45 protein-coding genes and 1 pseudogene (2 of these 46 running past the window's edge) are annotated in these 57,671 nt (G+C 71.0%); 23 read left to right on the top strand and 23 right to left on the bottom strand.

Features of this window, described 5'->3' with window-relative positions; genetic code table 11:
- Positions 1 to 234: the 3' portion of a lipase maturation factor family protein gene (locus ACGF3J_RS32355; RefSeq protein WP_161331169.1), read on the top strand. 1,188 nt of this gene lie to the left of the window's left edge; only the last 234 of its 1,422 coding nucleotides appear in the window; its start codon lies beyond the left edge, outside the window; it ends in the stop codon at positions 232 to 234.
- A 48-nt stretch (positions 235 to 282) separates the two neighbouring features.
- On the opposite strand, the gene ACGF3J_RS32350 is transcribed toward ACGF3J_RS32355, so the two are convergent.
- From ACGF3J_RS32350 to ACGF3J_RS32330, 5 genes are all read right to left on the bottom strand, one after another.
- Positions 283 to 3,306 carry a glycoside hydrolase family 38 C-terminal domain-containing protein gene (locus ACGF3J_RS32350; protein WP_161331168.1) on the bottom strand — a complete coding sequence of 1,008 codons (3,024 nt, stop codon included), beginning with the start codon at positions 3,304 to 3,306 and terminating at the stop codon, positions 283 to 285.
- 126 nt (positions 3,307 to 3,432) lie between these two features.
- Positions 3,433 to 4,719: a cellulase family glycosylhydrolase gene (locus ACGF3J_RS32345; RefSeq protein ID WP_161331167.1), complete on the bottom strand. Its 1,287-nt coding sequence runs from the start codon at positions 4,717 to 4,719 to the stop codon at positions 3,433 to 3,435.
- A gap of 31 nt (positions 4,720 to 4,750) precedes the next feature.
- Positions 4,751 to 5,665 carry a carbohydrate ABC transporter permease gene (locus tag ACGF3J_RS32340; protein WP_161331166.1) on the bottom strand — a complete coding sequence of 305 codons (915 nt, stop codon included), beginning with the start codon at positions 5,663 to 5,665 and terminating at the stop codon, positions 4,751 to 4,753.
- Positions 5,662 to 6,564: a carbohydrate ABC transporter permease gene (locus tag ACGF3J_RS32335; protein ID WP_393855419.1), complete on the bottom strand. Its 903-nt coding sequence runs from the start codon at positions 6,562 to 6,564 to the stop codon at positions 5,662 to 5,664. Before ACGF3J_RS32335 ends, ACGF3J_RS32340 begins: the two co-directional genes overlap by 4 nt.
- Positions 6,565 to 6,570: 6 nt before the next feature.
- Entirely contained in the window at positions 6,571 to 7,863 is a 1,293-nt protein-coding gene (locus ACGF3J_RS32330) for an ABC transporter substrate-binding protein (protein ID WP_393855418.1), read from the bottom strand.
- Between the two features lie 242 nt (positions 7,864 to 8,105).
- On the opposite strand from ACGF3J_RS32330, the gene ACGF3J_RS32325 reads away from it, so the two are divergent.
- Together ACGF3J_RS32325 and ACGF3J_RS32320 are read left to right on the top strand one after the other, a co-directional pair.
- Entirely contained in the window at positions 8,106 to 9,152 is a 1,047-nt protein-coding gene (locus ACGF3J_RS32325) for a LacI family DNA-binding transcriptional regulator (RefSeq protein ID WP_161330797.1), read from the top strand.
- 115 nt (positions 9,153 to 9,267) lie between these two features.
- On the top strand, positions 9,268 to 10,611 hold the full coding sequence (locus ACGF3J_RS32320; protein WP_393855417.1) for an amidase: 1,344 nt from the start codon (positions 9,268 to 9,270) through the stop codon (positions 10,609 to 10,611).
- 9 nt (positions 10,612 to 10,620) lie between these two features.
- Here ACGF3J_RS32320 and ACGF3J_RS32315 read toward each other — a convergent pair whose 3' ends face one another.
- Both ACGF3J_RS32315 and ACGF3J_RS32310 read right to left on the bottom strand, forming a co-directional pair.
- Positions 10,621 to 11,103: a GNAT family N-acetyltransferase gene (locus ACGF3J_RS32315; protein ID WP_161329217.1), complete on the bottom strand. Its 483-nt coding sequence runs from the start codon at positions 11,101 to 11,103 to the stop codon at positions 10,621 to 10,623.
- A 56-nt stretch (positions 11,104 to 11,159) separates the two neighbouring features.
- Positions 11,160 to 11,336 carry a hypothetical protein gene (locus ACGF3J_RS32310; RefSeq protein WP_122615378.1) on the bottom strand — a complete coding sequence of 59 codons (177 nt, stop codon included), beginning with the start codon at positions 11,334 to 11,336 and terminating at the stop codon, positions 11,160 to 11,162.
- Positions 11,337 to 11,807: 471 nt separating this feature from the next.
- Between ACGF3J_RS32310 and ACGF3J_RS32305 the strand changes: the two genes are divergently transcribed.
- Entirely contained in the window at positions 11,808 to 12,248 is a 441-nt protein-coding gene (locus ACGF3J_RS32305; RefSeq protein WP_393855416.1) for a hypothetical protein, read from the top strand.
- A gap of 19 nt (positions 12,249 to 12,267) precedes the next feature.
- Here the strand turns inward: ACGF3J_RS32305 and ACGF3J_RS32300 are convergent, their stop codons facing one another.
- The 7 genes from ACGF3J_RS32300 to ACGF3J_RS32270 all read right to left on the bottom strand — a co-directional run bounded on the left by ACGF3J_RS32300 (position 12,268) and on the right by ACGF3J_RS32270 (position 23,862).
- A complete protein-coding gene (locus tag ACGF3J_RS32300) occupies positions 12,268 to 13,761 on the bottom strand; it encodes an SDR family NAD(P)-dependent oxidoreductase (RefSeq protein WP_393855415.1) in 1,494 nt (497 codons plus the stop codon).
- A 103-nt stretch (positions 13,762 to 13,864) separates the two neighbouring features.
- Complete coding sequence (locus tag ACGF3J_RS32295; RefSeq protein ID WP_393855414.1) at positions 13,865 to 15,205, bottom strand: wax ester/triacylglycerol synthase family O-acyltransferase; 1,341 nt, start codon at positions 15,203 to 15,205, stop codon at positions 13,865 to 13,867.
- Positions 15,206 to 15,371: 166 nt separating this feature from the next.
- Positions 15,372 to 17,690: a GH92 family glycosyl hydrolase gene (locus ACGF3J_RS32290; RefSeq protein WP_393855413.1), complete on the bottom strand. Its 2,319-nt coding sequence runs from the start codon at positions 17,688 to 17,690 to the stop codon at positions 15,372 to 15,374.
- Between the two features lie 48 nt (positions 17,691 to 17,738).
- Positions 17,739 to 20,354, bottom strand: coding sequence for a PA14 domain-containing protein (locus ACGF3J_RS32285; RefSeq protein ID WP_393855412.1), 2,616 nt, complete (start codon positions 20,352 to 20,354; stop codon positions 17,739 to 17,741).
- 156 nt (positions 20,355 to 20,510) lie between these two features.
- Positions 20,511 to 21,731 (bottom strand): glucose-1-phosphate adenylyltransferase, encoded by a 1,221-nt coding sequence (gene glgC, locus ACGF3J_RS32280; RefSeq protein WP_393855411.1) that lies wholly within the window; start codon positions 21,729 to 21,731, stop codon positions 20,511 to 20,513.
- A 51-nt stretch (positions 21,732 to 21,782) separates the two neighbouring features.
- Entirely contained in the window at positions 21,783 to 22,946 is a 1,164-nt protein-coding gene (gene glgA / locus ACGF3J_RS32275; protein ID WP_393855410.1) for a glycogen synthase, read from the bottom strand.
- 55 nt (positions 22,947 to 23,001) lie between these two features.
- Positions 23,002 to 23,862, bottom strand: coding sequence for a (2Fe-2S)-binding protein (locus tag ACGF3J_RS32270; RefSeq protein ID WP_393855516.1), 861 nt, complete (start codon positions 23,860 to 23,862; stop codon positions 23,002 to 23,004).
- 227 nt (positions 23,863 to 24,089) lie between these two features.
- Here ACGF3J_RS32270 and ACGF3J_RS32265 point away from each other — a divergent pair, with 227 nt between their 5' ends.
- Entirely contained in the window at positions 24,090 to 25,355 is a 1,266-nt protein-coding gene (locus ACGF3J_RS32265; protein ID WP_393855409.1) for a DMT family transporter, read from the top strand.
- On the opposite strand, the gene ACGF3J_RS32260 is transcribed toward ACGF3J_RS32265, so the two are convergent.
- A complete protein-coding gene (locus tag ACGF3J_RS32260) occupies positions 25,345 to 26,679 on the bottom strand; it encodes a transglycosylase family protein (protein WP_161327824.1) in 1,335 nt (444 codons plus the stop codon). The genes ACGF3J_RS32265 and ACGF3J_RS32260 overlap by 11 nt on opposite strands.
- A gap of 293 nt (positions 26,680 to 26,972) precedes the next feature.
- Here ACGF3J_RS32260 and gndA point away from each other — a divergent pair, with 293 nt between their 5' ends.
- Complete coding sequence (gndA, locus tag ACGF3J_RS32255; RefSeq protein ID WP_393855408.1) at positions 26,973 to 28,412, top strand: NADP-dependent phosphogluconate dehydrogenase; 1,440 nt, start codon at positions 26,973 to 26,975, stop codon at positions 28,410 to 28,412.
- Positions 28,413 to 28,934: 522 nt separating this feature from the next.
- Here the strand turns inward: gndA and ACGF3J_RS32250 are convergent.
- The 4 genes from ACGF3J_RS32250 to ACGF3J_RS32235 form a co-directional block, all read right to left on the bottom strand.
- Positions 28,935 to 29,603 (bottom strand): aspartate/glutamate racemase family protein, encoded by a 669-nt coding sequence (locus ACGF3J_RS32250; protein WP_393855407.1) that lies wholly within the window; start codon positions 29,601 to 29,603, stop codon positions 28,935 to 28,937.
- A gap of 19 nt (positions 29,604 to 29,622) precedes the next feature.
- Positions 29,623 to 29,967: a GNAT family N-acetyltransferase gene (locus ACGF3J_RS32245; protein WP_161326812.1), complete on the bottom strand. Its 345-nt coding sequence runs from the start codon at positions 29,965 to 29,967 to the stop codon at positions 29,623 to 29,625.
- A 31-nt stretch (positions 29,968 to 29,998) separates the two neighbouring features.
- Positions 29,999 to 30,418, bottom strand: coding sequence for an aspartate 1-decarboxylase (gene panD / locus ACGF3J_RS32240; protein ID WP_161326811.1), 420 nt, complete (start codon positions 30,416 to 30,418; stop codon positions 29,999 to 30,001).
- 181 nt (positions 30,419 to 30,599) lie between these two features.
- Entirely contained in the window at positions 30,600 to 31,694 is a 1,095-nt protein-coding gene (locus tag ACGF3J_RS32235) for a PucR family transcriptional regulator (RefSeq protein WP_393855406.1), read from the bottom strand.
- Positions 31,695 to 32,154: 460 nt separating this feature from the next.
- On the opposite strand from ACGF3J_RS32235, the gene ACGF3J_RS32230 reads away from it, so the two are divergent.
- Entirely contained in the window at positions 32,155 to 32,799 is a 645-nt protein-coding gene (locus ACGF3J_RS32230) for a helix-turn-helix domain-containing protein (RefSeq protein WP_161326809.1), read from the top strand.
- 96 nt (positions 32,800 to 32,895) lie between these two features.
- On the opposite strand, the gene ACGF3J_RS32225 is transcribed toward ACGF3J_RS32230, so the two are convergent.
- From ACGF3J_RS32225 to ACGF3J_RS32215, 3 genes are all read right to left on the bottom strand, one after another.
- Entirely contained in the window at positions 32,896 to 34,260 is a 1,365-nt protein-coding gene (locus ACGF3J_RS32225) for an FAD-binding oxidoreductase (RefSeq protein WP_161326808.1), read from the bottom strand.
- 174 nt (positions 34,261 to 34,434) lie between these two features.
- Complete coding sequence (locus ACGF3J_RS32220) at positions 34,435 to 35,499, bottom strand: dihydrodipicolinate reductase (RefSeq protein WP_346345966.1); 1,065 nt, start codon at positions 35,497 to 35,499, stop codon at positions 34,435 to 34,437.
- A gap of 202 nt (positions 35,500 to 35,701) precedes the next feature.
- On the bottom strand, positions 35,702 to 37,066 hold the full coding sequence (locus ACGF3J_RS32215) for an APC family permease (RefSeq protein ID WP_393855405.1): 1,365 nt from the start codon (positions 37,064 to 37,066) through the stop codon (positions 35,702 to 35,704).
- Positions 37,067 to 37,765: 699 nt separating this feature from the next.
- On the opposite strand from ACGF3J_RS32215, the gene ACGF3J_RS32210 reads away from it, so the two are divergent.
- The 15 genes and pseudogenes from ACGF3J_RS32210 (at position 37,766) to ACGF3J_RS32140 (ending at position 55,096) form a co-directional block, all read left to right on the top strand.
- Positions 37,766 to 39,304, top strand: a complete 1,539-nt coding sequence (locus tag ACGF3J_RS32210) for an NAD(P)/FAD-dependent oxidoreductase (protein ID WP_161326806.1) — start codon at positions 37,766 to 37,768, stop codon at positions 39,302 to 39,304.
- Entirely contained in the window at positions 39,297 to 40,220 is a 924-nt protein-coding gene (locus ACGF3J_RS32205; RefSeq protein WP_161326805.1) for an alpha/beta fold hydrolase, read from the top strand. Before ACGF3J_RS32210 ends, ACGF3J_RS32205 begins: the two co-directional genes overlap by 8 nt.
- On the top strand, positions 40,204 to 41,598 hold the full coding sequence (locus tag ACGF3J_RS32200; RefSeq protein WP_393855404.1) for a flavin monoamine oxidase family protein: 1,395 nt from the start codon (positions 40,204 to 40,206) through the stop codon (positions 41,596 to 41,598). The genes ACGF3J_RS32205 and ACGF3J_RS32200 overlap by 17 nt, the downstream gene beginning before the upstream one ends.
- Positions 41,595 to 42,299 (top strand): transporter, encoded by a 705-nt coding sequence (locus ACGF3J_RS32195; RefSeq protein ID WP_393855403.1) that lies wholly within the window; start codon positions 41,595 to 41,597, stop codon positions 42,297 to 42,299. The genes ACGF3J_RS32200 and ACGF3J_RS32195 overlap by 4 nt, the downstream gene beginning before the upstream one ends.
- A gap of 26 nt (positions 42,300 to 42,325) precedes the next feature.
- Complete coding sequence (locus ACGF3J_RS32190) at positions 42,326 to 43,684, top strand: NAD-dependent succinate-semialdehyde dehydrogenase (RefSeq protein ID WP_393855402.1); 1,359 nt, start codon at positions 42,326 to 42,328, stop codon at positions 43,682 to 43,684.
- A 29-nt stretch (positions 43,685 to 43,713) separates the two neighbouring features.
- Positions 43,714 to 44,829 carry a Zn-dependent alcohol dehydrogenase gene (locus ACGF3J_RS32185; protein ID WP_393855401.1) on the top strand — a complete coding sequence of 372 codons (1,116 nt, stop codon included), beginning with the start codon at positions 43,714 to 43,716 and terminating at the stop codon, positions 44,827 to 44,829.
- A gap of 17 nt (positions 44,830 to 44,846) precedes the next feature.
- The gene (locus tag ACGF3J_RS32180; protein WP_393855400.1) at positions 44,847 to 46,103 is read left to right on the top strand and encodes an aspartate aminotransferase family protein; all 1,257 of its coding nucleotides are present in this window, start codon (positions 44,847 to 44,849) and stop codon (positions 46,101 to 46,103) included.
- 97 nt (positions 46,104 to 46,200) lie between these two features.
- Positions 46,201 to 47,757, top strand: a complete 1,557-nt coding sequence (locus tag ACGF3J_RS32175) for a long-chain fatty acid--CoA ligase (RefSeq protein WP_393855399.1) — start codon at positions 46,201 to 46,203, stop codon at positions 47,755 to 47,757.
- Between the two features lie 42 nt (positions 47,758 to 47,799).
- Complete coding sequence (locus ACGF3J_RS32170) at positions 47,800 to 49,470, top strand: class I adenylate-forming enzyme family protein (protein ID WP_393855398.1); 1,671 nt, start codon at positions 47,800 to 47,802, stop codon at positions 49,468 to 49,470.
- Positions 49,471 to 49,481: 11 nt separating this feature from the next.
- Positions 49,482 to 49,574: pseudogene (locus ACGF3J_RS32165) on the top strand (3-oxoacyl-ACP reductase); the annotation flags it as partial.
- 147 nt (positions 49,575 to 49,721) lie between these two features.
- Positions 49,722 to 50,960 carry an acyl-CoA dehydrogenase family protein gene (locus ACGF3J_RS32160; protein ID WP_393855515.1) on the top strand — a complete coding sequence of 413 codons (1,239 nt, stop codon included), beginning with the start codon at positions 49,722 to 49,724 and terminating at the stop codon, positions 50,958 to 50,960.
- Positions 50,960 to 52,060, top strand: coding sequence for a phosphotransferase family protein (locus ACGF3J_RS32155; protein ID WP_393855397.1), 1,101 nt, complete (start codon positions 50,960 to 50,962; stop codon positions 52,058 to 52,060). The genes ACGF3J_RS32160 and ACGF3J_RS32155 overlap by 1 nt, the downstream gene beginning before the upstream one ends.
- Before the next feature lie 158 nt (positions 52,061 to 52,218).
- Complete coding sequence (locus ACGF3J_RS32150) at positions 52,219 to 52,452, top strand: hypothetical protein (RefSeq protein ID WP_125489756.1); 234 nt, start codon at positions 52,219 to 52,221, stop codon at positions 52,450 to 52,452.
- Positions 52,449 to 54,053 (top strand): transporter, encoded by a 1,605-nt coding sequence (locus tag ACGF3J_RS32145; protein WP_393855396.1) that lies wholly within the window; start codon positions 52,449 to 52,451, stop codon positions 54,051 to 54,053. The genes ACGF3J_RS32150 and ACGF3J_RS32145 overlap by 4 nt, the downstream gene beginning before the upstream one ends.
- Positions 54,054 to 54,229: 176 nt before the next feature.
- Positions 54,230 to 55,096, top strand: coding sequence for a phytanoyl-CoA dioxygenase family protein (locus ACGF3J_RS32140; protein ID WP_393855395.1), 867 nt, complete (start codon positions 54,230 to 54,232; stop codon positions 55,094 to 55,096).
- A 17-nt stretch (positions 55,097 to 55,113) separates the two neighbouring features.
- On the opposite strand, the gene ACGF3J_RS32135 is transcribed toward ACGF3J_RS32140, so the two are convergent.
- Positions 55,114 to 56,496, bottom strand: a complete 1,383-nt coding sequence (locus tag ACGF3J_RS32135; protein WP_393855514.1) for a diacylglycerol/lipid kinase family protein — start codon at positions 56,494 to 56,496, stop codon at positions 55,114 to 55,116.
- Between the two features lie 185 nt (positions 56,497 to 56,681).
- Here ACGF3J_RS32135 and ACGF3J_RS32130 point away from each other — a divergent pair, with 185 nt between their 5' ends.
- Positions 56,682 to 57,671, top strand: partial view of a SpoIIE family protein phosphatase gene (locus ACGF3J_RS32130; protein WP_393855394.1) — the 5' end (the start) only. It continues 1,224 nt past the right edge of the window; 990 of the gene's 2,214 nt are visible here — the first part of the coding sequence; its start codon is at positions 56,682 to 56,684; its stop codon lies off the right edge, out of view.

Genomic DNA, 57,671 nt, shown 5'->3' with positions numbered 1-57,671 from the left:
TGGTTCGGCACGTTCGTGGAGCGGCTGCTGGAGAACGACCGGGCCACCCTGAAGCTGCTGCGCCACTCCCCGTTCCCGCCGGACGCCCCACCCCGCTTCGTGCGCGCCCGCCTCTTCCGCTACCGGTACACGACGTGGCGCGAGCTGCGGGAGACGGGCGCGTGCTGGGAACGGACCTATGTGCGCGAGTACCTGCCGCCGACCCGGCTGGCCCGGGCGCCGGAGCAGTCCTAGCGGCGCGGGCCCGGCCCACCGGGTGGCGGACCGGACCCAAGGGGTGCGCTAGGCGCGCTTCAGCCGCAGGGTCATCAGCTGGAACGGACGCAGCCGTACGGCGATCCGGTCGCCGTCGGTCTCGACGGCGTCCTCCGCCCCGGCGAGCGGGCGCTCCAGGAGGTCGGTGACCTCCACCCCGGCGACCGGGAAGCCGGCCGTCAGGGTGGCCCGGACGCGGCCGCCGTGCGCCTCGTGGAAGCGGACCACTACGTCGCCGCTGCCGTCGTCGGCGAGCTTGACGGCGGTGACCACGACCGCGTCCCGGTCGGCCGACACCAGCGGCGCGACCTCCCCGGCGCCGGTGACCCGCCGCTCGGGCAGGTTGATCCGCCAGCCCTCGCGCACCGCGTCGCCGATGTCCGCACCGGGCACCAGCGCGTGCCGGAAGCGGTGCACGCCCTGGTCGGTCTCGGGGTCCGGGAAGCGCGGGGCGCGCAGCAGGGACACCCGGACCGTGGTGGTCGTACCGGCGTCGCCGTCGGTACGGACGGTACGGGTCACGTCGTGGCCGTACGTCGAGTCGTTGACGACGGCCACGCCCCAGCCCGGCTCGGCCAGGTGGACGAAGCGGTGGTTGCAGGCCTCGAACTTGGCCGCCTCCCAGCTGGTGTTGGTGTGGGTCGGCCGGTGGAAGTGCCCGAACTGGGTCTCCGACGCGTACCGTTCGGCGTGCACGTCGATCGGGAAGGCCAGCTTGAGGAACTTCTCCGTCTCGTGCCAGTCGACCTCGGTGTCCACGTCGAGGCGCCGCTCCCCCGGCGCCAGGGTCAGCACCTGGGTGACGCGGGAGGAGCCGAAGGAGCGGACGATCCGCACCGAGGCGCCGTCGTCACCGGGGGCGGTCTCGTCGACGTCGGTGAGGTCGGTGACGGTGTTGCGGTAGAACTCGTCGACGTCCCAGGCGTCCCACATGTTCGGGAAGTCGGGGTGCAGCTGGAGCAGGTTGCCCGCGGTGCCCGGCGCGATGGTCTCGCGGTCGGCGGCGAGGTCGTACGCCGACACCACCAGCCCGCGGCCGTCGATCTCGACCCGGAGCAGCCCGTTGTCCAGGACGTGTCCGCCTCCGGGGCGGGGGGTGACCTCGGTGCGGCCCTCGGCGGCGGGGGCCGCGGCGGCGCCCGCCTGGACGCCGGACCGGCTGTGCGGCGCGGAGTTGAAGACCAGCGGGGTGTCGCCCTGCCCGGCCAGGGCCCGCTGGGCGGCGTCGATGACGGCGTTCAGCTCGTCGGCGACGCGGTCGTAGGTCGCGCGTGCCTCGCGGTGCACCCAGGCGATGGAGGAGCCGGGCAGGATGTCGTGGAACTGGTGCAGCAGGACCGTCTTCCAGATCCGGTCCAGGTCGTCGTACGGGTAGGGGAACCCGGCGCGCACGGCCGCGGTGGCCGCCCACAGTTCGGCCTCCCGGAGGAGGTGTTCGCTGCGCCGGTTGCCCTGCTTGGTCTTGGCCTGACTGGTGAGGGTCGCGCGGTGCAGTTCGAGGTACAGCTCGCCGACCCAGACGGGCGGCTGCGGGTTCTCGGCCTCGGCCTTCTCGAAGAAGTCGTGCGGGGTCTCCCAGGTGACCGTCGCCGAGCCCTCGAGGTCGCGCAGGCGGGCCGCCTTGGCGATCATCTCGCGGGTGGTGCCGCCGCCCCCGTCGCCCCAGCCGGTCGGGGCGAGGGAGTGCCGGGCGACGCCCTTGTCCTTGAAGTTGCGGGCCGCGTGCGCGATCTCGCTGCCCTTCATGGAGCAGTTGTAGGTGTCGACGGGCGGGAAGTGCGTGAAGATCCGGGTGCCGTCGATGCCCTCCCAGCGGAAGGTGTGGTGCGGGAACTTGTTCGTCTGCGACCAGGAGATCTTCTGCGTCAGCAGGTACTTGGCGCCGGCCGCCTTGATGATCTGCGGCAGCCCGGCCGCGAAGCCGAAGGTGTCCGGCAGCCACGCCTCGTCGTTCTCGACGCCGAACTCGTCGAGGAAGAACCGCTTGCCGTGCACGAACTGCCGGGCCATCGCCTCGGAGCCGGGCATGTTGGTGTCCGACTCCACCCACATGCCGCCGGCCGGCACGAACCGCCCGTCGGCGACGGCCTTCTTCACCCGGGCCCACACCTCGGGCCGGTGGTCGCGCACCCACGCCCACTGCTGTGCCTGGGACATGGCGAAGACGAAGTCCGGCTCGTCCTCCAGGAGGGCGGTCATGTTGGAGGTGGTGCGGGCGACCTTGCGGACGGTCTCGCGCAGCGGCCACAGCCACGCCGAGTCGATGTGCGCGTGGCCGACGGCGCTGATCCGGTGGGCGGACGGGACGGCGGGGGCCGACAGGACCTCGGTGAGGCGGGAACGGGCCTGCCCGGCGGTGCCGTTCACGTCCTGGAGGTCGATGGCGTCCAGCGCCTTGTCGATCGCGCGCAGGATCTCCCAGCGGCGCGGCGAGTCGACCGGCAGTTCGGCCATCAGCTCACCGGCGACCTCCAGGTCGAGCACCAGGTTCCACACCGTCTCGTCGAGGACGGCGAGGTCCATGCGGGCGAGCCGGTACTGGGGCTCGCTGCCCGCCGTGTCCTTGTCGCCGAGCCGGGTGGGTACGAAGGGGTGGTAGTCGAGGATGACGGGGTTGGAGGCGGCCTCGACGTGCAGGCGCACCTCCTCGCCGCCCTCGACGGGGGCGCCGATCCGCACCCACTGGTTGCGCGGGTTGAGGCCCTTCACCGGGGTGCCGTCGGGCCGGTAGACCAGGCCCTCGCACTGGAAGCCGGGCATGTTCTCGTCGAAGCCGAGGTCGAGGATCGCCTCGACGGTCTTCCCGGCCCATTCCTTCGGGACGGTGCCGGTGACGCGGAACCAGCTGGTCCCCCAGGGGGCGCCCCAGCGGGCGCCGGCCTGGATGGGCTCGGGCTCTGCGGCGAGTCCCTCCTCGACCGGGACGGGCTCGCCGGGCGCGTGCCACACCGCCACGTCCAGGGGTACGGACTCGGGGTAGAGGGCGGGGCGGACGCGCTCGTCGAGGACGCGCTTGAGGCGGGCTTCGACCAGGTTGCGGTCGTCATGCATGAGGGGTGCTCCTGGTTGACGGGGCGGGTGCGGGCGGTGGGGGGGGTTACCAGGTGTGGGTCGCGGTGGCGGGCCGGGATGTGGTGTACAGCTCCCCCACCGCGTGGCGTTCGAACCGTGCGGAGGTCACGGGCGGGCGTCTCCCTGGCGGACGCGGAGTCCGTGCGGGGTGGGCGGCACCTGGCCGGGCGTGACGACCTCGGTGATGCCGCGGGCCGCGAGGTGTGCGGTGTCGGCGGCGCGGGTGTCCAGGACGGTGGTGGGGCGGGCGCCGTCGGCGACCAGGTGGAAGAAGGCGTCGAAGACCGGACCGCCGGGGGCGCAGGACGAGCGTGCCGCCGGGTCGGCGGGGACGACGAGGGCGGTGGTGCGCGCGGCGGGGGCGGGGTGGGCCCCCTCGCGGGCCGCGAGCGCCGCGCGGGCCAGGACCCGGGCCGTGTCCTTGGGACGGCGGTCGTTGGTGAGCAGTCCGAGGCCGTACTCGAGCTCGGGGAAGTCGGCGAGCTGCCGGGACACGTCGTGCGAGCACCACCAGGTGACGCCCCACAGGTCGGGGCAGTCCAGGGCGTTCGCGACGGTCGCCTCGGTGAAGGCGGCGGCGTGCTCGGCGGGGACGAGGGGCGCGGGGGCGCCGACCTCCTGGAGCCAGACCGGGCGGCGGGGGTCGTCGGCCCACGCCTTGCTCAGTTCGATCAGGTAGGCGGCGTGGTGCTCGCTGGGCACGGAGGTGCGGCCGTGGCGCTGGGCGGTGCCGTTGAAGACCCACGAGTGCACGGCGGTCACCGCGCCCCGGCGGGCGGCCTGGGCCGGGGTGAAGGGCTGGTCGTCCTGGTACCAGGTGGCGTCGTACTCGGCGTGCAGGTGCATCCCGCCGGGGGCGCCCTCCTCGCAGGCGGCGAGCATCCGCTCCAGCCAGGCGTCGATCTGGTCGCTGGTGGCGCGGTCCGGGTCGGGGTGGGGCCCGGCGGAGAACTGGTTGACCTCGTTGCCGAGGGTCATGCCGAGGAAGTTGGGCCGCCCGGCCAGGGCGGCGGCGAGGGTGCGCAGGTAGGTGGCCTGTCCGTCGATGACCTCGGGGTCGGTGAAGAGGTTGCGGCGGTGCCAGGTGCGGGTCCAGGCCGGTACGTAGTCGAAGCTGCTCAGATGGCCCTGGAGGCCGTCCACGTTGACGTCGAGGCCGCGTTCGCCGGCCGCGTCGACCAGCGCGACCAGGTGCCCGACGGCGCGCTCGCGGATCAGGGAACGGTTGGGCTGGAAGTACGGCCACAGCGGGAAGACGCGGACGTGGTCCACGCCGAGCGCGGCGACCGAGTCCAGGTCGGCCCGGACCGAGTCGAGGTCGAAGTCGAGCCAGTGGTGGAACCACCCTTCACTCGGGGTGTAGTTGACGCCGAAGCGCACGGCAGGGGGCATGCGGTGTCCTTGTGGGGAAGAAGTACGTGGATCAGCCCTTGACCGCGCCTTCGCCGACGCCGCGGAAGAAGTACCGCTGGAGGCAGGCGAAGAGGGCGATCAGCGGCGCCACGGCGATGATCGTGCCGGCGGCGACGAGGCGTTCGTCGTTGGCGAAGGTGCCGTGCAGGTAGTTGAGGCCGATGGTCAGGGTGAACCTGGACGGGTCGCTCAGCACGATCAGCGGCCACAGGAAGTCGTCCCAGGCGCCCATGAAGGCGAAGATCGCGACGACGGCGAGGGTGCCCTTGACCGAGGGCAGCGCGATCCGGCAGAACCGCTGCCAGACGTTGGCGCCGTCGACGTAGGCGGCCTCCTCGATCTCGTAGGGGAGGTTGAGGAAGGCGTTGCGCATGAGCAGGACGTTCAGGGCGCTGACGCAGCCCGGCAGCAGGACGCCGACCAGTGTGTTGTTGAGGCCCAGCTCCCGCATGGTGGTGAACTGGGCGATGATGATGCCCTCCACCGGCACGAGCATCGCCAGGATGAACACGAGGGTGGCGACGCGCCGGCCGCGGTAGCGCAGCCGGGCCAGGGCGTATCCGGCGAGGGCGGCGCCGACGCAGTTGGTCACCACGTTGGCGGCGGCGACCTTCAGCGAGTTCAGCGCGTAGTCCCAGACGGGGATGGTGTCGGCGACCCGCTCGTAGTTGTGCAGGGTGGGATCGGAGGGCAGGAACTTCGGCGGCGAGCTGAAGATGTCCTCCGTCGGGCCCTTCAGCGAGGTCGACAGCTGCCACAGGAACGGGCCGATGGTCAGGGCGAGGACGCCGAGCAGGAGCAGGTAGCGCAGGACGAGTTCCCAGACGCGTACGCGGCGGCCGTGCTCGTCGGTGATCCGGGGTTCGCGCTCCCGCGCGGTGGCCCGGGGCTTCTCCGCGGGCCGGGTCTTCTCCAGGACGCTCACGACTCCTCCTTCCGGTCGGCGCGCAGGACGAGCAGCATCAGGGCGACGGTGACGACGAAGACGACGACGGAGATGGCGGAGGCGTAGCCGACCCGCCCGGTCAGGCCGGTGCCGGTGCGCTGGACCAGCATGACGAGCGTGGTGTCCTCGCCGGCCGGGCCGCCGCTCGGGCCCGCCATCAGGTACACCTCGGAGAACACCTTGAAGGCGGCGACCGAGGACAGCGCGGCGACCAGCACCATGGTGGAGCGGACGGCGGGCACGGTGACGGTGAGGAAGCGGCGGACCGCGCCCGCGCCGTCCACGGCGGCGGCCTCGTGCAGTTCGCGCGGGACGTTGGCGAGCGCCGCCAGGTAAATGATCATGTAGTAGCCGAGGCCCTTCCAGACCGTGACGGCCATGGCGCTGAGCAGGATCAGCCACTGGTCGCTGAGGAAGCCGACCGGACTGGCGCCGATGGTCTCCAGCAGGGAGTTGACCAGGCCGCGCTCGTCGAGGAGCCAGACCCAGATCAGCCCGACGACGACGATGGAGGCGACCACCGGGGTGTAGAAGGCGGAGCGGAAGAAGGTGATGCCGGGGATGTTCTTCTGCACGAGCAGGGCGAGCAGCAGCGGCAGCAGGACGAGTGCGGGGACGACCCCGAGGACGTACAGGGTGCTGTTGCGCAGGCCGGTCCAGAACATGTCGTCGTGCAGCAGCTCGCGGAAGTTGGCGAGGCCCACGAACTCGCCCGGGACCAGGGTCCGGCGGTCGGTGAAGGAGTTGATGATCGTCGAGACGAACGGGTAGAGGATGAACGCGCCGGTGATCAGCAGCCCGGGGGCGGCGAACAGCCAGGGGCTGGCGGGCAGTTGGCGCCGTACGCGCCGGGTGCCGGTGACGGTGGGACTCGCCATGACGTCTCAGCCCTGCTGCTGGAGGAGCCGGTCGCACGCCTTGACAGCGTTGTCCAGGGCCTCCTGGGGGCTCTGCTTGCCCTGGAGCGCCTTGGCGACCTCGTTGCGCAGCTCGGTCTTCATCTGCTCGCTGAACAGCACCGGCGTGTAGTTGACCGCGTCCTTCAGCGACTTGGCGGCGGCCACGCGCACCCGGGTCTCGTCGGTCCCGTCCTCCTTGGTGAAGTACGGGTCTTCCAGCGAACCGGCGGTGCTCGGGAAGATGGCGACCTGCTTGGCGAACGACATCTGGTGCGCGGCGTCGGTGACGAAGTGCGCGAAGGCCACCGCGGCGGGCTTGCGCTGGCTCTGCGCGTTGACCATCAGGCCCATCACGTACATGTTGACGTGGCCGGTGCTCGTGATCTGGTCGGTGATGCCGATGTTCTTGTACAGGTTCGGCGCCTGCTTCTTGAAGTTGGCGAGGTCGAGCGCGCTGCCCGGGTTCATCGCCACGGCCCCGGTGAGGAACTTCTTGCCCGAGGACTCGGGGGTGGCGGTCAGCGCCTGGGAGTCGAGCGCCTTGGCCTCGTACAGCTCCTTGTACCGGGTCAGGAGCTGGACGCCCTTGGCGTCGTTGAACGTGAAGGCGGTGCCCTCCTTGTTCATCAGCGGTACGCCGTAGCGGCCGAAGTCCTCGATGGTGGGGACGTTGGCGAGCGTGGCGACGTCACCGCCGGTCTTGTCCGCGATCCTCAGTGCGGCGTCGAAGACCTCGTCGTACGTCTTCGGCGGCTGCTCGGGGTCGAGTCCGGCCTTCTCGAAGAGGGACTTGTTGTAGAAGAGCGGGCCGGTGTTGAGGTACCAGGGGAAGGCGTACGTGCCGTCCATGCCCGGTATCCGGTGGCTGGCCCAGGCACCCTCCAGGTACTCCTTCTCGTACTGGCCGGCGGCCTTGTCCAGGTCGAGGGCGAGGCCCGCCTTGGCGAGCGGGGCGACGAGGTCCGGGGAGACGTTGACGACGTCGGGCAGGGTGCCGCCGGCGGCGTCGGCGCTGATCTTGTCGGCGTAGCCCTCGCCGGGCTGGTCGACCCACTTGACCTCGGTGCCCGGGTACTTCTTCTCGAAGTCGGCGATCAGGTCCTCGAAGTAGGGCTTGAAGTTGGCCCGCAGGTTCCAGGTCTGGAAGGTGATGTCGCCCTCGACCTTGCCCGAGGCGTCGGTCGAGCCACCGCCGTCACCTCCGGAACCGCAGGCGCTGAGCGGGAGGACGAGGGCGGCGACGGCGGCGACGGCGAATGTTCTGCGCGAGGTGGGCACGGTGACACGTCTCCTGAAGGACGTCGGCGGCTGGATGGCAGCGACCATGCACGGCGCGTTCGGGGAAAGTCAATGGATTCACGGAAACTAATGCGATCGAGGCGGCATTAGTCCAGGTCAGAGCGGCGTGCGGGGGCACTTGCCAGCTTGGACTAATGCGCTTTAGGATCCTTCCACTCAAGCGCTTTAGCTTGCCGTGCCCAGAAGGCGCTTTCGTTCACGTTCCGAAGAAGGGAGCGCGCATGCCGGCCAAGCGGCCCGCCGCGCGCCGGCCGACGATGAAGGACATCGCGCGGCGGGCCGGGGTATCCGAGAGCGCGGTCTCGTTCGCGCTGAACGACCGTCCGGGGGTCTCCGAGATCACCCGGGACCGGGTCCGCCGGGTCGCCGAACAGCTCGGCTGGCGGCCCAGCACTGCGGCGCGGGCACTGTCCGGGGAGGGCGCGGCGACCGTCGGCTTCGTACTGGCCCGGCCCGCGCACACCCTGGGCGTGGACTCCTTCTTCCTCCAACTGGTCTCCGGCATCCAGGAGGTGCTGGCGCGGCGTCATCTGGGTCTGCTGTTCCAGGTGGCGCAGGACGTCGAGGACGAGTGCGCGGTCTACCGGCGCTGGTGGGCCGAACACCGGGTGGACGGCGTCCTGGTGGTCGACCCGCGCACCGACGATCCGCGCCCCGACCTGCTCGACGGACTCGGGCTGCCCGCCGTGGTGATCGGCGGCGCGCCGGACGAACGCCATCCGGGACTGTCGACGGTGTGGGCGGACGACGCGGGCGCGATGGCCGCGCTGGTGGACGGGCTGTACGCGCTCGGCCACCGGCGGATCGCGCACATCGCCGGTCTGCCCGGCCTCGCCCACACCGAGCGCCGGATCCGGGCGCTGCGGGCCGAGGCCGGGCGGCGGGGCCTGACCGAGGTCGAGTCGGTGACCACCGACTACTCCGACGCGGAGGGCGCCGCCGTCACCCGCCGGGTCCTGGAGGCCCCCGCCGCGCCGACCGCGCTGATCTACGACAACGACGTGATGGCCGTCGCCGGGGTCGCCGCCGCGGCCGAGCTGGGGTTCTCGGTGCCGGCCGACGTGTCGGTGGTGGCCTGGGAGGACTCGGCGCTGTGCCGCATGGTCAAGCCGTGGCTGTCCGCCCTCTCCCGGGACAGCGTGGAGTTCGGCCGGACGGCGGCGACCGAGCTGACCGCCCTGCTGGACGGCGGCCCGGCCCGCACGGTGCGGGTGCCGGTGCCGCGGCTGATCGAGCGGGACAGCACGGGCCCGGCCCGGTCGTCCTGAGCCGGGCGGCCCGGAGGGGGATGGCCGGGGCCTCGACGCGGAGGTGGGCGGGCGGGCAGAGTGCTGTCTGCGTACTCGCCGGTAATCCCGTTCCACCGCACCCCGAGGAGCCCTCGTGACCGACTGGGCAGGCCGCACCGCCGCAGAGATCGCCGCCGCCGTCCGCGAGAAGCGGACCACCCCCCGCGAGGTGGTGGCGGAGCACCTGGCCCTGATCGAGCGGCTCGACGGCCGCGTCGGCGCCTTCCGCACGGTGCGCGCCGAGGCGGCGCTCGCCGAGGCCGAGGAGACCGGCGCCCGGGGCGATCTCGGCGAACTGCCGCTGGCCGGCGTGCCGGTGGCGGTCAAGGACAATCTCGCGGTGCGCGGCGAATCCACCCGGGTCGGATCGGCGGCGACCCCGGACACGCCGGCCGGGGCCGACCACGTCACCGTCGCGCGGCTGCGGGCGGCCGGTGCGGTGGTGGTGGGGCTGACCAACGTGCCCGAGCTGTGCGTGTTCGGCACCAGCGAGGGCGTGCACGGCACGGTCCGCAACCCGTGGGACCCGGCCCGCTCCGCGGGCGGTTCCTCGGGCGGGAGCGCCGCCGCGGTCGCCGCCGGGATGGTGCCGCTCGCGCTGGGCAACGACGGCATGGGCTCACTGCGGATACCGGCGGCCAACTGCGGTCTGGTCACCCTCAAGCCGGGCCACGGCGTGGTGCCGGCCGGCATCGGCGAGGGCGACTGGTTCGGCATGTCCGAGAACGGGCCGCTGGCCACCACCGTCGAGGACGCCCGCCTCATGCTCGCCGTCCTCGCGGACGCCTCCGCGCCCCGCCGGGCGGACTCCGGTGCCCTGCGCGTCGCCGCCTCCCTGCGCAGCCCCCTGGCGGGTGTCACCGTCTCCCGCCCCTACGCGGACGCCGTCCGGGAGGCCGCCGGGGTGCTGATGCGGGCGGGGCACCTGGTGCGGCGGGCGGACCCGTCCTATCCGGCGTCGCTGAGCGTGACCGCGCTCACCCACTGGACGGCGGGAACCTCGGTGGACGCCCGCGACCTCGACCGCCGGCGGCTGGCCCGGCGCACCCGGGTGCACGCGGCTCTCGGGCGGCCCTTCGTCCGCAAGGTCACCACCGGCGCCGCCCGGGACGCGCTGCGCGGGCGCCTGGAGCCGTTCTTCGCGGAGTACGACGTCCTGCTGACGCCCGCGCTGGCCCGCCGTTCCCCCAAGGCGGGCCCCTGGCACGAGCGGGGCTGGCTGCGCAACATCGCCGCCAACTCGGCGTACTCACCCTTCACTCCGCCGTGGAACCTCACCGGCTGGCCCGCGATGACGGTGCCGGTCGGCTCCCTGCCGTCGGGCGCCCCCTGCGCCGTCCAGTTGGCCGGGCGCCCCGGGTCGGAGGCGGCGCTGCTGGAGCTGGCGGAACGGATCGAGGCGCTGCGGCCCTGGCGGCGGACGGCCCCGGTGGAGTGACGGGGGCGGCTACAGGGCGCGGTGCATGACGTGCAGGCCGACCCGGCCGTGACGCGGGTGGTCGAAGGCGTCCGGCACGGTGCCCAGGATCGTGAAGCCGAGCGAGGTCCACAGCCGCACGGCGGGATTGGTCTCGACGACGGCGTTGAAGACCATGCCCCGGTACCCCTCGGCGCGGGCGGCGGCCAGGACGTGTTCGGCGAGGGCCCGGCCGGTACCGCGGCCGGCCCGGTCCGGGTCGACCATGAAGCCGGCGTTGGCGACGCGGGCGGCGGGGCCGCCGTAGTTGGGGGTGAGGTAGGCGGAGGCGACGACGGCGCCACCGTCGTTCTCGGCGACGTAGACGCGCTTGGCGGGGTTCATCCACAGGGACCGGGCGTCCTCCTCGGACGTGTCCCGGTCCCAGGTGTAGGTCTCTCCGGCGGCGACGATGCGGTGCCAGAAGGGCCAGATGCGCGGCCAGTCGCCGGGGGCGGCTTCCCTGATCAGCATGGGCGTGAGTCTCGCACGCCCATGCGTCCGGCGGCTGCCCAGGGGGCGGCGCGGACTCAGTCCACGCTGGGCAGGATGTGGGGCTCGGCCAGGTCGTCCTCGTAGCCCGCGAGGCGGATCGGGGCGGACCGCGCCCACACGTCGAGGCTGCCGATCTCGCCGGGCCGGCGTCGCGCACGCTCGGTGCGTTCCTTGGGGCGCTGCTCTGGGCTCGTCGTCGTCTCCGGTGTCACCGCGCACTCCTTATGTGTCGGATCACCCTCGGGGCCTGTCGGCCAGTCTTCCGTCCGGCACCAGGCCCCCGCTCGGGTGTGGGTCGAGATGCACTACAGACGCGGTGGCGCCGGTACCTCGCAGGAGAGCAGACCGCTGTGTACCGGCTGCCCCCGGACGGACCCCGGGTGTGGGTAGTGCCCTGTGCTGCGGTCCGTCCGACCCAGATTAACCAAATGAGCGGGGGTGCGCTCTATGGGGCTCAAAACATGGGAGAACCATTGCCCTTCGTCGCGCGCGCAGTTGGCACCAGTCTGCCGGGATTCCTCCCCATCCGCACGGTGCGATGCTCACCCGTTCGGCCCAACCGCCGACCGCTCCTTCGAATGTCGGCGGCCACGGTCGCGCCGTTCAGTCGCCGTTGGCTGCGGCGCAAGCTCGCCATGGTCTGCTGCCCGTCGGCAACGGCTGTCTCGCGGGAGGACCGGGACATGGAACTGCGCAGCGTCGAGGAGCTGATGGACCTGCTGTACGCCTGCCGGGGCGAGCGGTCCGGGGAGTACGGCGGTGAGACCGTGGACCTGCATGGGCACGCGCTGCGGACCGCGGCGCTGCTGCGGCGGCGCCGCCCCGCCGACAAGGAGCTCCAGGTCGCCGGTCTGGTGGCGCCCGTGGGCCGGCTGCTGTGGCCCGGCGCCCCGGCCGTCCGGACCGCCGACGCGGTACGGCCGCTGCTGGGCGCGCGCGTCGCCCGGCTGCTGCGCCGGGCCGCCCACCCCGAGGGGTGGGCGCACGACGACGACCCGACCGGCCTGCGCCAGGCGGCCGAGGAGGCGCGCACCGCCGTCTTCGACGCCGGGGTCCTGGAGGACTGGCGCACGGTGCTGGAACTGACGGCGGCCCGCAACTCGCGGCTGGGCGCCGTCGACTAGCGCTTTTCCGGCCCGCTGGTCACCACTTGCCGGGCGCGTAGTCCTTGAGGAAGACGCCGTACAGGTCCTCGCCCGCCTCGCCGCGCACGACGGGGTCGTAGACCCGGGCGGCGCCGTCGACCAGGTCGAGCGGGGCGTGGAAGCCGGCCTCGGCCAGGCGGAGCTTGTCGTAGTGCGGACGCTCGTCGGTGATCCAGCCGGTGTCCACGGAGGTCATCAGGATCCGGTCGGTGTCGAACATCTCCTGGGCGCTGGTCCGCGTCACCATGTTCATCGCGGCCTTGGCGGCGTTGGTGTTGGGGTGCCCGGCGCCCTTGTAGCCGCGGGCGAACACCCCCTCCATCGCGGAGACGTTGACGACGTAGGCGCGGCCCTTGGGCGCCCGGCGCGCGGCCTCGGCCATCGAGGGCCTCAGGGCGCTGATGAGGATGAACGGCGAGGTGTAGTTGCACAACTGGGTCTCCAGCAGCTCCACCGGGGAGATCTGCTCGATGGTCTGCACCCAGGTGTTGGAGTCGACGACGTCCGGAACGAGGCCGCCCGCGTCGATGGCGGTGCCCTCCCGGTGCCGGACCACGCTGGCGTGGCCGGCGACCAGGGTGAGGTCGGCCACCTTCTGCGCGTCGAGCCCGGAGGTGCCGACGGGCAGCGCGGCCAGCCCGTCCACCGCACCGGAGTTGAAGGCGCCGATGACGTGGTGGGCGGGCAGCTCACCGGCGGGCAGCGGGGCGCTCTCGCCCTCGACGAGCGCGGCGTACGCGGAGGGCAGGCGCCGCACGGTCTGCGTGGCGTTGTTGATCAGGATGTCGAGCGGACCCGGCTCGGTGACCCGCTCGGCGAGGGCCACGGCCTGCGCGGGATCGCGCAGGTCGATGCCGACGACCTCCAGGCGGTGCAGCCACTCCGCGGAGTCGTCCATGGCCTTGAAGCGGCGGATGGCGTCCTTGGGGAAACGGGTGGTGATCGTGGTGTGCGCGCCGTCGCGCAGCAGCCGCAGCGCGATGTACATGCCGATCTTGGCGCGGCCGCCGGTGAGCAGCGCGCGCTTGCCGGTGAGGTCGGCGCGGGCCTCGCGGCGCTGACGGTTCTCGGCGGCGCAGGTCTGGCAGAGCTGGTGGTAGAAGTAGTCGACCTCGACGTAGCGCTGCTTGCAGATGTAGCAGGAGCGCGGGCGCTGCAGTATCCCGGCGATCCGCCCCTGCTCGGTGCGGGAGGAGGGCAGCAGGCCCTCCGTCTCGTCGTCGATGCGCTCGGCGGAGCCCGTGGCGGTGGCCTCGGTGACCGCCTTGTCGTGGGCGGTCTTGGCGGCCCGGCGGTCCTGGCGGCGGCGCTGCTTGACCATGCGGTAGATGTGCGAGGTGGCCCGGCGCACGCGGATCGCGTCCGGGTGGTCGACGTCGAGCCCGTCGAGTTCCTCCAGCACGCTCAGGCAGACAGCCAGCCGCTCCGGGTCGATCCCGGGGCCGTACACCGCCTCGTCCGTGCTCGCCGCACCGTCCTGTGTCACCGTCATCGCCGCTGCCGTTCCCTGGTCACCGTCGCGGCGCTCCATGACGCGACCGCTGTCGAACAGCGGATTTTATTCAGCGCCGGGCCCGGAACCAAACCCGCCGGGGTCAGGGACCGCACGCCGTGAGCAACGTCTCCACCTCCTCGGCGAGGGCGAGCGCGAACCGGTCGAGGTCGGGCACCGCCTTCGCGTCCGCGACCAGGCCGTAGTGGACCTGTCCGCGGTACGTCGAGACGGCCACCGCCAGGGAGTGGCCGCGGGCCAGCGGGGCCAGCGGGTAGACCTCGGTCAGCGGGTGGCCGCCGAGCCGCAGCCCGAGGCTGGGCAGCGGGACGCTGGTGACGAGGATGTCGAACCAGAGTCGGGCCGCGCCCGAGACCAGCGGCCCGCCCAGCCGGTGGCCGAGCGCCGGGACGTGGTCGGCGAGCAGCGCGACGGCGCCGGCGCCCCGGCCCGGTCCGGCGTCCTTGTTGCGGTCCATGGCGGCCCGGACCGTGCCGAGGCGCGACAGCGGGTCGGGGTCGGCGACCGGAAGCCGTATCAGGTACCCGGAGAGCCGGTTGCCCTGCGGGTGGGCGGTGCGCGGGCGGCGCTTGGAGACGGGGATCAGGGCGCGCGGCGCGACGCCCTCGCTGCCGTCACCGCGCTCGTCCAGCCAGCGGCGCAGGGCACCGGCGACGACCGCGATCAGTACGTCGTTGACGGTGCCGCCGGTGGTCTTGCGGACGTGGTGCACGTCGTCGAGGTCGACCGCGACGCCCGCGATCCGGCGGGTGCCGGAGGACTCGGCGGTGAGCGCGGCCGAGGAGCGCACGTCGAGGGTGGACAGGGCCGCGGCGGCCCCGATGTCCAGCGCGCGGCCCGCGTCGGACAGGGCACCGCGCAGCCGGTCGGGCAGGGTGCGCACGTCCGGCAGGAGCCCGCGCGGGGGCGGCGCGGGGCGGGGCCGGGGGGCGGGCAGGTCCATGGGGTCGAGGACGCCCGCGGCGAGGGTGAGGGCGCGCAGGCCGTCGGCGAGGGCGTGGTGGAACTTGAACAGCACGGCGAAGGAGCCGCCGTCCGCGCCGGGCAGGACGTGGGCCTCCCACGGGGGCCGGCCGCGTTCCAGGGGCCGTTCCATCAGGCGGCCGGCCCGGGCGTGGAAGTCCGTGGTCGGGGCGTGCAGCCGTACGTGGTCGAGCGGGTCGAAACGCGGGTCGGGTTCGCGGGTGGCGCCGCCGAACGCGAACGGGCGGCGCAGCGCCAGCGGCGGCTGCCAGGTGTCCCGGATCCGCATCCGGAGTCCGGGCACCGCGGGCGCGCGGGCGGCGAGCAGGTCGACCGCGTGGGCGCCGGCGGTGGGCGACTGAGCCTCGAAGACGCCGAGCGCGCCGAGGTGCATGGGGTGCTCGGGGGACTCGATGTTCCAGAACGCCAGGTCGAGGGGAGCGAGCGGATCGGGAGTCAAGGGTCTGCCTCGCAGGGACGACGCGTCGACAACGGATGGACAAGCAGTCAATCGTCCTCTGCCGATTACGGTCAAGTACGATCAAGCTACGCACAGTTAACAGGAGATTAAAGTCCCGCCCCTTTTGGCAGGGGCGGGACTGCTGGGACTCATGGGGCGTCTGTGCTCACGTCAGCGGCGGTGGCACCGCCTCGGCCGAGGTTCCCCACCCGGACGGGTGCGGGCCGACCGTGAACCCGAGCGACCGGACGGAGCGCAGGGCGTCGGTCGTGAGGTACGTCCGGTCGTAGGCCGCGCCGTCGGTGCGGGCCGACTGGATGTACCGGTCCGTGTCCGAGGTGCCGGGCGCCGTGACGGTCAGGGCGCCGCGCGGGTAGTAGCGGCGGTCGAGGGTGAGGTCGACGCGGTCGAAGACCGGGGTGGACAGCCCCCAGGTGTCGTAGCCGGGCTGGATCGGGAAGATCCCGATCGAGGACAGCACGTTCCAGGCGGACATGGTGCCGAGGTCGTCGTTCCCGGTCATGCCGGTCGGCGTGTCCGTGAACAGGGTGAGCGCCGCGTGCACCACGTCGGTGGTCTTCCAGGGCTGCCCGGTCGACAGATAGGTGTACGGGGCGATCAGGTCGGGCTCGTTCTGCGGGTTGTACTTGTCGGCGTTGTAGTAGTCGTACGGCCCGTTCACCCACACCTCGCGCGCGGTCTTCGCCGGGTCCGCGAGCAGCTGGTCGTAGGCGAAGAAGGAGTCGAGCCGGTCGTTGGCGGCCTCGGTCCCGCCGATGAGGTCGATCATGCCGGGCAGGTCCTGCGGCACCAGCCACTGGTACTGCCAGGACGTGCCCTCGTGGAAGCCCTCGCTCTGCGCGGGGTCGGCCGGGCCGGTGAACGCCCCGTCGGCGTCGCGGGCACGGAAGAAGCCGGTCGAGGCGTCGAAGACGTGGCGGTAGCTCCCGGCCCGCTCGGCGTACCGCTTGGCGTCGTCGTCGTGGCCGAGGTCGCCGGCCATCCGGGCGAGCATGGCGTCGGACAGGGCGTACTCCAGGGTCGCGGAGGCGCCGTGGTCGTAGTCGGAGTCGCCGGGCTTGGCGTGCGGGCGGCCCTTGACGTACGGCGCGAAGCCGTCGGCGAGGTACTCGCGGTTGGCCTCCCGGCCGACGGCGGGCGAGTCGGCGGGCGGCACCCCGTCGGCGTTCTTCCTGAGCGCGCGGTAGGCCCGCTCCTCCCAACCGTGCAGCAGGCCCTGCTGGTAGGCGTTGGTGAGGAAGGGCGTCACCGGGTCGCCGGTCATGATGTTGGTCTCGACCGTGCCGTAGCCCCACTTGGGCAGCCAGCCGCTCTCCTCGTCGATCTTGATGACGGAGATCGCCATGTCCCGCGCCTCACGGGGCGCGAGGAGGGAGAGGAGCTGGGACTGGGTGCGGTAGGTGTCCCACAGGGACCAGTTCTGGTAGTACGTGAAGCCCTTGGCGCGGTGGATCTCCTGGTCCCAGCCGGTGTAGCGGCCGTCGACGTCGCTGCCGACGTTGGGCGCGAGGAAGGACCGGTAGAGGGACGAGTAGAAGGTGCGGCGCAGGGTGTCGTCGCCGCCCCGGACCCGGACGTCGTCGAGCCGCTTCTCCCACGTGCGCTGCGCGCCGTGGCGCACGGCGTCGAAGGAGCGTCCGCCCTCGGCGCGCAGGTTGAGCGCGGCGCCCCGCGCGTCCACGTAGGACAGGGCGGTGGTGGCCTCGACGGTGCGGTCCTTCGTGGTGTCGAAGCGGACGTAGGCCCCGTCGCCGCCGGTCTTCGAGCCCGCGGTCACGGTGCCGTCGTCCCAGGTGCCGTGGGAGGCGAAGGGCCGGTCGAAGCGGGTGATCGTGTAGACGGTGTAGGGCTCGGTGTCCTGGCAGAAGCCGCTGCCGGTGATCGCGGTGCGCACGGTGCGGCTGTCGAGCACCTCGACCTTCGTGGAGATGTTCTTGTGCAGCGACTGGCCCGCGTTGAGCAGGACGTTGGCCTTGTCGGTGGCCGGGAAGGTGTAGCGCTGCACGCCGGTGCGTTCGGTGGCGGTCAGCTCCGCGTCGACGCCGGAGTCGAGGCCGACGCGGTAGTAGCCGGGACTCGCCTCCTCGTCGTCGTGGCTGAAGGAGGCGGCGTACTTCGCGTAGTCCGTCTCGGTGACGTCGCCGGTGGTCGGCAGCACCGGCAGGTCACCGCCGAGGCCGCAGCCGACGCCGGAGAGGTGGACCAGGGAGAAGCCGCGGACGTGGGTGTCGGAGTGGTCGTAGCCGGTGTTGTGGCCGGTGTCCGGCGAGAACTGCACCATGCCGAAGGGCACGGCGGCGCCGGGATAGGTGTTGCCCTCGTTCTCCGTCCCGATGAACGGGTTCACCAGGTCGGTCAGGTGCTGGTCGGTCGTCGGGGCGGCCTGCGCCGCCGGGGCGGTGAGCAGCGCGGACGCTGCCACCACCCCGGCCACGCACAGCCGCAGACGCCGGGTGACTCTCATGTGCGGTGCCCTCCGGAGGTTCTGCCGTGCGGTTCGTTGTGCGGGTGCTCAGCCGGTGCATCCCGCCGGGGCGGGCTGCGACGCGTCGCGGATCAGTGCCTCGTGGGCGGCCTTCACCCGTTCGACGTCCGGCTTGAGGACCTTGCGGTCGTACGTCGTCAGGCCGTTCAGCTCGCCCTCGACGTCCGAGATCTGGGTGTAGACGGCGCCGTTGCTGCCCCGGCAGACCAGGGCGCGCACCTCGTCGAGCTTGGTGAGGTAGTCGTCCGTGTACGTCTCCGGGTCCACGTCGACGTACGACTGCTGCACGGACCAGGCGTGTCCGGGCACCGCGAGGCCGAGGCCGCCGTACTCGCCGGTGACCAGGGCGCGTTCGCCGTCCGGGGCGGGTGGCAGGGCGGGGCTCGGGTAGCCGTGCTCGTCCATGATGTCGCCGGCGGCGCCGTCGGCCCCCAGGTTCAGGCCCGACTGGTTGTTGACGAGGCGGGTCGGGTCCCAGGCCTTGGCCTGTTCGGCGACGCGCTTGATGTCGTACTGGCCCCAGCCCTCGTTGAAGGTGACCCACATGACGACCGACGGGTGGCTGACGTGTTCGTCGATCATCTCCTGCATCTCGCGTTCGTACTCGGCGCGGGCGGCGGCCGACGGGTTCTTCCCGGCGGTCATCGCGGGCATGTCCTGCCACACCAGCAGGCCCAGCCGGTCGGCCCAGTAGAACCAGCGGTCGGGCTCGACCTTGATGTGCTTGCGCACCGAGTTGAAGCCGAGGCGCTTGTGCAGCTCGAGGTCGTACGCGAGGGCCTCGTCGGTGGGGGCGGTGTGCAGGCCGTCCGGCCAGAAGCCCTGGTCCAGGGTGGCCATCATGAAGACCGGTTCGCCGTTGAGCATGGTGCGCGGGACGCCGTCCACCTTCTCGACGGCGATGGAGCGCATCCCGAAGTAGCTCTCGACGCGGTCGTGTCCGACGGTGACCTTCAGGTCGTACAGGAACGGGTCGTCGGGCGACCACAGACGCGCGTCGCGGATCCTCAGGGTCAGCGGCTCACCGGTACGGCCGCTCACCGTGGCGACCTTGCGGTGCCCGGCGTACGCCGTCGCCCTCACCGGAACGCCGTCGCGCACGCCCTTCGGCTCGACGGTCAGGGTGCCCGCCGCCCCGTCGACGTGCGGGGTCAGCTTGAGGGACTCGGCGTGGTCCCGGGCGACCGGTTCCATCCAGACCGTCTGCCAGATGCCGGAGCTGGGCGTGTACCAGATGCCGCTCGGGTCCAGGCGCTGCTTGCCGACCGGCGGGTTCTCGCCGTCCGCCGCGTCGGTCGGGTCGTAGACGCCGACGATCAGCTCCTGGGTGCGGCCCGGCTTCAGCGCGTCGGTGACGTCGGCGCTGAACTTGTCGTAACCGCCCTTGTGGTCGGCGACCTTCGTGCCGTTGACGTACACCTCGGACTGCCAGTCGACGGCACCGAAGTTGAGCTTGAGGCGCTGTCCGGAGCCGATGTGCCAGTCGCGGGGCACGGTGAAGGTGCGGCGGTACCACATGCGGTCCTCGTGCCGCTGGATGCCGGAGAGCTGGGACTCCACCGGGTACGGGACGAGGACGCGCTCCTTCAGGTCCTTGCCGACCGGCGGAGTCTCTCCGGCCTCAGCGGCGGCGAACTGCCAGCGGCCGTTGAGGTTCCGCCACTCGTCGCGGGTCAACTGCGGGCGCGGGTACTCCGGGAGGGCGTTGTCCGGTCCCACCTCGTCGGCCCAGTCGGTGCGCAGCTCGTAGGTGGAGTGGTTGCCGCCGCTGCTCCAGAAGGCGTTGACAACGTTGCCTTCTGTGTCGGTGAGGCCGCCTTCGCCGTCGTAGCGGACGTCCGCGGTGCCGGGCGCGTCACCGTCCTTGTTGCCGACGACGGGTTCACCGAGGGCGACGAGCAGGGCGCTGGGGTCGGCGGGGTCGACCTTCGCCTCGCCAAGCGGCCACTTGGCGCCGCCGATCACCGCTTCGAGATGGTCGGTGAGACCGTCGGGGGCGGCGGCGAGGGGGCTCGCGAAGTCCAGCCTGAGGGTGCGGCCGGTGGACTGGACGGTGGTCGCGGTGGCGCCGTTGTAGTCGAAGCCGTCGGGCAGGCGGAAGGCCGACTGCGGTATCGCCTCCTTGGCTCCGCCGGGCTCGGTCCAGCGCAGGTGCAGGTTGGAGCCGCCGAAGTGCTCGAAGTACTCCAGCTTGATGTCGTAGGACTGCCCCGCCGTCAGCTCGACGGGTGAGGAGGTCTGTTCGCGGTCCCAGTCGTCGACCCAGTGGTCGACGGCGAGCCGGCCTCCCACCCAGAGGCGGAAGCCGTTGTCGCCCGTGATCGAGAAGGTGTGGGCGCCGGTGGTCTCCGGGACGAGCTTGCCGGTCCAGCGGACGCTGACGTCGTCCGACTGCCCGGTGGCGAAGGCGAGTCGCGGCTCCAGGGTGCCGAAGTCGACCTGCGGGTCGAAGCCGGTGGCCTTGAGCTCGTGGAAGTCGAAGGCGCCGGGGGCGGACTGGGTGTAGTACTCGCCCTTCAGGCCCCGGATCTCGTCGGCGGCCGCGTCCGCCGCGTGCGCGGCCGGTACGGCGACGAGGCCCGCCGCACCGAGGGCGGCGACGAGGAGCAGCGCGAGTTTGTCTCTGAGTCGTTTGGTGCGCACGGACCCTCTCCTTGGGAACGGGTGGTGGCCGATGGCTCAGGACATCGATGTCATACCGCTCGTACATCGATGTAACAGCAGAGGCATGACAACACGGATTCCGTTTCGCGTCCAGGGACATGACAACGGCCCAGTGGTGCGCCACCAGCCCGGCGGTCAGGACACCCGCTGCGCCTTGCCGAGCGCGATCACGCCGCCCTTGGAGACCGTGTACAACTCACCGTCCCGGTCCGGGTTGACGCCGATCGTCGCTCCCGGGGGCACGTCGACGTTCTTGTCCAGCACCGCCCCGCGCACCACCGCGCCCCGGCCGATGTGCACGTTGTCGTGCAGCACCGAGCCCTGGACCACCGCACCCGGGTCGACGACCACGCCCGGCGAGAGCACGGAGCGGGTGACCTGTCCGCGGATCAGGCAGCCCGCGCTGATGATCGACTCGCTGGCGATGCCGCCGGCGTTGAAGCGGGCGGGCGAGAGCTGCGCGGAATGGGTGTAGAGCGGCCAGTCCCGGTTGTAGAGGTTGAACGCGGGCCGTTCGGCGATGAGGTCCATGTGGGCGTCGTAGTAGGCGTCGAGGGTGCCCACGTCGCGCCAGTAGCCCTGGTCCCGGGTGGTCTCCCCCGGCACGTGGTTGTCGCTGAAGTCGTAGAGGGCGGCCTCGCCCCGGTCGGTGAGCTGGGGCAGGATCGAACCGCCCATGTCGTGCACCGAGTTCTCGTCCTCGGCGTCCCGGTGCAGGGCCTCGACGAGGGCCTTGGTGGTGAAGACGTAGTTGCCCATCGAGGCGAAGACGCACTCGGGGTCGTCGGCGAGTCCCGGCGGGTTCTCGGGCTTCTCCAGGAATTCGGTGACGGTCTGGCCGTCGGAGCCGGGAGTGATCACGCCGAAGGACGACGACTCGCCGCGCGGGACGCGGATCCCGGCGACGGTCACTCCGGCGCCGGACTCGATGTGCTGGGCGACCATCTGCCGCGGGTCCATCCGGTACACGTGGTCGGCGCCGAAGACCGCGACGTACTCGGGCTGTTCGTCGTGCACGAGGTTCAGGGACTGGAGGATCGCGTCGGCGCTGCCCAGGTACCAGCGCGGGCCGAGACGCTGTTGCGCGGGGACCGGGGTGACGTAGTTGCCGAGCAGGCTGGACATCCGCCAGGTGGTGGTGATGTGCCGGTCCAGGGAGTGCGACTTGTACTGCGTCAGGACGCAGATCCGCAGGATGTCGCCGTTGACCAGGTTGGACAGTACGAAATCGACCAGCCGGTAGGTGCCGCCGAAGGTGACCGCGGGTTTGGCGCGGTCCGCGGTCAGGGGCATCAGTCGCTTGCCCTCTCCGCCCGCCAGCACGATGCCGAGCACCGAAGGACCTCCACGACGCATGGGCCGCTCCCCTCACCCTCGTTCACCCTCGGCTGCCCCGCGGCGGGGCGCCTAAGCCTGCTTGAGGATCTCCTCGTAGAGCCGGACCGTGCGGCGGGCGACGGCGTCCCAGCCGAACTCCTCCACCGCCCGCTCCCGGCCCGCCTCGCCCATCCGCCGGGCGGTCGCCGGGTCGCCCAGGACGGAGTCCAGCGCCCGCGCGAGGCCCGCCTCGAACGCGTCGTCCCGGCCCTCGGTCCTGGAGACGAGCACGCCCGTCTCGCCGTCCGCCACGACCTCGGGGATACCGCCGACCCGGGAGGCCACGACCGGGGTGCCGCAGGCCATGGCCTCCAGGTTGACGATGCCCAGGGGCTCGTACACGGAGGGGCAGACGAACACGGCGGCGTGCGTGAGCAGTTGGATCACCTCCGGGCGCGGCAGCATGCGCGGGATCCAGTGCACGCCCTCGCGGGCGCGGCTCAGCCCGGCGTAGAGGTCGCGGAACTCCTGGTCGATCTCGGGGGTGTCGGGGGCGCCGGCGCACAGCACGACCTGCGCGGCCGGGTCAATGTCCCGTACCGCGCGCAGCAGGTGCGGGACGCCCTTCTGCCGGGTGATGCGGCCGACGAACAGCACGTACGGGCGGGAGCGGTCCAGGCCGATCCGGTCCAGGACGTCGGTGCCGGGGTCGGGCCGGTAGAGGGTGGTGTCGATGCCGTTGTGCACGACGTGCACGCGGGCGGCGTCCAGGGCGGGGTAGCAGCCGAGGATGTCCTCGCGCATCGCTCCGGACACGGCGACGACGGCGTCGGCGGACTCGACGGCGGTGCGCTCCGCCCAGCCGGACAGCTCGTAGCCGCCGCCGAGTTGCTCGGCCTTCCAGGGACGCAGGGGCTCCAGCGAGTGAGCGGTCACCACGTGCGGGATGCCGTACAGGAGCTTGGCGAGGTGACCGCCCAGGTTGGCGTACCAGGTGTGGGAGTGGACCAGTTCGCGGCCCTCGAGGGCGGCGGTCATGGCCAGGTCGACGGAGAAGGTGCGCAGCGCGTCGTTGGCGCCGTCCAGCGCGGACCAGGGGCGGTGGCGCAGCACGCCGTCTGTGCGGCCCTCACCCCAGCAGTGCACGTCGAGGTCGACGAGGCGGGCGAGTTCCCGGGCGAGGAACTCGACGTGGACACCCGCGCCCCCGTACACGTCCGGCGGGTACTCCCGGGTCAGCAGTCCCACACGCACCCGGAACCTCCCGTCTTCGCGGCTGGTCCCTTCATGGTCACCCAGACGGGGCGCCTTAGGAAGAGCGCGGGGCCTGCGGAGACCGGGAAGATCCCGGCGGTTGCGATCCCGGCGGCCGCGACTCCGGCTGCCGCGACTCCGACTCTCGCAATCCCGGCGGCCGCGGGAAGCAGCAGTCGCCGCACACCCCCGCTCCGGGCACCCGGTAGTACAGGCAGCAGCTGCGGCGCCGGAAGGCGGTGCCGGTGAGGGTGCCGGTCCCGGCGAGCAAGGGGTGGGCGAGCAGTCCGGCGGTCAGGGCCCCGGCCCGCCCTGCCGTGTCCGTACGGCCGTGGCGGCGGGCCCAGCGGTCCAGTTCCCGGCCGGCGCCGGCCAGCGCGGAGGCCGCGTTGCCCCACAGCAGCCCGGTGGCGACGCCGTACCTGTCGTGCACGGCGGCCGTCAGGGGCGCCAGGTGCGCGGTGAGCACGACGTCGGCAAGGGCGGTGGTGTCCGCCGGCCTCGCGGACCGCACCTCGGCGAGCCAGAGGTCGTCGGGCGCGGTGGCGTCGGGGTCCCAGCGCAGCAGGCCCGGGGCGAGGTCGGGGACCCGGCCGGTGAGGGCGGCGCAGGCCAGCGCCACCGACCACAGGCGGGCCGCGAGCCCCTGCTGGGCGACGGAGGCGGCGACCCGGGCCTCGGGGGCGCGCAGGGCGTCCGCCACCCTCCGGACGCGGTGGGCCAGGGGGTCGGCCAGGAGGTCGGCCGGTGGGCCGGCCGGAACCGGAACATGAACGTCCGGGCTGGTGTCCCCGTAATCCGGTGCATAGGCGTGCGCGAGAGTGGGAAAGGGTCGGGGCGGCGACGGCCGGGACGCGTGCAGGACGAAGAAGCCGCCCAGCGGGCGGAGTACGGCGAGGGCGGGGTCGAGGTCCACGGAGAGCAGTACTATCAAGCCCCGTAGGGGTCGCGACCAGGGGTACCTGACGAAAGTCGCCCACCCTGGGGAGGACGGCGGGGTCGTCGTACTCCATCGGTAGTAGGACCCAATGAAGTCTCAGGGACGACGACGGGAAGACCCTGAGGCGGCATCGTGTTGTCCATGGAAGACGACCGTTCGCCGCGCCGGGCCCAGTGCCCCCGCCTCACGCAGAGGATCAGCCGATGAGCGCCCTCGCGTTGTCCGTGCTGCTGTCGCTCGTCTCCGCCGTGGCGTACGCGGGCGGGGCGATCGTGCAGGAGCAGGTCGCGGCGTCCTCCTCGGCCGCTCAGTACGCCCCGGTGCGCCGGCCCGGCTGGTGGGCGGCGGTCGCGCTCAACGGCCTCGGCGGCCTGCTGCACGTCGTGGCGCTCGCCCTCGGTCCGCTCAGCCTCGTGCAGCCGCTGGGTGCGCTGACCATCGTCTTCGCGCTGCCCATGGCGGCGCTGTTCGTGGGCCGCAGGGCCGGCGCGACGGCCTGGCGCGGCGCGCTCATGGCCACGGTCGGCCTCGCCGGTCTGCTCTCCCTGGTCGGCGCGGCCGACGCGCAGTCGCTGGACACGGCACAGCGGATCGGCGCGGCCGTCGTCACCGGCGCGGTGATCGTCACGCTGATGATCGCCGCGCGGGCCGTACACCGGCACCCGGCGGTCCGCAGCATCCTGCTGGCGGTCGCGTCCGGCATCGCGTTCGGCATGTCCTCGGTCTTCACCAAGACGGTCGCGGTCGACTGGAGCGGCGGGGTGTCCGCCGCCGACCTGCCGTCCATGGCCGTGATCGGCGTGCTCGCCACGGCGGGCATGGTGCTGTCGCAGGCCTCCTACCGGGGCGCCGGCCTCGCCGCCCCGCTCGCCACGCTGACGGTGGTGAACCCGGTGGTGGCCGCCGTGGTCGGCATCACGATGTTCGGCGAGACCTTCCGGTACGGCACCACCGGCACCGCGCTCGCCCTGAGCTGCGGCGTGGTCGCGGCGGGCGGACTGATCCTGCTGACGACGGAGCGGATCGCCCGGGAGTCGGCGTCCGCCGGGGAGGGCGAGGCGCGGGAAGCCGAGCAGCCCGCGGCCCTTCCTGGAGCGGACGGGGCGGAGCCGGCCGCGGTGCCGACGGGTCCGGTAGCGGTACCGCCAGGTCCGGCCGCAGTGCCGCCAGGTCCAGTCGCGGTACCGGCGGGGGCGGTCGTGGTACCGACGGGTCCGGTCCCGGAATCCGTCGCGGCGGAGGCGGCGGGCGTTCCGGTGGCGCGGCTGCACGAGAAGGTCCTGGTGCCCTTCCCGGCGTCACCGCCGGCGCCGGCAGCCACGCCCGCCAAGGAGTCCGCGAAGGAGCTGTACGCCGCACGGAGCCGGGCGGAGAGCGACGACGCCCCGCTCTCCTACGGCCCCTTCTACGGCGGCCCGTTCGTGCCGCCGCCCGTGTTCAACCCGCACCGCGTCCGGGTCAGATCCTGACCCCTCCGGCCCGCAGGTACGCCAGCGGGTCGACGTCGGAGCCGAAACCGGGCCCGGTCCGCACCTCGAAGTGCAGATGCGGGCCCGTGACGTTGCCGGTGGAGCCGGAACGCCCGATGCGCTGGCCGGCGCCCACCGACTGCCCGTCCCGGACGGAGATCGCCGAGAGGTGCGCGTACTGCGAGTAGCGGCCGTCGCTGTGCCGGACGACCACCTGGTACCCGTAGGAACCGCCCCAGCCCGCGCTGACGACCCGGCCGGCCGCGACCGACTTGATCGAGGTGCCGGTGGGGACCGGGAAGTCGACGCCGGTGTGGTAGCCCTTCGACCAGGAGGAGCCCGACTGGTGGTAGGGCGTGCCGACGGCGCCGTCGACGGGAGCGACGACGGCTCGGTGCGTGGTGGCCTTGTCCTCGCTGGTCCTGGTCCTGGTCTTGGTCTTGGCCTTGCTGGTGCCGCTGTCGGGGGAGGGCTTCTCGGGAGCCTTCCGCTGCTCCCGCTCCTGCTGCTTCCGCGGCTTCTCCTGCTTCTCCTGCTTCTTTTCCCGCGGCTTCTCCCGCTGCCGTGGTTTCTCCTGCTTCGGCCGCGGTGTCGCGGTCGCGGAGTCGGTGCGGGGGGCCGTACCCGCCGTCCCACCGCGCAGCGACAGGCGCTGACCCGGCAGGATCAGATCGGGGTCCGATCCGACGGCGTCGCGGTTGGCCTCGTACAGCCCCTGCCAGCCGCCGCCGACCCGGTGGGCCTCGGCGATGCCGGAGAGGGTGTCGCCGGTGACCACCGTGTACATGCGGCCCTTGCCGGCCCGGGACTGCGGCGTGGTCTGCGGCTGGATGTCCTTCACCGAGTCCGCCTTGGCGGCGGGCTTCCTGGCGGACTTCTCGGCGGGCGTGCCGGCGGACTTCTCGTCCCCCGCTCCCCCGGCCGGCCGGATGTCCGGCGTGTCGCCGCCCCGGGCCAGTCCGGCGCGCTGCGAGCACACCGGCCAGGCGCCGGGTCCCTGTCCGTCGAGCACCTTCTCGGCGATGGCGATCTGCTGGTCCTTGGTGGCCAGGTCGGCACGCGGGGCGTACCGGGTGCCGCCGAACGCCTCCCAGGTGGACTGGGTGAACTGCAACCCGCCGTAGTAGCCGTTGCCGGTGTTGATGTCCCAGTCGTTGGTGGACTCGCAGGCGGCGACCTTGTCCCAGGTCTCCACGTCGGCCGCCTGGGCCGTGCCGGTGCCGACGAGCGGGAGGGCCAGACCCGCGCCGCCCGCGGTGACGGTCAGTGAGGCGCGGTTGATCCTGTTCGGCTGATACCGGCGGTGCCGGCCGCGTACGGCCATGGAGGTCCCCCTCGACATTGCGTCAGGAGGGGCAAAAGTAAGCGCCGCGAACAGGCCATGACAAGACGGCAATCGGCCGGTTCGTCCCGTCAAGTGGCGTGTAACGAACCCCCGTTGGCCGGATGCGCGGTCGGCCCGCTGAGGCACGGAGCGCGTTCCGTGCGTACTGGAGTCCGCCGGGCCAGAAAGTGCGACCGGCGAACGGGCACGTCAGGATGGTCACGGGGCGGAACCGGCCATACTGGCGGACACGACCGGCACCACCGACACCAAGGTCACTAGGAGCCATCCCAATGAGCAGTACAGCGCAGATCGGCGTCACGGGTCTCGCGGTCATGGGCCGCAACCTCGCCCGCAACTTCGCCCGCAACGGCTACACGGTCGCGTTGCACAACCGCACGGCGTCGCGCACGCACGCGCTGGTGGAGGAGTTCGGCGGCGAGGGCGACTTCGTCGCGACCGAGACCGCGAAGGAGTTCGTGGCGGCGCTGGAACGGCCCCGACGCCTCGTGATCATGGTCAAGGCCGGCGACCCGACCGACGCGGTGATCCAGGAGTTCGCCCCGCTCCTGGAGCCGGGTGACATGATCATCGACGGGGGCAACGCCCACTTCGCGGACACCAGGCGCCGGGAACGCGAACTGCGCGAACAGGGCATCCACTTCGTCGGCACGGGCATCTCCGGCGGCGAGGAGGGCGCGCTGCACGGCCCTAGCATCATGCCGGGCGGCTCGAAGGAGTCGTACGGGTCGCTGGGCCCGATGCTGGAGAAGATCTCCGCGAAGGCGGCGGACGGGGCGCCCTGCGTCACGCACGTGGGTCCCGACGGCGCCGGGCACTTCGTGAAGATGGTGCACAACGGCATCGAGTACGCCGACATGCAGCTGATCGGCGAGGCGTACCAGCTGCTGCGCGACGTCGCCGGGTACTCCCCGGCGCAGATCGCCGACATCTTCCGCACCTGGAACACCGGCCGGCTGGACTCATACCTGATCGAGATCACCGCCGAGGTGCTGTCGCACGTGGACGCGGAGACCGGCAAGCCGTTCGTGGACGTGGTGGTCGACCAGGCCGAGCAGAAGGGCACGGGCCGCTGGACGGTGCAGATCGCGCTGGACCTGGGCGTCCCGGTGTCCGGTATCGCGGAGGCCGTCTTCGCCCGGTCCCTGTCCGGGCACGCGGCGCTGCGGGAGGCCTCGCGGGGGCTGGAGGGCCCGAAGGCGTCGGCGCTCGGCGAGTCGGAGGCGGCCGCCTTCGCCGACCGCGTCGAGCAGGCCCTGTACGCGTCGAAGATCGTCTCGTACACGCAGGGCTTCCACGAGATCGCGGCGGGCAGCGAGGAGTACGGCTGGGACATCGACCTGGGCGCGGTCTCCTCGATCTGGCGCGGTGGCTGCATCATCCGCGCGGCCTTCCTGGACCGCATCCGCGCCGCGTACGACGCCCGTCCCGACCTGCCGAGCCTGCTGTCGGACGAGACGTTCGCGCAGGAGATCGCCGCCGCCCAGGACGACTGGCGCGAGGTCCTGGTCGCCGCGACCCGGCAGGGCGTGCCGACCCCCGGCTTCGCCGCCGCCCTCGCCTACTACGACGCGCTGCGCGCCGAGCGGCTGCCCGCGGCGCTGACGCAGGGGCAGCGTGACTTCTTCGGCGCGCACACGTACCGCAGGACGGACCGGGACGGCGCGTTCCACACGCTGTGGGGCGGGGACCGGTCGGAGGTGACGGCGTAACACGCAGGGGGGATGGCAGCGCGGAGGGGCCGGTGGACGGCCGCGGTGAGAACGCGGTGACCGCGGTGAGAATTCGGTGACCGCGGTCGGACCGCGGGACTCGTCCACCGGCCCCTTCGCCTGGGTTTCCCCTGGGCGACTCGACCTTCCCTCAGGTGAGGGGAGGTCCCGGTTCCGGGCTGGGCACCGGCTCCGGTCCCGGCGGGACCGGTGACGGAGAGGGCTCGGGAGGCCCAGGCGGCTGCGGTGTCGGCTGCGGGCCGGGGCCCGGAGGCTGCGGTGTGGGTTCCGGGCCGGGCCCCGGGGGCGGAGGCGGCGGGGTCGGTTCCGGGCCCGGGCTCGGTGGCGGCACCGGGTCGGGGTGCGGCTGTGGGGGCTCCGGGTCCGGACCTGGTGTGGGCCCCGGAGTGGGCCCCGGCGGAACGGGATCCGGATACGGGTTCGTCATGGCGCTGTCCTCCGGCCAGTCGTCGACGTCGGCTCTGGACTTGTCCCCCGCCTACCCGACGCCCGCCGCCGCACTCACTCCCCCGCATGAACCCCCGGGCCCAGGTGGCCGAGGCGCGCCGCCTCCGCTCCGGCGGCCAGTCCGGGCGCCGGGCTGGCGAGCACCGGGATGCGGGTTCGGGCCGACTCCCGGGCCGGCGCCATGGACGCCTGGGCCAGGACGATCACGTCGGCACCGGTGACGGCGTCCGCGGCCTCGGCCACCAGCCGCGGAAAGCCTTCGGTGTCACCGGCCTCGAACCGCGCCCAGGCGCCCTCGACCAGCCGGGACCGCAGCCGCACGGCACGGCCGGCGCGCCGGGCCTCCTCCTCTATCAGGGCCGCCGTCGGAGCGAGCGTGCTCTCCAGCGCGGCGAGGACGACGACGCGTGGACCGGCGGCCACCGCGGCGGCGGCCATGGGCCGGTCGACCCGCAGCACGGGCACCCCCACCTCGCCGGCGGCGCCCTCGGCGACGGCACCGATGGTGGAGCAGGTGCACAGCACGGCCCCAGCCCCCTCCCCCACGGCCCGCCGCAATACGCCACGAACGGCGTCCGTCACCGCCTCGGGGCCCTCGCGCCTCGCCCGTTCCAGCAACCCGGCGTCGACGTGGTGCCGCAGCTCCAGACCCGGGTGCGCCGCGTCGCGCAGGGCGTCGAAGACCGGGACGTGGACGGGCGAGGTGTGCAGCAGTGCAAGCATGTGTGTCCCCTGCGCCGGGTCAGAACCGCCCGGGGTGCGCCACGAGCCACTCCTTGGCCGCGCGCAGCAGCTCCGGATCGGCGGCGGGCGCCTCGTCGGGATGACGCTCGGCCCATTTCACGACGTAGGGGCAGAGCGGGGCGACGGCGACGTCCTCGCGGCGTGCGAGGGCGTACAGCTCACGCGCCAGCGAGCCCGCGATGCCCCGGCCCTCGTGGGCCGGTTCGACGATGGTGTGGACGGGGACGAGGGCCCGGTCGGGAGCGTCCAGGACGAAGTACTCGACCCGGCCGACGACCTCGCCGGCCGCGAGCGCCTCCAGCCGGCCCGCCGCCCGGTCGTCACGGATCTCGATGTCGCTCACGGCCACGCTCCTCGTCCCCTGGATCGGTATGTCAGACCGACACGGCCTGCGGGCTGCGCTCCTGGTCCGAACCGGGCACCGGCTCGGACGCGTCGGCACCCAGGGCGACGATACGGTTGTCGCCGTCCACGTGCACGACCCGCGGCCGCAGCGCCCGCGCCTCGGCGTCGGTGACCTGGGCGTAGCTGATGATGATCACCAGGTCACCGGGGTGCACGAGATGCGCGGCGGCCCCGTTGATCCCGACCACCCCGGACCCCCGCTCCCCCTCGATGACGTACGTCTCCAGCCGGGCCCCGTTGGTGATGTCCACGATGTGCACCAGTTCGCCGGGCAGCAGATCGGCGGCGTCGAGCAGATCGGCGTCGATGGTCACCGATCCCACGTAGTGCAGGTCGGCCTGGGTGACGGTGGCGCGGTGGATCTTGGACTTGAACATGGTGCGCAGCATGTTGGACTCCTGGGAGACGGCTCCCTGCCTGCTTTGTACAGGTCAAGGGCGGCCTCGACTCTACATCGACGCACCCGTCCGATGTTTGTGAGGTACCTCGCTCTCATCGGGCGAGACCGTTTACCGCCGGGGCTTTCGTGGTGTCCTCGACGGCCTCTTCAGGCCATGCATGCGGATGGCCTCAGCTCGGCGTGCTCGCCACGATGTCGGGCGCGAGGTCCAGGAGCAGGAGCGCCGCCGCCACGTGGGTCGGATTGTCCTCCACCTTGACGGCCGAGAGGTCGTTGGCCCGCGAGACCCGCCGTTCGACGGTGTTGCGGTGCGCGTAGAGGTTGGCTGCTGCCCGGGTGGTGTTGAAGCCGCACTGCACGTAGGTGAGGAGGGCCTGCCGTAGAGCGGTGTCGGCTTCGGTCAACGGTCCGAGGGTGTTGATGACGAACCTGCGTGCGCCGGAACGATCCTTCGTGAGCGCGTCGATCAGCTCGACGTCGGCGTAGGGCGTGAATCGCCGGTCGGACCCGAGCCGGATGACCAGCGCCTGCGCCGCGAGGGCGTCCTGGTGGCTGGAGCGGAATCCTTCGAGTCCGCGTCCCGGCCTTCCCACCGCCGCGCGGACCTCGTCGGTCGCCGCGAGGTCCTTCTCCACGTGGTGAAGGTCCGGAACGGCCTCTTCCGAGAGCCAGATCCACCGTGACGTGGCGCTGGCGCGCGCCACCAGGGCGCTCCGGCCTCCGGCGACGGAGCGCACGGCGGCGATCGCCACGTCCAGGGCGTCGGCCTGCTGAGGATCGTCGATCCACAGCACGAGGCCCACGTGCCACCGCGCCATCCGGTGGCGCAGGCGCCTCTCGGCGAGGTCCTCCGCCATCGGCGCCCCGCCGGCAATCAGTTGGATGAGTGCGATCCCCTCGGCGTCCGTGTTGCCCATCGCCGCGGCGAGGCCGGCTTGGCGCAGGGCCGCGACCGAGTCGAGGGCGTACTGCACGAGCGACTTCCCCGTCACGTCCAGAACGCCCACGAGGAGGTCGGAGTCGGCGCAGTCCGCCACGCATTCCTCCAGCCATCCCCGCCAGCCGATCCCCAGCGCCACGCGCCAGGCGACGGCGAAGTCGGGTTCGATGCCCCGGGAGACGAGATCGTTGATGTAGGCCGTGGTCCTCGAGCCGACGTAGGGCTCCACCCGCCGCCCCGGTTGCTGGACGTTCGCGGTCAGCCATTGGACGAGATCGGAGCGGTTGAGCGCCAGATCCTCCTCGACCAGCGACGCGTCCGCCAAGAGGGCTGGATCGTTCTGGGCCTCGAGGGAGGGCCTTGCGAATGATGCGATCAGGGCGTCGGTTTCCGTCAGCAGGCGCTGGCACAGTGACCTGATCGCATCGGCCACCTCATGGGAGGGCGGGGGCCACAGCTCTTCCATGTTCTCAGTGTCCCTCTGCTCTCGGGGAAGCCGAGGCTCCCGACATGCCGTGTCACGGACAGTGATGGGATTGCCGGCGGCCTGACCGACGGCGAAGGCGCGGGCCGTCGGCTGCCGTTTACCACCACTAAACGGCGGCAGATTTACCACGCCCTCGGTGGCGCCACAAGGGCTTGGACGCCGTCGCCCTCTTCACGAGGGCGCACCGACTCCGTTGGCGCGCATGCCTTAGCCTCGTGCCACGGAGGGGACTCGTCCGGGTCGGCACGTCACATGACAGGCACCCGGCCTCGGCCTCGGGACGGGCGGTGAGCACAGCATGTCCATCGGTGACGGCGGGACAGCAGAGGGAGCGGAAAGGGGCGCCACCGCCCTCGAAGCGTCCACAGGCGCGCAGCTGCGGAAGATCAGGCTCGACCGCGGGTTGTCGTTGACGGCGGTCGCACACCGGGCAGAGGTCACCAAGGGCTTTCTGAGTCAGCTGGAGCGTGGGCTCACCAGCGTGTCCGTCCCGACGCTGCTGCGCGTCTGCGAGGTGCTGCGGATCGGGGTCGGGGAGCTGTTCGCATACCCCGACGAGCACGTCATGGACGGTGGAAGCCGGATCGACATGGGCGGTGAGGGCGTGACCGAGTACCTGCTCACACCTGCCGACAGCACGGCGTTCCAGGTCTTCCGTTCCGTGATCGAGCCGGGCGGGGGCACCGGGGGCCCCTATCGGCTCGACACCACCACGATCTTCGCGATGGGGCTGAGCGGCTCGACCCGTCTGATCGTCGGGGGCGAGACCCGGATGCTGTCGGCTGGGGCGTCCACCTCGTTCTCCGGACAGACGCTGCACCAGTTCGACAATCCGGGTACGACGGTGAGCGAGGTCCTCTGGGTCCTGTCGCCTCCCCTGCTGCGCGCCGCGCGAGGGCCCGCCCAGATCCCGGCGTCGAATGCCGGCCCGCATCAGGAGTGACGCGAGGCGACGGCTGCTTCGCGGAGTTCGGCGGTCTTGTCGTAGCGGGTGGCAATCTCACACCGCGCCGTCACGGAGCAGGCGTCGCCCGAACCCTCAGTGACCCCCGCGCCTGCCACGACGGAGCGCCCGCCGGGCCAGCGTCCTGCTGCCGTTGAAGAAGTCGTTGAACCGGTCGAGCCCCCAGATGGCCCGGAGAACGAGCGGCTGCATCAGCAGCGACATCGACTTCGAGTACCTCGAGGCGTCCGACCAGATGCCGGCGAGGTCCTCCGGCATCTCACCGTCGACCATGTAGTCGGCGAGCTGATGGGTCACGTACGGCACCTGGCAGAGGCCGTGGCCGTTGCAGGCCATCGCGTAGAAGACGTTGTCGCCCACCTGCCCGGCGACCGACAGCCAGTCCGGGCTGATGCCGATCCAACCGCCCCAGGCCCGCTCGACGGCCACGTCGGACAGCGACGGGAACCGGTTGGCCAGATCCTTCCCCATGTCCCGCACGACACCGGGGTCCGGGACCCGGTCCGGGAGCGGGTACGTCTGGCCCCGCTCAGCTTTGCGGACCCCGCAGACGATGGTGTTGCGCTCGGTGAGCCGGTAGTGGGTCATCAACTGGTGCTGGGTGATGATGCCGGACCGACTGGTCCAGTCCAGCGCGGCGAGGCGCTCCGGCGCGATGGGTTCCGACTCGATCTCGATGACGTACAGCGGCGTCGCGAGGTTCTTTGGCGTGATGTCCCACTCGCCGCCGTAGACGCTGGTTGCGAGCAGCACCTTGTTGGCCCGCACGGTGCCGTGCGGTGTCGTGATCTCGACGGTGCTGCCGGTCCGCCGGACATCGCTCACCCGCGACTGCTCGAAGACCTTGGCCGAGGAGGCGAGCAGTGCGCGACGCACACCACGAGCGAGCTTGCCCGGGTTCAGCATCCCGCCGATGGATTCCCGCATCCCGCCCACGAAGCTGGCGGGGAGGCCGAGTTCCTCCCTGCTGCCGACGGTCCCGCCCCCACCGAAGGCGCGCAGGATCGCCGCCTGGGTCCGCACCCTGAGCATCATGAGGGGTGAGACCGCGCCCCACACCAGGCCGTTCGCCACGTAGTCGCAGTCGATGTCGTGCGTCTTGATGAGGTCTTCCACATAGTGGCCCGCGTGCTCCGCCAGTTTGGCCATGACCGGCATCTTCTTCGGCGACTGGAGGCTGAGCATCCGCAGGTCGCCACCCGGTGCCCCGGCGATCTGACCGCCGTTGCGCGAGGCCGAGCCGTAGCCGCAGAACTCGGCCTCCAGCAGGACGACGTCCTGGTCGCGCTCCGCGAGGCGCAGCGCAGCCGCCATGCCACCCATGCCGCCGCCGATGACGGCGATGTCGCAGGTGAGATCGCCGTCCAGCGCGGGCTGCACGTCATCCGGCGGGTCGATCCAGCCGGTGAAGCTGGTGTACTTCGTGCTGTCGGTCCTCATGTTGTCCCGATCTCCTTCCAGGTGAGGCGTCCGCCTCACTTCGTGCTCCGCGTCGAGGCGTGCTCGGCAGCACGCCCGAGCCCCCCGTTCCCGTCCGGCGGATCGACCGTGACGGGCGGCTCTTCGGCGAGACGCGTGAAGACGGCGAACAGGAGGTTCTCCGTCTTCTGCGTCTCAGTCCTGAGAAGTCGTGGCCCCGAGCGAGGCCCGGCCCGCTCGCCGCTCTCCCTTGGCCGCGACCGAACGGGCAGGCAGGTCCCCCATCGAGAGGAGACCGGGACGCGCCTCGACGACCGCGGTGGAGGCGTTGACCGCCGCCGCGATGGTGCTGAGGAAGGAATCGAAGCCCACGGAGGAGCGGAGGTCGACTACCTGCTCCTCTCCGACGATCCGGTAGTCATCGCCCGCGACCACCTCGTCGGCCGGTTCGAAGAACCCGAACGTGATCTCCAGATCGATCACCACGTCGCCCTTGAGCACGCCCCGGGCGGCGTGAGTGACCGCCGCGATCTGCCCCGGTTCGATACGCATGTGGTCCCCGACGCGCGGCGAAGTCGTCACGACAGCGGGTTCGACCTCTCCCACGTCCACCGAGTCGAGATCCCATCCGAGCCCCGCCGCGAGCGCCCCCACGGCCTGCTCGAAGCCGTGGTGCCCGACGACCTCGCCCCGGCCGCGAGCCGTCGCGAACTCGCGCGTGGTCAGGCCGAGGCCGAACTTCGACAGGATCGCGCCGTAGCGTGACATGTTCGTCCGTCGGCGTATCCGCACGCTCTCCACGCGCTGAGTCAGGACGGTCAGGAGGAGCGGAAGGGTGTCCATCAGGACCCCCGGGTTCGCCCCGCTGCCCAGGACGGTCACGCCGTGCGCCTTGGCCGTGTCGTCGAGCCGTCGGGCCAGATCGGGGTGGCTCCGCCATGGATGGGCCAACTCTTCGCAGATGCTCAGGACGTTGTACGAACACTCCAGCAGCGGCAGCAGGACGTCGGCCGCCCTGTCCAGATCCGAGACGGTCGCCACGATCGCGAGGTCGGCGGCGGGCAGCTCGGCCGGGTCGCTCACGACGACGACACCGTTCGCGACGCCACCGAGGAGCTCTCCGAGGTCTTGACCGGCCACGCGGGGGTCCCGGTCCGCCGCTCCCACGATCTCCACGTCCGCGCGCCGTAGCAAGGAAGAAGCGATGGCCCGGCCAGTGGCGCCGAGCCCCACCACGACAGTTCGATTCTTCAACGTCACTCCTCTGGGCGCCCCGGTCGGCCCACCCACGACACGGTGCTCGGCGAAACCGGACTTCGCCGGTGGCGTTTGCCTCGTATCCCACTGTCACTGGCCACGGCCGCGGTGAGAACGACACCGTGCACCGGCCTCCCCCGGGGACGATGCACGGTGCACAGACCGGCCGCGCCCCCTGCGGCCCATGAGCTGACCGGCGAGTCACTCAGAGTCGCTCGTAGGCAGCCGGTCGGCGCGCTCGCAGGACGAGGGCCTGCACCGCGCCGGCCACGGCTGAGAGGGCGACGAGCCCGCCGATCACCCAGGCGCCCGTGACGGTGCCGACGAGGAGCGGGAAGTTGGCGACCATCATGCAGACCACACAGGCCAGGCCGAGGAAGGCGACGCCCGGGGCCACGACCGTCCGCCACACCGGTTGCCGCCCGTCGGCGCGCCGGAAGAAGCCGATGACGGCAAGGCTGGTGGCAGCCATCAGCAGGACGACGCCGAGGGTGGCGGCACCGGAGAACCAGGCGTAGAGGTCCCCGATCGGGTCGAGGCCGAGCACGGCGACGACGAGCGTGGTGACGAACGCGACCGCCGATGCGACGGCCGAGGACGCCGACGGCGCGCGGTGCAAGGGCTGGACGACGCCCAGTGCCCCCGGAAGCGCGCCGGCCCGGGACAGCGCGAACTGGTAGCGCGTCACGACGTTGTGGAAGGCCAGTACGCAGGCGAACTGACTGGTGATCAGGAGTACTTGCATGGTGTCGGCCCAGACGGACCCGACGTAGCTCCGCGTCAGCGTGAGGACCAGGCCCTCGGGGTCGGCCTGCGCGGCTCCGACCACGGCGTCGACGCCGGCACCCACCACGATCGCCCACACGGTGAACGCGTAGAAGGCTCCGATCACCAGGATCGCGACGTAAGTCGCCCGCGGGACCGTGGTGTCGGGGTCCTTCGCCTCGTTGCGGAACACGGCCGTCGCCTCGAAGCCGATGAACCCGAAGAGGGCGAACATGACGCCGAGTCCCAGGGAGCCGGTGCCCATGATCGGCGGCGACACCGGCTCGGCCGTCAGGCCGTGGGCGCCGCCGTGGCCCACGATGCCGAGGTCCAGGACCAGGAGCAGCAGGGATTCCAGCACCAGCACGGCACCGAGCACCTTGGCGCTCAGTTCGATGTCGCGGTAGCCGAGGAAGGCGATGACGCCCAGCGAGACGAGCGCCCACGCCCACCACGGGGAGCCGACGTCGGCGTACCGCTGGACGACGTTGCTCGTCGCGACGCCGACGTAGGCGTTCACCCCGACGAGAAGCAGCGTGTAGGAGAAGAGCGCGAGGGTCGCGGCGGAGAGACCGGGTATCCGGCCCAGCCCCGCCTGGACATAGGCGTAGAAGGCGCCCGCGTTGCGTACCCGTCCGGCCATCAGCGTGAAGCCGACCGCGAAGATCAGCAGCAGCACGGTGGACAGCGCGAAGTACAGCGGCATCCCCGGGCTGCCGCTCACGGCGAAGGCGAGCGGCACCCCGCCGGCCACCAGCCCGAGCGGTGCCGCCGCGGCGACGACCATGAAAACGATCTGCGACACGCCGAGCCCACGGTGGAGCGGGTTGTCCAACCCCGTTTCACCGCCGGGTGCTTCGGCGTGACCTGTCTTGGAGAGGTCGGTCATCGCGACCACCTTTCGGCTCACGGGCCAGTACCGGCTCGTCATGGGTGGATGAAGGAGTGCATGAAGCGGTACGCCTGCGCGAACGAACGGGTGCGGCTCCCACACAGCGGGCTGGGCCAGGGCGGCAGGAGGCGCGTCTTCCCGCCCGAGAAGACATGGCTGCGTACGGGTTCCGGTTCGTCGGCCGCTTCCCTTCGGCCGCGATCGCGGGAGTGACGGAGGCGATTCCCTTTCGGCTCGACACATCCGTGTGGCCCGACGCGCGGCGAGGTCGTGAGCACGGCCGGCTCAACCTCTGCGCACGACCGCGACGAGACGTTTAGTAGCACTAAACACCGGGGGCAAACCTCTATCACGCCGGTCCTGCTGCCGCAACGGCTGCGGCACGACCGGCCTCTGGACGGCCGTCTCCCGCCGACCTGCTCCCGGAAGGGCCGGGCCGCGGGCTGGACCGGGGCCTCGGCCCGAACGTCGGACACCGTATGGGCGCAGCGGCCCGGCCCTCCTGTGCATCGTGCACCGAGCCGTGTCGAAGGAGGTGCCCGCTGTCGTTCTCGGGGGCGGTCGCGGCTCGCGACAGTGAGGTGACCGCCACAGGAACAGCGAGGAAACGTCATGACAGCTGAGGTGTTGGACGCCGTCGAGGAATTCGACGTGGTGATCATCGGAGCCGGGATCTCCGGGATCGGCGCGGCCACCTATTTCAGCCGGGAGCTCCCCGACAAGTCGCTCGCCGTGCTGGAAGCGCGCGACGACATCGGAGGCACTTGGGACCTGTTCCGCTATCCCGGCATCCGCTCGGACTCCGATCTCCACACGTTCGGATACGCGTTCAAGCCCTGGCGCCACGAAGCCGCGATCGCCGACGCTCCCCTCATCAAGGACTACCTGCACGAGACCGTCGAGGAGAACGGCCTGGAGCGCGTCCTCAAGCTCGGCCACCGGGTCGTCCGCTCGGAGTGGTCCACGGCGGACTCACGGTGGACCCTCACCGTCCAGACGTCGGACCCCGCCACGGGAGCGACCCGGACCAGGACGATCCACGCCGGATGGGTCTTCGCCGCCACCGGCTACTACCGGTACGACGAGGGATTCTCCCCGGACTTCCCGGGGCGGGACGACTTCGAGGGCCGGATCGTCCATCCGCAGCACTGGCCGGAGGATCTCGACTACGGCAGCAAGAAGGTCGTCGTCATCGGCAGCGGCGCGACCGCGATCACGCTGGTGCCGGCCATGACCACCGGGGCGGGCGCCGCCCGGCACGTGACGATGCTGCAGCGCACCCCCACCTACGTCATGGCGCTCCCCCGTGTCGACAGGGTCGCCCTGGCGCTCACGAAGCTGCTCGGAGAAGAGCGCGGGTACGCCATGACGCGGTTCAAGAACATCTGGACCGAACACGCCGTCGTCAAGGGCCTACGGGCCTTCCCCAAGGCCGGGCGGGCGTTCATCCGGCGCGAGAACGTCAAGCGCCTTCCCAAGGGATTCGACGTCGACAAGCACTTCAACCCGCCGTACAACCCGTGGGACCAACGGCTGTGCGTGGCACCGGACGGGGACTTCTTCGACGCGATCAAGGAAGGAAGGGCCTCCGTCGTCACCGATGCCGTGACGCGTTTCAGCAAGCGCGGAATCGTCCTGGCGTCGGGCGAGGAACTGGAAGCCGACGTCATCATCACCGCCACGGGGCTCAACCTGCGGCTCTTCGACGGCATGCCCATCGTGGTGGACGGGCGCCAGGTCGACATCGCGGACGCGCTCTGTTACCGCGGCATGCTGCTGAGCGGGATCCCGAACTGGGCGATGGCGATCGGCTACACCACATCGTCCTGGACGCTCAAGGTGAGCCTGATGTGCCGCTACTTCATCGACCTGGTCCGGCACATGGACTCCCGCGGATACGACACGGTGGTTCCGGTCGCGCCGTCGGGAACGAACCGCAGGCCCGTCATGGACCTTCAGGCCGGGTACGCCAAGCGCGGCGAGAAGCTCCTGCCCAAGCAGGGCCCCGAGAAGCCCTGGCGGATGGCGATGTCCTACCCCGAGGACGCCAAGGCCCTGCGCGGCCCGGTGGCCGACGAGCACCTCGAGTTCGGCACCCGTCGAAGGGCCGCCGCGCAGTCGTCCGACGGGCGGCGAGCCACCCATGCCTGAGACGAGCCCCGACCAGTACGCGACTCTGCCGTCCGGGATGACGATCTGCTTCCGGGACCACGGCGCCAAGGACGACCCCGCGATGCTGCTCATCGCGGGGCTGGGCGAAGACCTCACCTTCTGGCCCGACTCGTTCGTCGGCTCGCTCGTCACCCGGGGTTTCCGGGTCGTCGCGATCGACAACCGGGACGTCGGTCAGTCGACGTTCGTCGCCGCTCCCCCTCCCGGGCTGTGGCGTCAGATCGCGGCGCGTCCGCGCGGCGACGCGTACGCGCTGGCTGACATGGCCGAGGACGGCATCGGCGTGCTCGACCATCTCGGGATCTCGCGGGTGCACCTGGTGGGGCGGTCGATGGGCGGGATGATCGCGCAGACGATGGCGGCCGCGGCGCCCGAGCGCGTGATGTCGCTGACCTCGCTCTACTCGACCACGGGGGCGAAGAAGGTGGGCCGGCCGGCTCTGTCGACGATCCGGCTCCTCGCCGCCCCGCCTGCGAGGAACAGAACGGCGGCGGTCCGTGCTCACCTGCGACTCACCCGGCATGTCGCGGGAACGGACCATCCCATCGACGACGCGGCCGAGGCCGTCATCGCGGCTCGTGGGTGGGATCGCAGCGCCGGTGAGCCGGCAGCCGGCACGGCGCGTCAGATCCAGGCGATCCAGCGTTCCGGAGACCGGACGGCCGATCTGAGCAGGATCACGGCCCCGACCCTGGTCATCAACGGCGATCGGGACCCGCTGGTCGACCCGAGTGGTGGCGCCGCGACAGTCCGGGCGATCCGCTCAGCGCAGCACGTGGTCATCCCCGGCATGGGTCACCACATCCCCGAGGCCCTCGTCGACCCCATCACGACCTACGTCTCGCAGCACGCGAACCGCGTGGGTGAAGGAGGAAGCCATGTCCGGATCTCGTGAGCCCCGCACCAAGGGCACCACGGTGGACGTCGTGGTCGTCGGTGCCGGTTTCGCAGGACTGAGCGCTGCCGAGCGGTTGGTGAGCACGGGACGGTCCGTCGTGGTCGTGGAAGGCCGCGACCGGGTCGGAGGGCGTTCGCTGTCCGGCGAGGTGGCGGGCGTGAAGGTCGACCTCGGAGCGACGTGGGTGGCACGGCGCCACACCGCTGTCCGCGACCTGGCGAGCCGGATGGGGTGTACCACGACCGACCAGTTCGCCCAGGGCCGCAACGTGCTGTGGATGACGGGGCGGCGTCGCACCTACAGCGGCACCATTCCCAAGGTCTCCCCCTTGGCCCTGGTGGACATGGCCCGTATGCAGACGGCGGTGAACAAGCTGGTCGCGACCATCGACGTCGACGCCGCCTGGGAGACGCCCGGGGCCGGCCGGCTCGACGGCATCTCGTTCGGCGAATGGCTCGACCGGAAGAACGCGCTGCCGGGCACCCGTGCGCTGATGACCGTCATCAGCAAGGTGCAGTGGGGGTGTACCCCGGGCGACGTCTCCTTGCTGCACGCGCTGCGCTACATCCGCTCGGCGGGCGGACTCGACCACATGCTGGACGTTGAGGGCGGACAGCAGCAGGACCGGATCGTCGAGACCACCCAGGAGATCGCCAAGCGGGTGGCGGAGCGGCTCGGCGACCGCGTGCGCCTGGAGACACCGGTGCAACGCATCACGCAAGACGACGACGGCGTCACCGTCAGCACCGATTCCGGCGAGATCCACGCCCGGTACGCGATCGTCACGGCCTCGCCGGCGCACCGCGCCGCCATCGAGTTCGACCCCTCACTGCCCGAGCGGGGCGAAGGGCTCACGCGAACCTGGCGCATGGGCGTGCTGAGCAAGGCGTTCGTGGCCTACGAGAAGCCGTTCTGGCGGGCCGAGGGTTGCTCCGGTGAGGCGGTGACCGACACCGGGACCGTGTTCATCACCTTCGACGTGTCCCCCGCCCCCGGCGGACCGGGCGTCCTGATGGCCTTCTGCGATCCGCGCGTCTTCGACGGCTTCGGCCCCGAGACCCGGCGCGACCGGGTCGTCCAGCAGCTCGCCGACCTCTACGGTCCGCAGGCCCACGCCCCGATCGACTACGTGGATCACCGCTGGGGAGCGGAGCCCTTCGCCCCGGGCGGCCCCAATCCCGCGGTCGCCCCCTATGCGACCACGAGCTTCGGCAAGGCGCTGTCCGAGCCTCACGGGCGCGTCCACTGGGCCGGCAGCGAGACCGCCGGGGAATGGGCCGGAACCATGAACGGCGCGGTTCTGACGGGCCAGCGCACCGCGGAGAGCATCGTCACCCTCCTGGCCCGCGACGTCCGAGAGGGGGCGTCCCGATGAGGGAGACGCTGTTCCTGCTGGCCGACCTGTGGATGATCTTCGCCGGTTACTTCTACGGCTGGAAGTTCATCCGCCGCTACGGCAACTACCTCCTGGGCCTCGAATGGATGGTCGTCGCGACGTCGGGCACCAACTTCCTGCTCTGGTCACTGCTCGGCGCCAAGAGCGACAGCGTCCTGTACGACGTGGCGTACTTCTTCGACGCCTTCTCCAGATCGATCGGCATCACGCTCATTCTGATCATGGGCCTGATGAAGGTCACCCACCGCTACAAGCCGAGCCTCGGCGTCGACGTCGCCGTGTTCGGAGTCGCGACCGTGGCCGGTCTCTTCCTCCGGCAGTTCCACGGCGCGGACCTGCACACCGGCGGCATCGCGTTCTGGATCGCCGTGTTCTACGTGGTCGCCAACCTCCTCACGGCGGTCTTCCTCGGGTACTTCGCCAAGCGGCTCTGGAAGGCGGGCGAAGAACGGCTCGCGATCTGGACCGGCCTGGTCACCGCCGCCGGAACGACCATCGCGTTGACCTACGACTTCTTCCCCCTGCCCTTCGACGACGCGGACCGCACGATCTTCTACACCGCCGCACTGGCGACGTGGGGCACCCAGGGATTCGTCTACTTCCGTGCCTACCGCGCGCTGCACGACCACAACGCGGCCCTTGACGCGAACCCGGTCCGCACGACCGGAACCCTCGCATGAACCCCGAGAACGAAGAAGGAGTCAGCATGGCGAAGAGGCACGTGTACGCGGTGGTCGACCCCGCCAGCGGAACGCTGGTCAAGGAGTACCCGACCGCGGCGGACGAGGTCGTGGCGGGTGCCGTCGACGCGGCGGCGGAAACCTACGCGCAGTGGTCGAGGCGGACTTCCGTGGAACAGCGCGCCCAGCTGCTGAACACCGTCGCCGCCCTCCACGACGAGCGCGGCGCGCAGCTTGCCGAGATCATCCACCGGGAGATGGGCAAGCCGGTGGACGAGGCCGTCGCGGAGGTCGAGTTCAGCGCCTCGATCTACAGGTACTACGCCGAGAACGCGGAGAAGTTCCTCGCCGACGAACCGATCGAGCTCCTCGAAGGAGAGGGCACCGCTCTCGTCCGTCGCCAGCCGGTCGGCGTGCTGCTGGGGATCATGCCCTGGAACTACCCGTACTACCAGGTGGCCCGGTTCGCCGCGCCCAACCTCGTGCTGGGCAACACCATCGTGCTCAAGCACGCGTCGCAGTGTCCGGAGTCGTCCGAGGCGCTCCAGCAGCTGTTCACGGACGCGGGCTTCCCCCGGGGCGCCTACGTCAACGTCCACGCCACCAGCGAGCAGATCGCTCGGGCCATCGCGGACCCCAGGGTGCAGGGCGTCTCCTTCACCGGTTCGGAGCGGGCCGGCGCGGAGGTCGCCGAGAAGGCCGGGCGCAGCCTCAAGAAGGTGGTGCTCGAGCTGGGCGGCTCGGATCCCTTCATCGTGCTGTCGACCGACGACCTCGACGCCACGGTCCAGGCGGCGGTCGAGACGCGGTTCGAGAACACCGGGCAGGCGTGCAACGCCGCGAAGCGCTTCATCGTCGCCGAGGACCTCTACGACGCCTTCCTCGACAAGTTCACCGAGAAGGTGCTCGCCCTGACCGACGGGCTGACGCCGCTCTCCTCGGTCGCCGCCGCCGAGTACCTCGAGGAGCAGGTCGAGCGAGCCGTCGCCGACGGGGCGACCTTCGTCTCCGCACGACAGCGCGAGGGAGCGTACTTCCCGCCCGGCGTTCTGACGGGCGTCTCGCCGACGTCGGCGTCGGCCGCCGAGGAGCTCTTCGGCCCCGTGGCGACCGTCTTCCGCGTCGGTTCCGAGGACGAGGCCGTCGAGCTGGCGAACGGAACCCCGTACGGGCTGGGCTCCTACGTGTTCACGACGGACACCGAGCAGGCGCTGCGCGTCGCCGACAGGATCGACGCCGGCATGGTCTTCATCAACGGCGTCGGCCTGGAAGGCGCGGAACTGCCTTTCGGCGGGGTGAAGCAGTCCGGTTTTGGCCGCGAACTGGGGCGGGCCGGAATCGACGAGTTCGCCAACAAGAAGCTCATCCGCACCGCCCGGACGTGATCGCCGCACCGCGCAGAAGGAAGACCGCCATGACCATCGAATTCGACGCCGCTGTCTTCAGGACGCCGAACGAACCACTGACCATCGAACGAGTGAATCTTCCCTCGACGCCTCCGCCCGGCGAGGTTCTGGTGCGGCTCAAGGCGAGCGGAGTGTGCCACAGCGACCTGCACGTGCTCGTGGGCGACTGGGAGGTCCCTTCGCCGATGATCCTCGGCCACGAAGGGGCCGGGATCATCGAAAGCGTCGGCGAAGGTGTCACGACCCTGAGCAAGGGCGACCACGTCGTGCTGTCCTGGACGCCTTCATGTCGCCGCTGCCGCTACTGCATCAGCGGCAGGCCCGTCCTGTGTGACATGGTCAGCGAACACTCGGCGAACCACCTCTCGTTCGACGGCCGGACCCGGATCACGTCCGTGGACGAGGGCGACGTCTACAGCTTCGCGGGCCTCGGAACGTTCGGCCAGTACACCCTCGTGCCCGAGTCCGCCGCGATCGCGATCCGGGACGACGCCCCGTTCCCGCAGTCGGCATTGGTCGGATGCGCCGTCACCACCGGCGTCGGCGCTGCCGTCAACACGGCCGGCGTGCGGCCGAGCGACACCGTGCTGGTCCTCGGCTGCGGAGGCGTCGGGCTGAACGCGATCCAGGGGGCCCGGCTCGCAGGCGCCCGGAGGATCATCGCCGCGGACATCTCCGACGAGAAGCTCGAGCAGGCACGCGTCTTCGGTGCGACCGACCTGATCAACAGCGCCCGCGAGAATGTCGCCGACAGGGTGCAGCAACTCACCGACGGACGCGGCGTGGAGATCGCCATCGAGGCCATCGGGCTGCCCCGCACCATCGAGTCCGCCTACGAGGTCCTGGCCCGAGGTGGCACGGCGGTAGTCGCCGGGCAAGTGGCGGACGGCATGAGGATCTCCATCGACCCCTTCGTCATGTCCGATCAGGAACTGTCGCTCATCGGCTCGAACTACGGCTCCAGCAAGCCGGATTCCGACTTCCCCATGCTGATCGACCACTACATGAACAACCGCATCGACCTGGACTCCCTCGTGACGAGCGAGATCGGTCTCCAGGACATCAACGAGGCGTTCGACCAGATGAAGCGCGGCATCGGCATCCGCTCGGTGATCACGTACTGAAAGGCAGGGGCGATCCCATGGCCCTGGAATCATCACGCTCGGCTTTCGAGCGAGCCCGCCGCAGCGTCGGCGGGGGTGTGGGCTCGGGCCTGCGCGCCGCGATGCCTCCCCATCCGCTCTTCGTGCGGGAGGCGCGGGGCGCGTACGTCTGGGACCTGGACGGCGACCGGTACGTCGACTACGTGATGGCCTGGGGCCCGCTCGTCCTCGGTCACGGCGACCCGCGCGTGGTGTCCGCCGTGACCGAGGTGGCGGCGAAGATGCAGGTCGTCGGCACCGGCCACCCGCTCGAGTACCTCGCGGCGGAAGCGGTTCTCGAGGCCGTGCCGCACGGCGAGCGACTGCTGTGGAGCAACACGGGGACCGAGGCGGTGCAGGTGGCGCTGCGCCTCGCGCGCGCCGCCACCGGGCGGCGCCGCGTCCTCAAGTTCGCGAAGAGCTACCACGGCTGGCACGACACCGTGTACGCCGGAATGTCCGAGGACGACTGCGACCGCCCCGCCACCCCTGGCGGACCGGGACAGTCGGCCAGTGTGCTGGACGACCTGGTGGTGGCGCGCTTCAACGACGTGCAGCTGGCCGAGCGCCTGCTGAGCGAGTCCGCCGAGCGCGACATCGCGGCCGTGCTGGTGGACCCGGTGATGAGCAACGCGGGTGTCGAAGCGCCCTCACCGCAGTTCCTGTCGACGCTGCGAACCCTCTGCGACCGGCACGGCGTCGTCCTCGTCTTCGACGAGGTGATCGCCGGGTTCCGGATCGCCCGGGGCGGGGCAGCCGAGAAGTACGGTGTGCTGCCCGACCTGTCCGTCTTCGGGAAGGCAATGGCCGGCGGCTTCACCCAGAGCGCCGTCGTCGGCCGAGCCGACCTGGTCGATCAGGTGACGACCGGCGTCGTGCACGCCGGAACCTTCAACGCCAACCCGATCGCACTGGCGGCCGTCGAGGCGACGATGCGCGTCCTGGCAGATCCCTCGGTCTACGAGCTGCTCGAAGAGACCTCGTCCAGGTTCGAAGCTCTCGTCGGCGGCGCTCTCGGTTCATCTGCCGACTTCGGCCGCTTCCACCGGGTCGGCTCGCTCCTCCAGTACGTCCCCGCCGGTGGAACCACCGGGCTCCACGGAACCAGCGGGCTCTGGACCGTGATCCTCGAAGAGATGCTGCGTCAAGGCTTCCTGTTCATGCCGTCCGGCAAGGTCTTCATCAGCACGGCACACACCGCCGCCGACATCGAGGCGACGGCCGAGGCCCTCGACCGGCTGCTGCGACGGTTGTGACGCCCTCGTCCAGCCGCGTGCAATCCCACCCGCTCCGAGCCAGGCCGCGTGTTCTGTTCCCCGCGGCCTGGCCCGGTCCACCCTCCCGGAAGACACCATGCTGAACCTCTCGGTCCTGCTCGAGGACTCCGCCCGCACACACCCGGACCGGGACGCCGTCGTCCTCGGCACGACACGCCTCACCTACGCCCAGGTCGAGGCAGCCGCCAACCGGGTCGCCAACCTCCTGGTCGACCGCGGCATCTGGCCCGGCGACAAGGTCGCGCTCAGCTGTCCGAACGTGCCCTGGTTCCCCATCGTCTACTACGGGATCCTCAAGGCCGGCGCCGTCGTCGTACCGCTCAACATCCTGCTCAAGAGCCGGGAGATCGCCTACCACCTGGCCGACTCGAAGGCGAAGGCGTACTTCTGCTTCGAGGGGGACGCGGGCCTGCCGATGGATGCGGAGGGACACGCCGGGTTCACCGAGACCGCGGGCTGCGAGCACTTCTTCCTTGTCACCGCCGATCCCGAGGCGCACAGTCCGATCGATGGTGTCGAGACCATGGGCGCCGCGCTGCAGGGCAGCGCGACGACGTTCGACAGCATGGGGACCACGGGGGACGACCCGGCTGTGCTGCTCTACACGAGTGGTACGACAGGGCAGGCGAAGGGTGCCGAACTCAGCCACGCCAACCTGGTTCTCAACGCCCTGGCGTGCAACCGGCTGTTGGAGAACCGTCCCGCCCTGGACACCCACTTGGTCGTGCTGCCGCTGTTCCACTCCTTCGGCGCGACCGTGCAGATGAACGCCGGGTTCTCGACGGCGAGCACCCTGGTGTTGTTGCCACGGTTCGACGCCCGGCAGGCGGTCTCTCTGATGCAGCGGGAGGAGATCACCTTCTTCGCGGGCGTTCCCACCATGTGGTGGGGCCTGTTGCAGGCGCTCACCGACGATGCCGACGTCGCGAGGATCGCGAAGAACCTGCGAGTAGGCGTCTCCGGCGGAGCCTCTCTCCCCGCCGAGATCATCAAGCAGGTCAGGGAGCGTCTGGGGGTCCAGGTTCTGGAGGGCTACGGCCTCTCCGAGACCTCGCCGGTGGTGACCTTCAGCGATCCGGCGCGAGAGCCACGGCCCGGGTCGATCGGCGTGCCGATCTGGGGCGTCGAGGTCAAGCTCGTCAACTCGGACTGGTCGGAGGTCGAGGACGACGGCACGGGCAGCGCCATCGGGGAGATCGCGGTCAAGGGCCACAACGTGATGAAGGGTTACCACGGCCGCCCCCAGGCCACCGCCGAAGCAGTCAGGGACGGCTGGTTCCGCACCGGCGACCTCGCCCGCAGGGACAAGGACGGCTTTTACTACATCGTCGACCGGGCGAAGGACCTGATCATCCGCGGCGGCTTCAACGTGTATCCGCGCGAGATCGAGGAGGTCCTGATGACGCATCCCGCGGTCAGCCTGGCCGCGGTCGTCGGCGTGCCGCACGAGAGCCACGGCGAGGAGATCAAGGCGTTCGTCATCCCCACCCCCGGCGTCGAGGCCAGGCCCGACGAGCTGATCGCCTGGGGCAGGGAGCAGATGGCCGGCTACAAGTACCCGCGCATCGTGGAGATCGTGCAGACCCTGCCGATGACGTCCACCGGAAAGATCCTCAAGCGCGAACTCAAGTGACCGGCACGCCAAGCGCAGGGACATGGGTGGGAAGGACAGCAGATGACAGTGGACGAGGGCCGGTGGCGGGGCACGTTCCCCGGCGGGTTCGGTACGGGGACGGGCGCGGCCCCCGACTCGCTCGTGGCTGCCTGGAGGGCACGCGTGGCGAGGAACCCGGACGGCACAGCGCTCCGATTCTTCGACGGTGCACTGTCCACGCGGGAGGTGGACGCGGCGTCTGACGCCCTGGCCGCAGCGTTCCAGGCCCGGGGAACCGGTCGGGGTGATCGGGTCGGCGTGTACCTGCAGAACCTTCCGCAGTACGCGCTGGTGCTGCTGGCCCTGTGGAAGCTGGGGGCCACGGCACTGGGGCTCAATCCGATGTACCGGCGTCAGGAGCTGCGCCGGATCATCGACGACTCCGGGGCGGTCGGGGTCGTCTGTGCGGACTCGGACGTCCACGAGACGCTCGGCACGCTGGCGGGGAGCACGGTCCGATGGCTGGTCAGCACGTCGGCACTGGACTACCAGTCGAGGGACGATCCGCGGGTCTTCATGACGACGGAGCGCCACGCTCCGGCACCGGACGGCGACCTGGTGGCCCTGATCGGCCAGTTCGAGGGCCGCAGCCCCTCACCCGTGGAGCTGACCCGCGACGACGTCGCGTTCCTGACGTACACCTCGGGAACTACGGGGCCGCCGAAGGGTGCCATGAACACCCACGGCAACGTCCTGAGCGTGGTGGCGACGTGCGCGTCGTGGATGGGTGTGAGGGACGGGGACGTCGTGCTCGCCATGGCCCCGCTGTTCCACATCACGGGCGCGGTGGTCAACGCGACGATCTCCCTGCTCACCAACACCACGCTCGTCCTCACGGGCCGGTTCCACCCCGCAGTCGCCCTGGACGCCTTCGCCGAGCACGGGGTGACCTACACCATCGGCTCCATCACCGCGTACAACGCCCTCTACGAGCTGCCGCAGGCCGGACCGGAGCACTTCGCGTCGGTGAAGGCCCTGTACTCCGGCGGCGCGCCGATCCCCCCGGCCACAGTCGAGCGGTTCCAGGAGCGATTCGGCGTCTACCTCCACAACGGCTACGGGATGACCGAGACGACGTCCGCCGTCATCGCCGTGCCTCCGGGGGACAGGGCCCCCGTGCATCCGCCGAGCGGCACGCTCTCCATCGGCAGGCCCCTGCCGCACCTCACCGCGCGCGTCGTGGACCCGCACGGCGATCCGGTGCCGAGCGGGGAACAGGGCGAACTGGAGTTGAGCGGACCGCAGGTGGTGCCCGGTTACTGGGACAAGCCCGAGGTCACCCGTCAGACGATGCCGGAGGGCCGGCTCCGTACCGGCGACGTCGCCGTCATCGACGAGGAGGGCTGGGTCTACCTGGTGGACCGGCTCAAGGACCAGATCAACGTGTCCGGTTACAAAGTCTGGCCGCGTGAGGTCGAGGACGCTCTGTACGAACACCCCTCGGTGCTGGAGGCGGCCGTCGTCGGCCAGCCGGACGCGTACCGCGGTGAGACCGTCGTCGCCTACGTCTCGCTCAAGGCGGGTCTGACCGCCACGGCGGAGGAGCTGATCGCCTTCGCCCGCGAGCGGCTTGCGGCCTACAAGTGTCCGCGCACGATCCGTCTCCTCGCCGACCTGCCCAAGACCCAGAGCGGCAAGATCCGGCGCGCCGAGCTCCGCGGGCTCGACGGACCGGGGCCGGCTGCCCCCTGAAGAACTGATCCATGAGCGAGAACCACACCGACCAAAGCCGTTTCTCGGGCCGCGTCGCCGTCGTGACCGGAGCGAGCCGGGGCATCGGTCTCGCCGTCGCGGAACGACTCGTCGCCGAAGGGGCGCGCGTGTGCGTCACGGCGCGCAAGACCGGACCTCGAGGAGGCCGCCGCCACTCTTCCCGCGGGCAGCGTCGTCACCGTCGCCGGCGGAACCGCGTAACGACCTCGCCCACCCCACAAAGGACATCCATGACCATCCCTCACCTTCCGTCGGAGATCACGAACCTGCTTGGGCGCACCCGCCGTTTCGTCCGCGAGGTCGTCGTCGACGCCGAGCCCGCGCCCGGCGGGCGTCTCGACCAGGCAACCCGCGACCGGCTGCAGGCCGCGGCGAAGGAGGCCGGCGTCTTCGCGCCGCTCGTGCCGAAGGAGTACGGCGGCCAGGGCCTGCCCATCCAGCACTGGTCACCGATCCTCCAGGAGGCCGGCTACTCGCCGATCGGTCCCGTGGCGCTCAACTGCATGGCACCCGACGAGGGGAACATGCACATGCTCAACCTCATCGCGACCGAAGAGCAGAAGAAGCACTACCTCGCGCCCCTGGCGGCCGGGGACGTCCGGTCCTGCTTCGGCATGACCGAGCCCCACCCCGGAGCGGGGTCCGACCCGGCGGCGCTGCGGACCACGGCCGTGCGCGCCGACGGCGGCTGGATCATCGACGGCCACAAGCGGTTCACCAGCGGGGCTGTCGGTGCCGGGTTCTGCATCGTGATGGCGCGGACGCCGGCCGTCGACGGCTCCCCCGAGGGGGCCACCATGTTCCTCGTCGACATGACGAACCTTGGAATCCGGGTCGGCGAGGCGATCCACACCGTCGACCGCTCCATCGACGGCGGTCACCCGCACCTCCACCTGGAGGACTGCTTCGTCGCCGACGACGCGGTGCTCGGCGAGGTGGGGCTGGGATTCCGGTACGCGCAGGTACGGCTCGGACCCGCACGTCTCACACACTGCATGCGGTGGCTGGGGCTGGCGCGGCGGGCGCACGACATCGCGCTGGACCGGGCCGCGCGGCGTGAGCTGTTCGGCGGCCCGATCGACTCGCTCGGCCTGGCACAGCACCTCATCGCCGAGTCGGTGATCGACATCGAGACCTCCGACGCGGTCATCGCCAAGACCGCGGCTCTGCTGCACAGTGACCCGAAGGCGGGTTCGGCGATGTCGTCGGTGGCGAAGGTGCACTGTTCGGAGGCGGTCTTCCGGGTGGTCGACCGTGCCGTCCAGATCTGCGGAGGGGACGGGGTCTCCGACGGGCTTCCACTGGCGCAGTACCTCAACGAGGTCCGCCCGTTCCGGATCTACGACGGCTCCAACGAGACCCACCGGTGGGCCATCGCCCGCCGGGCATCGGCCGGCCGCAGCGCAGCGGTCCAGGCCGGTGAGCGGTACCGGGGCGACGCTGTCGTGGGCCGGAACGGAGGCTCGTGATGAACACCGTCCCCGACGGCGTGGAGGTCGTCGCGAGCTGGGAGAGTTCCCGTCACCTCGACAGCGCGCCGCTCCTCGTCCTCGACGCGGTCGCCGGCTTCCTCGACGCACACGGCATCGGCAGCGGCCCGCTCGCGTGGCAGCGCATCGGCGACGGCCACTCCAACATCACCTACCTGCTCCACCGAGGCAACGAGTGCGTCGTCCTACGCCGTGGACCGCGCCCGCCGCTGCCCAAATCGACGCACGACATGGTGCGCGAGGCCCGCATCCAGAGGATCCTCGACGGCCACGGGGTGCCGGTGCCGGAGATCGTCGCGGTATGCGAGGACGCGTCGCTGCTGGGGGTGCCGTTCTACCTCATGTCCCGGCTCGACGGGATCGTCATCACCGACACGATCCCATCCCGCCTCTCCCCCGCCGAACAGCGCCGGGCCACCGGCGAGGCGGTCGTCGACACCCTCGTCGCCCTGCACAGCATCGACGTGACCGGAGCGGAACTCGCCTCCCTGGGCTTCCCCGAGGGCTATCTCCGGCGCCAGGTCGACAGGTTCCACGGGTTGTGGGAGGTCAACACCACACGCAGCCTGCCCGCGGTGGAGCGTATCGGGGACTGGCTCGGCCGTAACCTCCCGACGAGCCAGGCGGCATCGGTGGTGCACGGCGACTACCGCATGGGCAACCTCATGTTCGCACCCCAGGCGCCGGCCAGGGTCCTCGCGATCCTGGACTGGGAAATGGCCACGCTCGGTGACCCGCTCGCGGACCTGGGCTACCTCACCGCCACCTACTCCGAGGCCGGCAGCCCTGCCACCCCGCTCGAACTCACCCGGGTGACACGGTCGCCCGGCTACCTCACCCGGCGCCAACTGGCAGAGCGCTACGAGTCCCGCACGGGCCTCGATCTGACCCCGCTGCCCTGGTACCAGACCCTCGCACTGTGGAAGGCAGCCATCTTCTGCGAGGCCATCTACACCCGCTGGCAGCGTGGGGAGCGTCCCCACGACAAGACCTTCGGGCCGTCGCTCGAAACGGGTGTCCCCCGACTGCTGGAGCAGGCGGGGCGATACGCCGGCCTGACGGCGACCACTCGCCGCTGACACCCCACGCGTCCCGGTACGGCCACCCGAATCCAACGCTCGTCCTCAACGGCTGCGACCGTCTCCACGACCCGTCGCGCTGTGTCCGTCTTCCCTTATCTTCAGAGAGAGATCTCGTGCCCTCCGCTTCCTCCCGGCATTCATCCCGTGACACACGAGTGCTGGTCACTGTCAACGCCCTGCCGCTCGCCGTCGGTGTCCTGCTCTCCTGCTCCACAACCCTCGGTGAGGTCTCCGTGTACGGACGCCTCACCCTCGGCACGGCGTGGGCGCTCACGCAGCTCCTCGTCCTCGTCGGCGGGACGTGGTGGTACGAGAGCCGGGCCGCGTCCTCGTGCGAGCCTGCCCCGGCGACGACCGCTGCCTCTCGTTCGGTCGGGGGCACGTGGTGACGACGTACCTCCTGAGCGCCGGCTCGCCCGACCTCATCGGCCCCGCCGCGAGGGGCGCGGTCATCACCGCCTTCTTCGTCTTCATCGGCCTCTGCCTCCTGTGGGTCTTCACCCTCGCCACTCAGGACGACGATCCGGAACACCTCTACGTCGCCGGCCGGTCTCTCCCGCCCGTCTTCAACGGCGTCGCGATGGCCGGGGAACAGATCACGGTCGTCATCCTGGTCTCGTTGCCGGGAGCGATCGCCCTGTTCGGGTACGACGGTGTCTCGACCGCCGTCGACAGTGCCCTCGCACTCGGTGTCTTCCTGCTCCTCGCCTCCAGGATTCGCGCGACCCGCCGCTACACCCTCGGTGAGCTGTTCGCCCTGCGTGCCGAGGGACCGGGAACGCGGATCGCCGGTGCGGTGGTGACGCTGTGCATCGCCGTACCCCTGCTCATGGTCCAGCTGCGGGCCGGCGGCATCACCGCCGCTCTTCTGATCGGCATGCCGACCGAGACGGCCCAAGTGGTGTGCACGGTACTGATGGGATTCCTCATCACATGCTTCGCGGGAGTGGCGGATCTGCGCGGCACCAGTTTCATACAGGTCGCCAAGGTGCCCATAGCCCTGGCGACGCTCGCCGCACTGACCCTGCTGGCGCTCCGCCTGTTCGACTGGAGTCCTGAATCGCTGCTGTCGGCCGCCATGGACAAGAGCATGTCGCCGGATGACTACCTCAGCCCCGGGCTGTGGGCGCACACCGCCGACTTCGGTCCGCTCGGCACGATCAGCGACCACATCGTCGTCGTCCTCGGCACCGCGATGATGCCCCACCTGCTCCTGCGGGTCAGCGCCAGTCGGGACGCGTCCGCCGCGCGACGCTCATCGAGCGTCGCCGTAGGGCTGACCGGCCTCTTCTACCTGCTCCTGATCACGGCCGGTGTCGCCGCCGCCGCGGTGGTGGGCAGCGGACAGATCGGGGTCGTCGACGGGAAGGGACAGGGAGCCCCGATCCTCCTGGCATCGGAGGTCCTCCCCCACCACTCCACGGGCCGGGTCGTGGTCATCGTCCTCGTGGCCTGTGTCGCCTTTCTCGCCGTCCTCACAGCCGTGGCGAGCGTGACCTTCGCCGCCGCCGTCTCCGTGGCCCGCGACCTGTTCGGGCAGAAGGGCCGCTCCAGGATCGGCATCGGAGAGCCCGCCGTCATGCGACTGTCCGTTGTCGCGCTCTGCGTCGTCAGCCTTCTCCTCGCCACCGCCCTGTACCGCTACCCCATTGAATTCCTCCTCGCCTTCTCGCTGAGTCTCGCGGCCACCTGTGTGTTCCCCGCACTCGTCTACTCCTTCCTGTGGACCGGCTTCAATCGCCGAGGGCTGCTGTGGCTCGTCTACGGAGGGCTGTCCCTCTGCGCACTCCTGACCCTCGCCTCCCCCGCGGTGTCCGGGACGAAGTACGCGCTGTTGCCGGAGCAGGACTTCAACCTGATCCCGCTTCACACCCCCGGGCTGATCTCCGTCCCGGCAGCCTTCCTCCTCGGATGGCTCGGCAGCGCGCGGCCGTGGGAGGGGGCCGCACGAACCCGGCGCACGGCGTTGAGGGAGGCACGGAGTCAGTGACAGGCGCCGGCTCCTGACTCGACAACCGCGGGAGAGCGGCGCCGCGCCGGCGTGTGCATCGTGCACCGCGCCCGAGCAAGGCAGGTGCTCGCTGTCGTTCTCGACGGCGGTCGTGGCTGGCGAAAGTAGCGCCACCAACCACAGGAACAGCAAGGACATTGAGGGAGAGAAGGCACATGACCACACAGAAGCAGCGTCAGACCCTTACGTCGGTGGAGACCGACACGCCGACGGACGAGATCCTCACGCTCCTGACCCGCGACGGAGGCGTCGTCGTCAGGAACTTCCTGACGAACGAGCAGATGAACCGCTTCAACGCCGAGATCGAGCCGCCGCTGCAGTCTCTTCGCCCCGGCTCGACCCACGAGAACGAAATGGTGGCCGCGTTCCACGGCAGCAACACCAAGCGACTCACCAACCTGGTCACGCACAGCGCCACGTTCCGCAACGAGATCCTCGAGCACTCCCTGGTCCACGAGGTCTGCGACCGGACCTTCCTCCCGGAGTCGGGCACGTACTGGATGACCACCGCGCAAGTGATCGAGATCGGCCCCCGCAGCCAGGCGCAGATGCTGCACCGGGACTTGGAGAACTGGTTCCCTTTCATCGGGATGGGGCCCGACGGTCCAGAGGTCACCCTCAACTTCCTGATCGCCCTGACCGACTTCACGGAGGAGAACGGAGCCACCCGAGTCATCCCCGGGAGCAACCACTGGAGCGACTTCGAGGATCGTGGAACTCCTGAGCAGACAGTCCCCGCGATCATGAACGCCGGAGACGCCCTTCTGTTCAGCGGCAAGACCGCGCACGGAGGCGGCGCGAACCAGACCGGCGACGAGTACCGGCGGGCCCTGGCCTTCGCCCTCAATCCGGGCTTCCTCACCGGCGAGGAGGCGTACCCCTTCCTGGTCGGCATGGAGGTCGCGAAGACGCTCTCGCCGCGTGTCCAGCGCATCCTCGGGTTCCGGTCCCAGTACCCGACGGGCTCGCCCGGCCTGTGGCAGGTCGACTACGCCGACCTGGGCGACTACCTCGGTCTCTGAGGACCGACCCGAGCAACTCACGGGCCCTGGCCGCGCACGGGACCGCACGCGAGGGCGAGCAGTTTCCGCCAGTCGACCGGGGGCGCTGGTGGCGGTGCGCCGGGGCGGTCGCGTGGCAGCAAGACCCGTAGCGCGCGGGGCCGTACCGAGCACACGACCGGTGTGCGCAGCCACAGCGCCTCCCCGTCGACCGCCACCGGAATTTGCGCCTCCTGGCCGCCCCCCGTCTGCGGGGACTGCGGGCCCCCGGCCGTAACCTCGACCCGCCGCGCGGTCGTCACGGTGAGCCCCGGCGCCTGTGAGCCCCACAGGGCCAGCTGTGCCGCCTGGGCCGCGTTCGCCACCCTGATCCCGATCACGCCCAGCTCCCCGTCATCGAGCACGGGCCGACGCCTGCCGCCGCTCAGTTCGTCGGGCGAAGCGTACGGATTGTTGCTGATCAACAGCGCCTGTTGGTCCGCGAGCCGGGTACCGTCCGCGCGCGCGTCGAGTCGTCGCGCGCCCTCCTTGGCCAGGAGGTCCGGCATGAGCTTCAGTGCGGTGCCCGTCTTGTCGTCGCGGTACTCGGGGCTCTGCACGATGTCCGCGTACACGCCGAAAGACACCGTGTTGACGAAGGGACGACCGGATACGTCGCCGAGATCGACCCGGATTTCCTCTCCTTCGGTCAGGGCATCGAGGCAGCGGGCCGGGTCGGCGCGGTCGAGGCCGAGATCCATGGCGAAGTGGTTGCGGGTACCCGCGGAGATCACGAGGAACGGCAGTCCGTGTTCGGCGGCGACGGCCGCGACCAGTGCCTGAGTACCGTCGCCACCGGCGACACCGAGCAGATCGGCACCGTCTTCTACGGCCTCTCGGGCCAGTCCGCCCACGTCGGCCGGGGCTGACGGGTCCAGCAGGATCACCCGCGCGCCCAGTCGCTCCGCCCGCTTCACGAGGTCGAAGCGGCCGACCTTGCCGCCGCCCGACTTCGGATTCATGATCAGCACCGCCCGCCTCGGCGGACGTGCGCGTACGGGCCGCTGCGACCGGGGCGGCCGCGCTCGGTGCAGCGCCGTGCGGCCGCAGGTCACCGCCGTCGCCCAGGACAGGCTGGAGACCAACGCGATCAGCCACAGACCGCTCCGTGCATAGAACACGAGCACGCCGGCCGGCGCCGCGACGGCCACGAACGCGCCGAGCAGCCGCGCGAGACCGCGCCGGGCCACGAGCCACCAGATGCCTGCGGCGCAGACCACGAGCCCGAGAATCCCGGCTACGACCACGAGCAGTCCGCCCCCGCCCAGGGCAAACAGCAGCACTACCACGGCGGTGATTGCCGCCACCACGGCGCACCGCGCGAGCAGCCGGGCGGCCCACCCGGCCCGCGACCGTGTTGTTCGTGTCCTGTCTATGACCATCTCCTGAAGGAGGTGCCGATCCGTTCTGTCTCTCCAGCCTGGAGTAGCGCCCCTGTTCGAGGCGTCCCGGACGCGCGTTCGGGTGAGCCGGTCGGTCGAGCGCGTCGCTTCCCGGCTCGAAGCAGGTGAGGGCTGCCCCAGCTGCACGAAGGGCGTACGCCGGGGGCTTCCCGTACATTCGCACTATGGGGACCGACGTCGATGCGTTCCTTGTCCAGCTGGCCCGCCACCTCAGGCCGCAGGCGGAGGAGCTGGCCGGCCTGCTGCTCCAGCATCTGACCGGCGAACTCCCCGAGCTGTCGGAGGAGAGGGACATCGCGGCTCTGAACCTGGAGGAGACGGTCCAGCACATCACCGCCTTTCTGGACCTCATCGCGACCCGCCCTGACGCGGGCGCCGCGCACGTTCCTCCGGCCGCCTTGGAAGTAGGTCGCCTCTACGCCCGGCGGGGGATCCCGGTGAGCAGACTCCTGCGTGGCTACCGGCTCGGCCACCTCAGCCTGCTCGGAATGGTCCAGGCCGAAGCTCCCCGCCTCACCAGCGACTGGCACATGATCCACCTGGCCGCGATGAAACTGATCACGATCGGCTTCGACTACGTGGACCGGTCCTCGGAGGAGGTCCTCGCCGCCTACCAGGAGGAGCGCGACCATCTCCTCCAGCGCCGACTCGCCCTCACCAACAGGGCGAGCAAGCGGATCGGGACCACGCTCGACGTCACCCGCACCGCACAGGAGTTGACGGAGGTGTGCACCGAGGAATTCGCCGACCTCGTCACCGTCGACCTCTTCGACTCCGCCCTCGACGAGACGGGCACGGGTTCACCGGAGGCTCTGATGCAGCGCCGAGTCGCCCAGCGCTCCGTCCTCGACGGCTGTCCGGAGTCCCTGGTCCGCATCGGTGAGGCCCATTCCTACCCCGACGACTCGGAACCGGCTCGCACCCTGGCCACCGGACGATCCGTCCTGCACCGCATCGGCAGGACCGAGATGCCCGTGTGGATGGCCCCGTCCGAGTCGCACAGTCAGGCGTTGCGCGCCCTCGGCCTCCACTCGGTTCTCCTCGTAGCGTTGCACGCCCGCGGGGAGACACTGGGCCTGGTCCAGTTCTCACGCCATCGCACCTCGGTCCCCTTCGACAACGACGACCTCCTGCTCGCGCAGGAGATCGTCTCC

Source organism: Streptomyces sp. NPDC048171 (genome assembly GCF_043202655.1).
Lineage (GTDB): Bacteria > Actinomycetota > Actinomycetes > Streptomycetales > Streptomycetaceae > Streptomyces.
The sequence above is the reverse complement of the archived record's forward strand: the minus strand, read 5'-3'. Positions and strand labels throughout refer to the sequence as shown.

Excerpts from the sequence above, each read along its gene's own strand:
- ACGF3J_RS32350 (WP_161331168.1), bottom strand. The coding sequence starts at position 3,306 with ATGCATGACGACCGCAACCTGGTCGAAGCCCGCCTCAAGCGCGTCCTC.
- ACGF3J_RS32345 (WP_161331167.1), bottom strand. The coding sequence starts at position 4,719 with ATGCCCCCTGCCGTGCGCTTCGGCGTCAACTACACCCCGAGTGAAGGG.
- ACGF3J_RS32335 (WP_393855419.1), bottom strand. The coding sequence starts at position 6,564 with ATGGCGAGTCCCACCGTCACCGGCACCCGGCGCGTACGGCGCCAACTG.
- ACGF3J_RS32325 (WP_161330797.1), top strand. The coding sequence starts at position 8,106 with ATGCCGGCCAAGCGGCCCGCCGCGCGCCGGCCGACGATGAAGGACATC.
- ACGF3J_RS32315 (WP_161329217.1), bottom strand. The coding sequence starts at position 11,103 with ATGCTGATCAGGGAAGCCGCCCCCGGCGACTGGCCGCGCATCTGGCCC.
- ACGF3J_RS32305 (WP_393855416.1), top strand. The coding sequence starts at position 11,808 with ATGGAACTGCGCAGCGTCGAGGAGCTGATGGACCTGCTGTACGCCTGC.
- ACGF3J_RS32300 (WP_393855415.1), bottom strand. The coding sequence starts at position 13,761 with ATGACGGTGACACAGGACGGTGCGGCGAGCACGGACGAGGCGGTGTAC.
- ACGF3J_RS32290 (WP_393855413.1), bottom strand. The coding sequence starts at position 17,690 with ATGAGAGTCACCCGGCGTCTGCGGCTGTGCGTGGCCGGGGTGGTGGCA.
- glgC (WP_393855411.1), bottom strand. The coding sequence starts at position 21,731 with ATGCGTCGTGGAGGTCCTTCGGTGCTCGGCATCGTGCTGGCGGGCGGA.
- ACGF3J_RS32265 (WP_393855409.1), top strand. The coding sequence starts at position 24,090 with ATGAGCGCCCTCGCGTTGTCCGTGCTGCTGTCGCTCGTCTCCGCCGTG.
- ACGF3J_RS32260 (WP_161327824.1), bottom strand. The coding sequence starts at position 26,679 with ATGGCCGTACGCGGCCGGCACCGCCGGTATCAGCCGAACAGGATCAAC.
- gndA (WP_393855408.1), top strand. The coding sequence starts at position 26,973 with ATGAGCAGTACAGCGCAGATCGGCGTCACGGGTCTCGCGGTCATGGGC.
- ACGF3J_RS32250 (WP_393855407.1), bottom strand. The coding sequence starts at position 29,603 with ATGCTTGCACTGCTGCACACCTCGCCCGTCCACGTCCCGGTCTTCGAC.
- panD (WP_161326811.1), bottom strand. The coding sequence starts at position 30,418 with ATGCTGCGCACCATGTTCAAGTCCAAGATCCACCGCGCCACCGTCACC.
- ACGF3J_RS32230 (WP_161326809.1), top strand. The coding sequence starts at position 32,155 with ATGTCCATCGGTGACGGCGGGACAGCAGAGGGAGCGGAAAGGGGCGCC.
- ACGF3J_RS32225 (WP_161326808.1), bottom strand. The coding sequence starts at position 34,260 with ATGAGGACCGACAGCACGAAGTACACCAGCTTCACCGGCTGGATCGAC.
- ACGF3J_RS32210 (WP_161326806.1), top strand. The coding sequence starts at position 37,766 with ATGACAGCTGAGGTGTTGGACGCCGTCGAGGAATTCGACGTGGTGATC.
- ACGF3J_RS32205 (WP_161326805.1), top strand. The coding sequence starts at position 39,297 with ATGCCTGAGACGAGCCCCGACCAGTACGCGACTCTGCCGTCCGGGATG.
- ACGF3J_RS32200 (WP_393855404.1), top strand. The coding sequence starts at position 40,204 with ATGTCCGGATCTCGTGAGCCCCGCACCAAGGGCACCACGGTGGACGTC.
- ACGF3J_RS32195 (WP_393855403.1), top strand. The coding sequence starts at position 41,595 with ATGAGGGAGACGCTGTTCCTGCTGGCCGACCTGTGGATGATCTTCGCC.
- ACGF3J_RS32190 (WP_393855402.1), top strand. The coding sequence starts at position 42,326 with ATGGCGAAGAGGCACGTGTACGCGGTGGTCGACCCCGCCAGCGGAACG.
- ACGF3J_RS32185 (WP_393855401.1), top strand. The coding sequence starts at position 43,714 with ATGACCATCGAATTCGACGCCGCTGTCTTCAGGACGCCGAACGAACCA.
- ACGF3J_RS32180 (WP_393855400.1), top strand. The coding sequence starts at position 44,847 with ATGGCCCTGGAATCATCACGCTCGGCTTTCGAGCGAGCCCGCCGCAGC.
- ACGF3J_RS32175 (WP_393855399.1), top strand. The coding sequence starts at position 46,201 with ATGCTGAACCTCTCGGTCCTGCTCGAGGACTCCGCCCGCACACACCCG.
- ACGF3J_RS32170 (WP_393855398.1), top strand. The coding sequence starts at position 47,800 with ATGACAGTGGACGAGGGCCGGTGGCGGGGCACGTTCCCCGGCGGGTTC.
- ACGF3J_RS32160 (WP_393855515.1), top strand. The coding sequence starts at position 49,722 with ATGACCATCCCTCACCTTCCGTCGGAGATCACGAACCTGCTTGGGCGC.
- ACGF3J_RS32155 (WP_393855397.1), top strand. The coding sequence starts at position 50,960 with ATGAACACCGTCCCCGACGGCGTGGAGGTCGTCGCGAGCTGGGAGAGT.
- ACGF3J_RS32140 (WP_393855395.1), top strand. The coding sequence starts at position 54,230 with ATGACCACACAGAAGCAGCGTCAGACCCTTACGTCGGTGGAGACCGAC.
- ACGF3J_RS32135 (WP_393855514.1), bottom strand. The coding sequence starts at position 56,496 with ATGGTCATAGACAGGACACGAACAACACGGTCGCGGGCCGGGTGGGCC.